A 57,671-nucleotide genomic window follows, 5' to 3' on the forward strand; every position below is an offset into this window, starting at 1 on the left:
AGATGCCTCCGGTGACGTGGAAGCAGGCGGCCAATCAGTTTGCCATTCTGTTCGGCGAACGCTTCACCAACGCATTGCACTAGAATTTTTTAACCGACCTTCACACACAGAATTTCTGACACTACCGTTGAGCTTTATTTTTAACGCCGCGATTATCGGTTTGTCGATCAATATCGCTGCGGGTTTGATCGGGAACTGAAGCGTCAACTCATTAGCTGATGCTATTTTTTGCTGCACAGTGCCAACGGCACAATCAGCTTTCTATGTACTTGTAGGTCAAACCATCGTGTTCGCCCTGACCTCATCGCAATATATGCGCCACGTTTTTCCATGCAGGCGACATTGTCTTGGTCAGAGGCATGTAGGTCATCTTCTAAGCTCATTACCAAGTTGTTGGAAACGGTGGTCGCCACCAGGTTATATATCATTTCCTTCAAACGATATTTCCCCTCTCATAAACATGGGAGGAATTGTCAATTTTTGAAACACATGTCAATTAACCTGCCGTTAGGAGTGATAATGCTCGCGAGCAACATTAACGGGTGCAGTAGTTATATGCTGTACAGGGAAGCTAACTAATAACAAAAGGGCGACGCCATTTTTTGCACGAGAAAATGGTTGTGCTATTCGATGACAAAGAAAATTAAACGCGCTGGAAAGCGCAATGCGGTCGTGCTGTTGTCCTGCATGCTCGCCACTAGCGGGTGTGCAATAGATCCGAAGACAGGGCAGGCATCTTTCAAAGAAACGTTCGCGAGTGAAGATCCGTGTTCCAACAACAGTCGCAATATCGGTCTGGTTGCGGGAACCGTTTTAGGTGCGGTATTAGGACATCAGTTAAAAAATAAAGGCGGGGCACTTGCAGGTGCTGGTGTTGGCGCTTTAGTCGGCGGGCTGGTTGGCCACGATATGGATAGAAAGAAATGTGAGTTGTCGAAACTCGCTAAGAAGTACGCACTTGATATGACCTTTGTGGAGGTCAAGGCTGGCAACGTCAATCCCGAGGCAACCGAAGCAAAGTCCGATACGGTAGGGCTTTCAGTATCCATTCGGGATCAAGATAGTAATGGTCACTTTCAGGTTGGTTCTGACAGCCTGAGTCCAAATGCGCAGAAGTATTTTACGGAAATCGCTAATGAATACTCTTATCCGCAACAGTTGGCGCGACTACCTGCGAATGCCAGCGCCGAATCTCGTCAAGCCGTTGAACTGTTGAAGACAAAGCGATTGCTCATCATTGGTCATACCGATGACACGGGTAATTCGCAATTGAACGCTGATCTCTCCGAGCGCCGCGCTAAGGCGTTGGCTACCGTATTCAAACAAGCTGGCGTTTCACCAGATAATCTTTTCTTCCAAGGGGCGGGTGAAACACTTCCTGTTGCTGACAATCGTAGTAGCGAAGGACGTGCGAAGAATCGTCGGGTTGAAATAGTGGATTTGACCGACGACACGGTATTCCGTCAGTATCTGGCAACGCGCAGTGCGCGCACTGATTTTTATAGGGTTGAGGTGGCGCGCCCGGCGCAAGCGGAAAAATCAGTCAGCGTCGTTGATCGTCAGGACGTCAAGAAAGACCAGCGCCTTCTTGTAGCGAAAAAAATGCCGCCCAAAATTCCAGTAGCACCTGTGCCGCAGGTGAGTACTTCAACGCCCGCGACACAAGCTCAGTTCGATTTTAATGGCAAGTCCAGCAGTGAGAAAATTGCTGCACTCGATATCGGTCCGCTTGCATCACCCTCATCCTTCAATATCTTGCCTTTGGCGCAAGCAAACGATACACCTCTGGCCCGTAGCTGCGAATACGATAAGCCTCGTATCGCCAATGGTGTGAAATCGTTTAGAGACAGTAAGGAAATAGCTACTGGCGATTACATGCCCGGCTTGTATGGCACATCGTGGACGGATAATGTGAACGGCCATTTGGTGGCTCTAACACGTGTCGCCGTGTTACGCGATGGCGGGGCGCCAGCAGGAAAGCCACAACTTCTCGTCTATAAGAATTACACGCCTGGCAGCAAGGCAAGGCCGGACTATAGCGTTACCCCTGAGGTGAATACCTATAAAGGCCAAAAGGCCTTGCTATATCGAGTATTCGTTGGTGGGCCTATCAATTGTCTTGACATCGTCATTCCAAATTCAGATCCGAACGCGAGTAAGGAATCCTGGCTTTACTACGATTCTGATGGCAAACCGCTGAGAGCCAACTTCAATCCAAAAAAATTAAAATCGTAAGGAACTACAACATGTTTGACGCATTCAACCAACACATGGACGTGGTGGCAACAGTCATTTCACTAGCCATACTTGTCGCACTTTATTTTGCATTGAAACCACGGGTTGATTTTTGGTGGTTGAATTTTTGGTATGCGCTTCCATTCGTTGGCAAGAGCATCCGTTTGTCCAAGGATTCGACACGCAACGCCAAGAATAAAGAATGGACCAATGCGGAACGTACGCTGTGCGAAGATTACAAGCAACATATCCATTTCATTACCGAGCCGGAACTCAATAACCGGCTGGACTATCTTGCTAAGGCAAATGATCTGGGACGCACGCCGACTCCCGTCTGGCTCTTGGCAGTGCTGTCGTTGTTGGTGATAGCCGAAGGCCTGGGTTTCTCTTATCTGCTGGGTAGCTGGATGGCGATGGAGGGAAGTGAAGATACGCGTACCCTGCTGATGGTCGCAATCGTTCTGGTCTTATGTGTCATTCTGATATTTGTCACGCATAGTGCAGGACATCAGCTGTATCGTACGAATCTGATTCGTGCGAGCGAGAAAGAGTGGCGTGATGCCGGTCAGCCAGGACCACTTAGAAGCCAGACCATGATGCTCAAGGATGATCAAAAGATGGACAGTGATCAACCCGAGTACACGCAATTGGTTAACCGGGTAGGGACTTCGGGCAGTTACTTTATGGTTATTGTTGCGATTGCTATTATTGTAGTTATCGCTGTCACTTCAACCTGGATGCGGGTTAAGCATCTGGAGAATGAGCAAACGCAGGAGACCATGCAAAGTGGTGCCACAGCAGCCTCGGGGAATCCATTTGCCAGCGGCCTGGCCTTGCCGAAGGAAGTGACTGAGCCACAGAATGAAGCAGATCAGAAAGGCATTGCCGATAGAAACGATGCGAAGGCAACCGAAGGTATGGCTGCTTTCATTATGTTGGGCTTCATCTTTGTGGTTACGCAGGTGGTCGGTATTGCAGCCGGCTTTAAATGGGGTTTCGCTGGCAAGGAAAGCAAAGCGGCATATGCGAGTACGCGCGGCTTTTCTACCTATGAGGATTATCAGGCGCAATACGCACCAGTAATCCAGGTTGCACAATCCAAATTGCAGACCTTGCAACAACAACTTGCTCGACAAGGTGGCAATCAAAGTCTCAATTTACGTAAGTCATTTGATGATTATCTAAGCGAGAGCAGAGGCTTTGTGATGGGTGCAGGTAGTGCGGCTGCCGCTCCGACCCAAGCGACATCACCTGTTGAACCAAGTGTCACGGTCGATCAGGCATTGGTCCGCTTTGAACAACTCAAGTCTGATCAGGCTGCGGCCAAGGCGTATATCTCCGGTTTGCCGTTGGCAGTCAGGGAGCCCTTAATTGTCGCGATTAAAGAGAAGAAGGCCAGAGAGGCAGAAGAGCAGGCTCAGCGTGAGCGTGCTCGTAATGAGGATGAACTGAATGAATTGTTCTAAGCCTGCTGCAGTGAGAACCCTAATTGCGCTCTTAGCTATGAGTCTGCTTGCTGCCCAAGCGTTGGCAGCAGCGCCTCTGAACCAGATTCCAAGCTGCTATGCAGCTAATAAACTGGATATCCCTCAGCCACCGCAAGTGCGTGAGGTCTTTATCCTGCTGGATCAAACGGTTGTTCTGGATAACGCCTTGAAGCAGTCACTGGCGACTTCCGTTCATTCCTTGATGACGCCTGGTACGACCTTTACTGTTTTACGCTTTTCTGCTTTTTCGCAGGGCCATTATCTGGACGTAGTGTCGACCGGAGCGCTTGAACAAAGTGTGCCTGAAAAATTGCGCAGTTCAATTGGCGTGAAACTGCTCAAGAACTTTGATGCATGCATGAAAGGCCAGCTCGATTATGGAATCAAGTTGGCTATGACTTCAGTGGGGGACACTATTGCGCAAAGCACGACGGAGCTTGCCAAATCCGATTTATTCTCCAGCCTGTCGGAAACATCGAGGATAGTCAAAGCATCTGCAGCACCGCGTCGGATTGTCCTTCTGGTTTCGGATATGCTTGAAAACTCGTCAGTTTCGAGCTTTTATGCGAAAAACCGGATACGTCAAATTCAACCAGATGTTGAAATGCAATTGGTTCGGAAAGAAAAACTACTGGGTGATTTTGGTGGCGCATCCATTTTTGTTATGGGCGCCGGCGTCATTCCGGAAGTAGCGGTCAAGGTAGGTGGGAAAGAGCAAATGCAGTATCGTGACCCCAAGACTCTTGGCGCATTGAAGCAATTCTGGTCAAACTATTTTTCGCAATCTAATGGAAAACTGGAAGAGTTTGGTATGCCGGCTTTAATCATGCCGGTCAGATAATTGGAAGATATCTAACAGTGCAGCCATCGTCGGCTTACCGACTAATAGGAGAGTAAGTCTGGTCGGTGCTTGATGGTGGCAAGTTGCTGACTATTTCTTTTGTCGACGCTGTGCCAGATGCAGAGTCAGCTTGCCCATGTGCTTGTAGAGCTTGCCATAACGTTTGTCCCAGCCGTTGACCGCGCGATACTGTTTGACGACGGTAGCGATGTCACCACGCGCTATAGGACCTGTCAGCGCCTGTTCCGGTCCTATCTGCAAGACGTTCTCGCTCGTTTCCCGTACCAGTGAGGCCATCATTTTTAACGCTACGTCTTGCGGTATGCCCGCCTGTGCGTAGGTCTGTACGGCAGTATCCAGCAGCGTGACGAGGTAGTTGGAGGCGAAGACCGCGCCTGCGTGATACAGCACTTTGCTTTCTCGCTGGATAGGAACCGTTTGCGCGCCTATGGCTGCAAATATTGGGGCGAGTACATCAACTGCTGCCTGATCGCCTTCCATGCCGCAGTAGGTGCCTGCAAAGTCTGCCGCTACCTTCTCCGGTACTGCAAAGCTGCGTATCGGATGAATACTGCCAACTGCTGCGTCGCGTGCACTGGCGCTGGCCAGTATGCTGGAGGAGAGTGCGCCGCTGCAGTGGAAGACTATGCTGCTTACTGATAAGTGCCCGCTGCTAGCCAATGCGTCGCAGCAAGCGGCAATTTGGTCATCGGGTGCTGCTATGAGGTAGATGTCGGCCGCTTGCAGGTCGGCGTAGCTGCTTGCCACGCGACCGGCACCGGCAAAAGCGGCGGCGCGTGCGCCGCTTGCTGTCGAGGTGTTGAGGATGTCCAGTAGCTGGACAGTCTGATGCTGCACCCACAAGCGCGCCAGCGTCTGGCCGACTTTGCCGCAACCGATGATGGAGAGTGTTTGCGGTTTGCTCATGGGTTGATACCTAGCTGTTGATCTGTTCCAGCGCTTCCTGCTGTTCCAGCCATTCCGCTTCCAGTTGTGTCACTTCCTTGGTGTAGAAGGTCTGGTCTGCCAGCAGTTGCTTCAGTTCTTTTTTGTTTGCAGCATCGTAGATGAGCGGATCGGCCAGTTTTTCATCCACGCTGGCTTTTTGCGCATTGCGTTTGGCAATTTGCTCTTCCAGCTTTTTGATTTTCTGTTCTATCGGCTTTCTGCGGGCGGCCAGTTTTTGGCGTTCTTCGGCTTCCAGCTTTTTCTGTTCACGTTTGTCTACTGCGCTGACTGTGGTGGCAGGTGCAACCGGGCTGGCCGATTTTTCCTTGACGGGTGGCAGGTTGGCATTGGCTGCTGCATTTTTTGCATCCAGCTTGGTTTTGAAGAGCCAGTCCTTGTAGTCGTCCAGGTCGCCGTCGAAGGGTTGCAGCTTGCCATCGGCAACGATGATGAATTGATCGGTGGTCGCGCGCAGCAGGTGCCTGTCATGGGAAACGACCACCAGTGTGCCTTCGAACTGCGCCAGCGCCATGGTCAGCGCTTCGCGGGTTTCCAGGTCCAGATGGTTGGTCGGTTCATCGAGCAGCAAGAGGTTAGGGCGTTGCCAGACGATGAGTGCCAGCGCCAGACGGGCTTTTTCGCCGCCGGAGAATGGCGCGATTTTGCTGGTGACCATGTTGCCGTTGAAGTTGAAGCTGCCTAGGAAGTTGCGCAGTTCCTGTTCACGGACTGTCGGTGCGATGTGCATCAGGTGCCACAGCGGCGATTCATCGTGGCGCAGCATTTCTACCTGGTGCTGGGCGAAGTAGCCGATAGCCAGGCCTTTGCCGAATTGCGAGGTGCCGTTCAGTGGTTGCAATTCGCCTGCGATGGTTTTGATCAGTGTGGATTTACCGGCACCGTTGACGCCCAGCAAACCGATACGTTGGCCAATTTGCAGCGAGAAGTTGATGCCGGAGACAATTTTCTTCTCAGTGATCGAGTAGTCTTTTTCATCTTCAATGCGGTAACCGGCATCGACGTCTTCCATCACCAGCATAGGATTGGGCGCATTCGCCGGTTCACGGAATTCAAATGAGAATTCTGCCGCTGCACGCAAGGGCGCGAGCTCTTCCATCTTCGACAAGGCCTTGATACGGCTTTGCGCCTGGCGTGCCTTGCTGGCTTTTGCCTTGAAGCGATTGATGAAGGATTCCAGATGTGCGCGTTGACGTGCCTGCTTTTCTATTGCGCTTTGCGCGAGGATGAGTTGCGCGGCGCGTTGACGCTCGAAATCAGAGTAGTTACCCGAGTAGCGCTTCAGCTTGCGCTCATCAATATGCACGATGACGTTGACGACGCCGTCGAGGAAGTCACGGTCATGGGAGATGACGATCAGGGTGCCAGCGTAGCGCTTGAGCCAGTCTTCCAGCCAGATGATGGCGTCCAGATCCAGATGGTTGGTCGGTTCATCGAGCAGCAAGAGGTCGGACGGGCACATGAGCGCTTGTGCCAGGTTCAGGCGCATACGCCAGCCACCGGAGAAGCTGGCTACCGGTTGATCCATTTGCGCCATGGTAAAGCCCAGGCCGAGCAGTAGTTGCTCGGCACGCGAACGTACGGTGTAAGCATCGGCATCGGCCAGCGCGCTGTATAGCTCGCCTATCAGGGTACCGTTGTCTGCGGTGTCCGGTTCGCTTTCGAGGAAGGCGAGTTCTTCTTCTAGGCGGCGCAGCGTGACGTCGCCGTCGATCGCGTAGTCGATAGCAGAGCGTTCCAGCGGCGGGGTTTCCTGCGCTACGTAGGCGACGCGCCATTTGGCGGGGAAGTCGATGGTGCCGAGGTCGGCGTGCAGTTCACCGCGCAGCATGCCGAACAGGCTGGATTTGCCCGCACCGTTGGCACCGATCAGGCCTATTTTGTCGCCCGGATTGAGCGTGACATCGACGCTATCGAATAGCGGCTTGACGCCGCGCATGAGGGAAACTTGCTGGAGACGAATCATGTAATTTGTAAGCCGCTGGCGCGATGTAGCTACAGCAGCGGCTTTGCTTCTTTAGAGAATGATTAAAATGGCCGGCCTGTCTTCAGTTCACGCATCGTCATGATGCGGACAGGTACGACCTTATTGCAATTGATCTGCCGTGATCAGGAATACCATGTCATCACCGGCGCTGGTAGTGAGCCAGGTCAGGTTCAGTTCCGGGAAGGCCGCTTCCGCGAATTCACGTTCATTACCGATTTCAACCATCAGCAAACCGTTAGGTGTCAGGCGTTGACCGGCACCGGCAACGATTTTACGTACCAGGTCCATGCCATCGGTGCCGCCTGCCAGCGCGATTTGTGGTTCGCGCAGGTATTCCGGTGGCAGCTTGCTCATGGAGCCGGAGTTGACGTACGGCGGGTTGGTGACGATGAGGTCGAATTTGTATTCAGGCACGTTCGCATACAGGTCTGATTCAATCAGGTTGATGCGGTGTTCCAGTTCGTATTCGGCGACATTGCGCTTGGCCACTTCCAGTGCATCGGTAGAGATATCCACGGCATCCACATGTGCATTCGGGAAGGCGTCGGCCAGCATGATGGGCAGGCAGCCGGAACCGGTGCAGAGTTCGAGGATGTTGTTTACTTTGTCCGGGTTGCTGACCCACGGCGAGAATTGCTCAGGGATCAGTTCGGCGATGAAGGAGCGCGGCACGATGACGCGTTCGTCGACATAGAAGCGATAACCACCGAGCCAGCCTTCATTCGTGATGTAGGCAGCAGGTAGGCGTTCATCGGCGCGTTGTTCGATGACGCGCAAGACGGCGTCAACTTCTTCCTGCAGCAGGTGTGCATCGAAGAATGGATCGAGTTTGTCCAGCGGCAGCTTGAGCGTGTGCAGGATCAGGTAAGCGGCTTCATCCAGTGCATTGGTGCTGCCGTGGCCGAAGAATAGTTTCGCGGTATTGAAGCGGGTGACTGCATAGCGCAACAGGTCGCGAATGGTGGTGAGTTCGTTAGGCTTGGTAGGCATGGTTCTGTGCAACTAAGTAAAAGGATGATGCCTGATGCAGGATGACTGCATCAGGAGGGTTTTTATCGATGCTGTGCACTAGCCTCAGAGCAGCAGGTTTTCCATCGTACGGCGATAGATGTTTTTCAGCGGATCGATGAAGCGGACTTCGATGTGTTCATCGATCTTGTGGATGCTGCCATTCGGCGGGCCAAATTCAACGACTTGCGGGCAGATGCGCGCAATGAAGCGACCATCCGAGGTGCCGCCGGTAGTCGACAGCTCTGTCGTGACGCCGGTTTCCGATTTGATCGCATCGCTCATCGCGTCGCTCAGTGCACCTTTAGGCGTGAGGAAGGGATGGCCGCTGATCGACCATTGCAGATCGTATTCGAGACCGTGCTTGTCGAGGATGGCGTGTACGCGTTTTTGCAAACCTTCTACCGTGCTGGCGGTGCAGAAGCGGAAGTTGAAGTCGATGACGACGTTGCCCGGAATGACGTTGGACGCGCCTGCGCCGCCGTGGATGTTCGATACTTGCCACGAGGTCGGCAGATAGTATTCATTGCCGTCATCCCACTTCTCGGCGACCAGTTCTGCCAGTGCAGGTGCACATTGGTGAATAGGGTTGCGTGCCAGTTGCGGATAGGCGATGTGGCCTTGTATGCCTTTGACGGTGAGCTTGCCGGACATGCTGCCGCGGCGACCGTTTTTGATGGTGTCGCCGAGGACGTCGGATGAGGTTGGTTCACCGACTACGCAGTAATCGAGTTGTTCGCCGCGTGCTTTCAGCGCGTCACAGACGATGACGGTGCCGTCGGTCGCAGGGCCTTCTTCATCGCTGGTGATGAGGAAGCCGATAGAGCCTTTGTGGTCAGGATGTGCTTGCACGAATTCTTCTGCTGCCACGACCATCGCTGCGATCGAGGTTTTCATGTCAGCGGCACCGCGGCCGTAGAGTTTGCCGTCGCGTTGCGTAGGGACGAATGGCGGCGATGTCCATTGCTCGAGCGGGCCGGTAGGCACGACGTCGGTATGACCGGCAAATACCAGCAGCGGCTGTGCGGTACCTTTGCGTGCCCATAGGTTGGTCACGCCATCGGATTCTATGGTTTCGCATACGAAGCCCAGCGGCTCCAGCAATTCGATCAGGCGCGATTGGCAGCCTTTGTCTTCCGGTGTGACGGAGGAGAGAGCGATCAGTTCTTCGGTCAGTGCGAGCGTTTTGCTCATAGATTATTTTTGAAAAATTTGTTGATAAAGTTCGTCGGAAAAACCAACGCTGGATTTTTTGTCCTTGACCAGTACCGGGCGCTTGATGATCGATGGCGATTCCAGCATCAGTGCAGTGGCACTGGCGGCATCGGTGATTTCGGCCTTGCGTTCATCCGGCAGCTTGCGCCAGGTTGTGCCTTTGCGATTGACCAGCACATCCCATGGCACGTCGCGCAACCAGGTTTTGATCAGGTCTGCGTTGATGCCATCTTTTTTGAAATCGTGGAAGACGAAATCGGTGCCGTTATTGCTGAGCCAGGTGCGCGCTTTTTTGACGGTGTCGCAGTTAGGTATGCCGTAGAGGGTAATCGTCATGTCTACATCTTCAGGGTAAATTCGGTAAAGCTTGCTTCTTCCTGCTCCGGTGCTTCTTCCTGCACCGGTTGCGCGGAGTTGTTCAGCAGCCAGAACAGATTGCTGGCCGAGTCGGCGTGCGCCAGTGCTTCTTCTTGCGTCACTATGCCATCCTTGATCAATTGCATCAGCGCTTGTTCAAAGGTTTGTGAGCCAGGCGACAAACTCTTTTCTATCGCTTCCTTGATCAGTGCAATTTCACCTTGCTCTATCAGCTCGGCGATGTGGCGTGTGTTCAGCATGACTTCGACTGCAGGACGGCGCTTGCCGTCGATGGCGCTGATCAGGCGTTGCGACACAATCGCACGCAAGGTCGACGATAGATCGGCGAGCAGGGATTGCCGGTTTTCTATCGGGTAAAAATTGATGATACGGGTCAGCGCCTGGTAGCTATTGTTCGCATGCAGGGTTGCGACGACCAGGTGGCCGGACTGCGCATAAGCGAGTGCTGCCGACATGGTTTCCTTGTCGCGGATCTCACCGATTAGGATGCAATCGGGAGCCTGGCGCAGGGCGTTCTTCAAGGCTAGCGGCAAGTCGCTGGCATCGCTGCCTATCTCGCGCTGGTTGACGATGGATTTCTTGTTACGGAACAGGAATTCAATCGGGTCTTCCAGCGTCAGGATATGACCGGTAGCGATGGTGTTGCGATGATCGAGCATGGCGGCGATCGTGGTCGATTTGCCGGAGCCGGTCGAACCGACTACCAGCAGCAAACCACGTTTCTCCATGATCATATCGGCCAGGATGGGTGGCAGTGCCAGGCTGTTCAGCGCCGGGATTTCGCCCGGTACATAGCGCAGCACGGCTGAAATACTGCCGCGCTGGCGGAACGCTGATAAGCGGAAGCTGCCGACACCCGTCACCGGTATGCCGATATTGAGTTCGTTTTCACGATCCAGTTCTTCCAGCTTGGCTGGCGGGACAACTTCGGCCAGCAAGGTCATGACGGCATTCTGGTCCAGCTTCTGCTGGTTGATGGGTACCAGATTGCCATTGATCTTGATATGGATAGGCGAGTTGACTGCAATAAACAGGTCAGATGCTGCTTTTTCCTTCATCAGAAGGAATAATCTATCCATAGCCATAGCTGTCCCGGTTCAGAAAAGTGTAAACGCGTGTTGCAGTGATACCGACTTACTTAATCACGCAGCAATTCGTTGATCGCTGTTTTCGAACGTGTTTGTGCATCGACGCGTTTGACGATGACTGCGCAGTACAGGCTGTACTTGCCATCAGCGGATGGCAGGTTGCCGGACACAACGACGGAACCGGCTGGGATACGGCCGTAGGTCACTTCGCCGGTTGCGCGGTCATAGATCTTGGTCGATTGGCCGATGTAGACACCCATCGAGATAACCGAGTTTTCTTCGACGATAACGCCTTCAACGATTTCCGAACGTGCACCGATGAAGCAGTTGTCTTCGATGATGGTCGGGTTCGCTTGCATAGGTTCCAGTACGCCACCGATGCCGACGCCGCCGGACAAGTGCACGTTTTTACCGATTTGTGCGCAGGAGCCGACGGTAGCCCATGCATCAACCATGGTGCCTTCATCGACGTAAGCGCCGATGTTGACGAAGGAAGGCATCATGACTACGTTTTTACCGATGAAGCTGCCGTGACGTGCGACTGCTGGAGGAACCACGCGGAAGCCGCCTTTAGCGAAGTCAGCTGCGGTGTAGTTCGCGAATTTGGTTGGTACTTTGTCGTAGAACTGCATGTGGTCGCCGGATGGCATGCTGATGTTGTCTTCCAGACGGAAGGACAGCAATACCGCTTTCTTGACCCATTGATTGACGACCCACGAGCCGCTGTCTTTTTGCGCTACGCGCAGGGTGCCTTCGTTCAGTTGGGCGATGACTTGCGCGACTGCGTTACGTACGTCTGCAGGTGCATTTTTCGGGGAGAAATCCGCACGGTTTTCCCAGGCTTGGTCGATGATCTGTTCGAGTTGTTGAGTCATTTGATGGTCTTGTCAGTTGATAGAAATGATTACTAGGAAAAATTACGCGGCAGTACTGGCCAATTTCTTGGCGAATTCGACTATGCGTTGCGCGGCTTCGAGGCATTCGTCCACTTCGGCGACCAGCGCCATGCGGACCCGGTTCTGCCCCGGATTGATGCCATGTGCTTCGCGACCCAGATAGCTGCCCGGCAATACCGTGACATTATATTCGGCATAGAGGCGCTTCGCGAATTCAACATCGCTGATGTTGACGAGTTTGTCGACCTTGGCCCACAGGTAGAAACCGGCGTCCGGCAGCGAGACATCCATGACTTCCTGCAGCAAAGGTGTGACCTGATTGAATTTCTTGACGTATTTCTCGCGGTTTTCGATGACGTGTTGCTCGTCGTTCCAGGCGGCAATCGACGCACTTTGTACGGACGGGCTCATCGCGCTGCCGTGATAGGTGCGGTACAGCAGGAAGCTCTTGATGATTTCTGCATCGCCAGCGACGAAGCCGGAGCGCATGCCTGGCACATTCGAGCGTTTCGACAGGCTGGAGAAGCCGATCAGGCGCGGATAGCCGGTACGGCCCAGTTTGTGCGCTGCTTCCAGGCCGCCGAGTGGCGCTTCCGCCTTGAAATAGATTTCCGAATAGCATTCATCGGCCGCGATGACAAAGCCATAGCGATCCGACAAAGCGAACAGTTCAGCCCAGTCTTCCAGAGTCAGCACCGCACCAGCCGGATTGCCTGGCGAGCAGATGTAGACCAGTTGCACGCGCGCCCAGACGTCCGCCGGGATGCTGGCAAAGTCAGGCGCAAAGTTGCGTGCCGGGTCGCAATTGACGAAGTAGGGCTCGGCACCGGCCAGGTAGGCAGCGCCTTCATAAATCTGGTACAGCGGGTTAGGGCAGACCACCAGAGCCTGTTTGCTTGGATCGATCACGGTCTGCGCCAATGCGAACAAGGCTTCACGCGAGCCATTGACCGGCAGCACCTGTGTAGCGGGATTGAGCTTCGGCAGGTTGTAGCGACGCTCCAGCCAGCCCGCGATCGTGGCGCGTAGCGCATCGGTGCCAGCAGTGGTCGGATAGACAGCGAGGCCGTCGAGGTTGTCCGCCAGTGCTTTTTGTATAAAAGCCGGGGTCGGGTGCTTGGGTTCACCGATGCCGAGGCTGATCGGACGATAAGCAGCGTTCGGCGTGACGCTCGCAAACAGTTGCTTCAGTTTTTCAAAAGGATAGGGTTGGAGCTGTTTAAGAAGTGGATTCACGGCTGAGGGCAGAAATGTGAGTGTGATGTTCGTAGTCGCTGTTTGCAGCGCCGCTTTGCATGAGCGGCAACTGCAGGCTTTATTTACACGAGGTTCAAAGTGGCAACATTATACCGCCCATGAGGGCAGAACCGCTGCCTGCGTAAAGTCTGGCTGTAAATGATTGGAATCGTTGTTCCAAATGCTATGATTAGCCCCTTTTACGGCCTCATTTGCCGCATCCGCCATGCTGGTCGGATGCTTGATAAATATTTAATTTGCGCTGCATATTCTAGGAACGGTTGATAACGTGCGTCTAACTTCCATTAAATTATCGGGATTCAAGTCTTTTGTTGATCCGACGAATTTTCAGGTGCCGGGTCAATTGGTCGGTGTCGTCGGCCCGAATGGCTGCGGCAAGTCCAATATCATCGATGCTGTGCGCTGGGTTTTGGGTGAATCCAAGGCTTCCGAGCTGCGCGGCGAGTCGATGCAGGACGTTATTTTTAACGGTACGACCAACCGCAAACCGGCTGGTCGCTCTTCGGTCGAACTGGTATTCGATAACGGCGACGGCAAGGCTGCCGGGCAGTGGAGCCAGTATGCGGAGATCGCGGTCAAGCGTACGCTGACACGTGACGGTACCTCGACCTACTACATCAACAATCAGGCAGTACGCCGCCGCGACATCCAGGACATCTTCCTCGGTACCGGTCTGGGCCCACGCGCTTACGCGATCATCGGGCAGGGTATGATTTCGCGCATCATTGAAGCGCGTCCGGAAGAGCTGCGTATCTTCCTGGAAGAAGCTGCTGGCGTATCGAAGTACAAGGAACGCCGTCGCGAAACCGAGAACCGTCTGCAGGACACGCGTGAAAATCTGTTGCGCGTCGAGGATATCCTGCGCGAGCTCAATACCAATCTGGAAAAGCTGCAAGGCCAGGCTGCCGTCGCGCAAAAATTCCACGAGCTGCAAGCCGACCAGGACGAGAAGCAAAAACTGCTGTGGCTGCTGCGTAAAAACGAAGCGAAGAATGAGCAGGAAAAATTCTTCCGCGATATCGAAAAAGCGCAGACTGATCTGGAAGAACAAACCGCCAAGCTGCGCCACGTCGAAACCGAACTCGAGCATATGCGCCAGGCGCATTACTCGGCCGGTGATCGCATGCATCAGGCGCAAGGCCATCTGTATCAGACCAACTCTGAAATCGGTAGTCTGGAAGCGCAGATCAAGTTCGTTATCGAATCGCGTACCCGCCTGCAATCGCAACTGAATTCGCTGACCGCACAGCGCGACCAATGGCAACGCCAGGGCACGCAATTCCAGGATGACCTGGTGGAAGCCGAGATGCATCTGGAAGAGCAGGCGATGCGCGTCGAGCAGGCGCAGGAAACCGCGCAACGTGAAAACGATCGCTTGCCAGCGCTGGAGCAGGCATGGCGCGAAGCGCAACTGAAAACGACAGAGTCGCGCGGCAAGATCATGCAGGCGCAACAGCAGATCGAACTGGAATCAGCACATCAACGCAATGCGTCGAATATTTTGTCCGGCCTGTCAGTGCGTCGCGAACGTCTGCAACAGGAAAAGCAGGGCTTGAACCTGCCTGACACTACGCATCTGGCTAACCTGAAGATGCAGCTGGAAGAGAAGCAGGCGACGCTGGAAGAAGCGACCGAGCAACTCGAAGTCGCGCAAGAGCAATTGCCCAAGCTGGAAGAAGAACGCCGTGCTGCGCAGGAACAGGTCAATACCGAGACTGCAAATAATGCGCAACTGGAAGCACGCCTGGCTGCCCTCAAGCAGTTGCAGGAAAACGTGCAGACCCAGGGCAAAGTACAGCCGTGGTTGCAAAAACATGAGTTGGGCGAGTTGCCGCGCCTGTGGCAAAAACTGCAGATAGACCAGGGCTGGGAAACCGCACTGGAATCCGTCTTGCGTGAGCGTACCTCGGCACTCGAAATGTCGAACCTGGATTGGGCCAAAGCCTTCTTCAGCGATGCGCCACCAGCCAAGCTGGCTTTGTTCACACCGAATGCAACTGCATCGGAAGCGGTGGAAACACCGGCTGGCCTGAAACCTTTCCTGAACCTGCTGCAACTGAACGATCCTGGCCTGCGCGCCTTGATGCAGGACTGGTTGCATAACGTGTATATCGCCGATGACACGGCTGCTGCTTTCGTAGATCGCAACAAGCTGCCGGTCGGTGCTTATTTCGTCACACGCCAGGGCCATGTCATCAGCAAAACCAGTGTGCGCTTCTATGCTTCGGATTCGGAGCAGGACGGCATGCTGGCGCGCCAGCAGGAAATCGAAAACATCACCAAGCAATTACGTGCGCAGCACATGCTGGCCGATGAAGCGAAGTCGCGTTCGATCCGCTCCGAATCAGCAGTGACGCAAGCGACACAACGCCTGCAGGAAATTCGTCAGCGCGTGAATACGCTGACGCAATCAGTGCATGGCTTGCAAATCGATGTGATGAAGCTGTCCGAAGTGCAGGAGCGCTTCAACCAGCGCAGCACGCAGATTGCGACCGATCTGGAAGAGATCGCGATGCAGGAAGCCGAGCAGCAACAAGTCAAGGCAGAATCAGAAGCGAAGTTCGAGCAACTGGATGCCGAGCTGGGCGAGCTGCAAGAAACACACGAAGAAGGCCAGACCGATTACCTCAGCAAAGAGCAGCAACTCAACGATGCGCGTCAGCGTGCGCGCGATCTGGAACGTGCTGCGCAGGAAACCGCGTTTGCCGAAAAATCACAGCGCAACAAGATCGAAGAATTGAAACGCAGCATTGCGACCGCACTGGAACAAGCGGCGCAACTGTTTGCGAATATGCAGCAGGGCAGCCTGGAGCTGGAAAGCCTGGATGATCAGGCGGCACAAGCTGGTTTGCAAACCTTGCTGGATACCCGTAGCGAACAGGAACGTGCGCTGGCGGATGCACGCCATGAACTGGATCAGTTGACGCAGCAATTGCGCGGCCATGACGAAGCGCGCATGCAGGCGGAACGCAGCCTGCAACCGCAGCGTGATCGCATCACCGAGTTGCAGCTGAAAGAACAGGCCGCACGCCTGAATCAGGAACAGTACGCGCAACAACTGCTGGAAGCCGAGGCAGATGAAGCAGCACTGGCAGAGAAGCTGAACAGCGATATGCGTCCATCCTATCTGCAGGGCGAAGTAACGCGCCTGACGAATGCGATTGCCGCTTTGGGTGCCGTCAACCTGGCAGCGCTGGACGAATTGGCGACTGCATCGGAGCGCAAAAACTTCCTCGATGCACAAAATGCCGATTTGACCGAAGCCATCACCACGCTGGAAGATGCGATCGCCAAGATCGACAAGGAAACGCGCGAATTGCTGCAAGACACTTTCGACAAGGTCAATCATCACTTCGGCGAATTGTTCCCTATCCTGTTCGGCGGTGGCCAGGCCAAGCTGACCATGACTGGCGACGAGATCCTCGATTCCGGCGTGCAGGTGATGGCGCAGCCGCCAGGCAAAAAGAATGCAACCATTCACTTGCTGTCCGGTGGTGAAAAAGCACTGACCGCGACGGCGCTGGTGTTCTCGATGTTCCAGCTGAATCCGGCGCCGTTCTGTCTGCTGGATGAGGTTGACGCACCGCTTGATGATGCCAATACCGAACGTTTCTGCAATATGGTGAAACGCATGTCAGCGCATACCCAGTTCCTGTTCATTTCGCATAACAAGATTGCGATGGAAATGGCGCAGCAGCTGATCGGTGTGACCATGCAGGAGCAGGGTGTGTCACGTATTGTGGCGGTGGATATGGAATCGGCCGCCGATTTTGCGTCGGAAGCGCAGCTGGCCTGAGTGTAGTCCGCTGCCAGCGTATTAGTTTTATGCAGTGGTGAGAAAGCGGAACGATTCGACGACTGAATAGTCGGTGATATGGATGCTTTCCCGCATGTTTTTCAGAGGGCAACCTGGCTTGACAAGCCAGATTGCTAAAATTAACCTGAGTTCTGAGAGTCGCAAGTACATCAATGACGCTGGTCGCCGCCATGTAACTTTATCGGCAGGCGCGCGTTGTGGATGTATAGATTGACGACCATCCAACCTTTGGATTTTTATGACCCTATCTGCTTTCCCTCGATTTGCTCGCGGCGCGCATAGCGTGCTGCAGAACAGATTTTCCCTGCAATCCACAGTCACGGCAGGTGCAGCATGAATGATCTCCAGACCAGTTTGTTTGTCATCGGTGGCGTGATTGTTGTCGGTGTCATTTCCTACAATAAGTGGCAGGAACACAAAGCCAAGAAAAGCGTGGAGCGCGCTTTCTCTTCATCGCACGACGATGTGCTGATGGCACCGGAAGGACGTGAGGCGCCGGAAGAGCGCCTGGAGCCGACCATAGACGGCGAACGTCACGAACCTACCTTCTCGGAAAATCCATACGACGACGTCGCACCGGTGCAGCAGGATGCAGCAGCACCGCATGCCGAAGCAGAGATGGATGCGCCGGTTGATTTCGTGCAGCCGGTCGAAGAAAAAGAATTGCCTGTCGATTACCTGATCGATTGCACCATCCCGCTAGCTTTGACGACGCAATTGCGCGGCGAAAAAATCCTGGCCGCCTTGCAGTCGCTGCGTCATGTCGGCAGCAAGCCTGTGCATTTCGCTGGTCAGCATATCGATGGTGGCTGGGAAGCGATTACACATGGCGGTATCTATAAATCGCTGATGGCTGGTGTGCAGCTGGCGAATCGCAGCAATGCTTTGAACGAACTCGAGTATTCCGAATTCGTCATGCGCCTGCGCCAGATCGCTGATGACTTCGATGCGGATCCGGATGTGCCGGATATGGCCGAAGTAATGGTGACCGCACGTTCGCTGCATCACTTCGTGACTGAATACGATGCCAAGCTGAGCGTGAATGTACATACCAACGGTGCGCCATGGTCGGTGACGACCTTGCTAGCGGCACTGGAGCGCCAGGGCTTCGACGTGCGTCCGGAAGGCCGTCTGGTGATGCCGGATGGCGATGGTGGCGTGTTGTTCTCGCTGTCTACTAATGTGACGCTGGCGGAAGAAACCACCAGCCGCCTGACCTTGTTGCTGGATGTGCCGGTGGTATCGCCGGAACGCGATGGTTTCGGCGCGATGACAGCATGTGCCCGTTCACTGGCAGCGCGTCTGGACGGCACGGTAGTCGATGACAGCGGCCAGCCCTTGTCCGATGCGTCGCTGAATGAAATTTCAGGTCAGATCGAAGCGTTCTATGCCGACATGGAAGCGGCAGACATTCCTGCAGGTTCCACCAGGGCTTTACGCTTATTCAATTAAATTATGCAGCCGGATTTGTTTTCTACGGCATCGCAAACAGATGCAAACGCGACGCCGGAGGAACCGGATGCCGGCAATCCACCGGCACGCGCAGCATGGTTACGCGATGAACTGAATCGCCACAATTACGCTTATCACGTCCTCGATAATCCTTCCATTCCTGACGCGGAATACGACAAGCTGTTCCGCGAACTGCAGGCGCTGGAAGCCGCCCATCCCGAGGTGCTGGTAGTCGACTCACCGACACAAAGGGTGGGGGCGCTGGCTTTGTCCGCTTTCCCGCAGGTGACGCATTCGGTACCCATGCTGTCGCTCGGCAATGGCTTTGAAGATGAAGACATCGTTGCCTTTGATCGTCGCGTTTGCGAAGGTCTGAATGCCACTGAAGTTGAATATGCGACCGAACTGAAGTTCGATGGCCTGGCGATCAACCTGCGCTACGAAGATGGCGTGCTGGTTGAGGCGGCCACGCGCGGTGATGGCGCGACCGGTGAAAACGTCACAACCAATATCCGCACCGTGCGTGCGATACCACTGCGCCTGCATACCAAGACGCCACCCAAGGTGCTGGATGTGCGTGGCGAAGTAATGATGTACAAGGCCGACCTGGCCAAGCTGAATGCACGCCAGCGCGATGCCGGAGCGAAGGAGTTCGCCAATCCGCGTAACGCGGCGGCAGGCAGCTTGCGTCAGCTGGATTCGCGTATCACCGCGCAGCGTACTTTGCGTTTCTTCGCCTATGGCATCGGGCTGCTGGAGGGTGCAGAGATGCCGGTTTCGCACTCCGCTTTGCTCGACTGGTATGCCGAACTGGGTTTGCCGGTTTGTGCCGAGCGTGCAGTGGTAAAAGGCGCGGCTGGTTTGCTCGAATTCTACAAAGCGGTAGGGCAGAAGCGTCCGGGTTTGCCGTATGAAATCGATGGTGTCGTCTACAAGGTCAATCGCGTCGAGCAGCAGCAACAGCTGGGTTTTGTCTCGCGTGCCCCGCGCTATGCGATTGCCCATAAATTCCCGGCGGAAGAAGCGCTGACGACCGTACAGGGCATAGAGGTGCAGGTCGGACGTACTGGTGCGATCACACCGGTAGCGCGCCTGGCACCGGTGCTGGTGGGCGGCGTGACCGTCACGAATGCGACCCTGCATAACGAAGATGAAGTGCGGCGCAAGGATATCCAGATCGGCGATACCGTGATCGTACGGCGTGCCGGTGATGTGATTCCTGAGGTAGTGGCCTATGTGCCAGAGAAGCGTCCGGCCGATGCGCAGCCTTTTGTGATGCCGACTGTTTGCCCGGTCTGTAATTCTCCTATCGTGAAGCTGGAAGATGAAGCGATCGCACGCTGCTCCGGTGGCTGGGTGAAATGTGCAGCGCAACGCAAGGGTGGCTTGCTGCATTTTGTTTCCCGGCGTGCGATGGATGTCGAAGGCCTAGGTGATCAACTGGTCGAGCAATTGGTCGACAAGCACATCATTACCACCGCAGCGGATCTGTACAAGCTGGGTTTCCGTGCGCTGGCCGAGCTGGATCGCATGGCGGACAAGTCGGCGCAGAACGTATTGGCCGCGCTGGAGAAATCCAAATCAACGACGCTGGCACGCTTTATTTACGCGCTCGGCATACGTCATGTCGGTGAAGCGACGGCGAAGGAACTGGCGCGCCATTTCGGCAATCTGGAAGCCTTGTTGCAGGCATCCGAAGAGCAGTTGCTGGAAGTGGCAGACATCGGTCCGGTGGTGGCGCAGTCTATCCGCAGCTTCCTCAGCGATCCGCTGAATATGGAATTGATTGAACAATTGCAAGCCGCAGGTGTCAGATGGCCCGAACATGTGGTGGAGAACAAGCCCAAGCCTTTCGCTGGCAAGACCTTCGTTCTGACCGGAACCCTGCCGACGCTGAGTCGTGACCAGGCCGCTGAAAAGATAGAGGCGGCGGGTGGCAAGGTTGCCGGTTCCGTCTCCAAGAAAACCAGCTACGTGGTAGCGGGTGCCGAAGCTGGCAGCAAGCTGGCCAAGGCAGAGGAGTTAGGCATCGCCATACTTGATGAATCTGCATTGCTGCAATTATTGGAATCTCATGAGCAAAATTAGAAAAGCCGTCTTCCCCGTCGCAGGCCTCGGCAGCCGTTTTCTGCCAGCCACCAAAGCACAGCCCAAGGAAATGCTGCCTGTCGTCGACAAGCCTTTGATCCAGTATGCGGTGGAAGAGGCAGTCGCGGCCGGGATTACCGATATGGTCTTTATTACCGGTCGCAATAAGCGCGCGATCGAAGATCATTTCGATACGGCTTATGAACTGGAATCCGAACTGGAAGCGGCCAACAAGAATGCCTTGCTGGAATTGGTGCGCAACGTTATTCCGAAGAGTATCAATTGCATCTATATCCGTCAGTCGGCGCCGCTGGGTCTCGGCCACGCCGTCCTGTGCGCACGTCCAGTGATCGGTAACGATCCGTTCGCCGTCTTGCTGGCGGATGACTTCATGGATACCGCCGACGGTGTGAAACCGGTGCTGGCGCAGATGACCGACGTGTTCCAGCGCGAAGGGCATAGCGTGTTGGCAGTGCAAGACGTACCGCGCGCCGATACGAAGCAGTACGGGATCGTCAGCGCGACCGCGTATCAGCCACAGCTGGAGCTGGTGAATGCGATCGTGGAAAAGCCGCAGCCTGATGTCGCACCATCGACGCTGGCCGTGGTCGGTCGTTATGTACTGAGTAACAAGATTTTTGATTATCTGGAAACGCTCGGCAAAGGTGCAGGCGGTGAAATACAATTAACCGACGGCATCGCTGCCTTGATGCAGGCCGAGAAGGTGCTGGCGTATCGCTACGATGGCCAGCGCTATGATTGCGGTTCCAAGCTGGGTTACCTGAAGGCGATGGTGGCGATGGGGCTCAAGCATCCTGAAACCGGTGCAGGTTTTACCGATTATCTGAAGACATTGAAATGACCGTCAGAGAAATTTTAAAGATGGGTGATCCACGCTTGTTGCGCGTGGCAGAGCCGGTCAAGGAATTCGGCACGCCGGAACTCGAGGCGCTGATTGCCGATATGTTTGACACCATGCATGCGGCGAATGGCGCGGGTCTGGCTGCGCCGCAGATAGGCGTTAACCTGCGTCTGGTGATTTACGGTTTCAAGCAAAACACACGCTATCCGGATGCGCCACCAGTACCGGAAACCGTGCTGATCAATCCCAAGCTGCGACCGCTGTCGGCCGAGATGGTGGATGGCTGGGAAGGTTGTTTGTCGGTGCCGGGTTTGCGCGGCGTGGTGCCACGTTTCAGTGCCTTGCACTATGAAGGTTTCGACCAGTACGGCAATGTGATCAGCCGTGATGCGGATGGTTTCCATGCGCGTGTTGTGCAGCATGAGTGCGATCATCTGGATGGCATCCTGTATCCGATGCGGATTACCGATTTATCGCAATTCGGCTATGTCGATATCCTGTTCCCGGACCTGGATCCGAACGACGATGATTGACGATAGCAGACAGATGTAAAAAAGGGCGACTTGAGGTCGCCCTTTTTGTTTGGAATTTAAAACTTGTGTCGTATGCCGACGTTGAACAGATTGTCGTTTTTACCGGCCGCGGTGACGCGATAAGCGGCATTGTCATCGTTGCTCAGGCGTGCCCAGCTGGTGTACAGATTGGTGCGTGTTGACAGATTGTGTGTGTAGCCGAGCGCGATCTGGTTTGCATTGGCGTTGCTGATGGCTTTGTCACTCTTGTGCATATAGGACGCCATGATGGTGTCGGCAGCAGTCAGGTTGACCTTGAGACCGATCAGGGAGTCACGTGTATCCAGCGTGCCGAAGCCTTTGTTGACGGCGTAGGCGATGAAGGGTTGCAGTAAGCCGAAGTTGTAGTTACCACCGATCAGCGTGGTCTTTGTACTGTCGGTCGCGGTTGCGTTGTTGGTGTTCTGATAGGTCAGCACGGCAGCGATAGGGCCGGATGCGTAACCTATGGCGCCAGCCACGGTGCGACCAGAGCTGGTGCTGCCAGCGACTTCACCGAAGCTGTACGCGGCCTGGCCGTTGATACCGTTCTGCGCGGCAAAGCTGTAGTTGACGGTATTGTCTATGCGGCTGCCGCCATAGTTGAAGATGCGTACCGAATCGCCTGCAAGGGTATCGGCAAATGGATCGAAGACGGAGGAGTTGGTGAAGACCATGGTCTGGACGCGGCCCAGTTTTACTTCACCGAAACCACCAGACAGACTGACATAGGATTGCCGGTTGAAAAAACGGGTGGCATCACTTTGCGAGCCATTGTCTGCGTTGAAGCCGGCTTCCAGCACAAAGTTTGCCTTTAATCCGTTACCGAGATCTTCAGTGCCTTTGAAACCGATGCGACTGACACTTTGGTTGCCGCTGTCTATGCCGACTACACGACCACTGCCAGCGTTTTCTATCTTCAGGCCCAGATCGACCACACCGTACATGGTGACGCTGCTCTGCGCGTAGCTTGCTCCTGCTACCGACGCCAACATTGAAAATGCAAATAGAGTTTTTTCATTTACCCACTCCCTTTTGTTTTCAGTTGAAACAACGATCTGATGGCAGCGTGCTGCCAGCTTGGGTTGCGTTACTAAACTTAGGTCGGTATTAAAGGTAAATCAACAGCATTTTCCCGCGTTGGAGTGTCGCTTCTGGCACATGGTTACGCTAGGGTGTGCAGAATGTGAGCAGCAACGGAATGGCTTGATATTGAACCAATATCGATGAAAGAGGGAGATTTATTTGCGAAGTTAACCGTGGTCAACAAATTGTGTTGCGCTTTTGGCGACACTTGCTTGCGCGCAGGAATGAGCGATGGGATGTGCTGAGGGGAGAGGGTGGCAAGCCACCCTTTAGATCGGGTTTAGAACTGTTCGTCTTCGCGCAGGTAGCGCCATTGGCCTACCGGCAAATCACCGAGTTTGACATTGCCTATGCGTACCCGTTTCAGGCCGATTACTTTCAGGCCGACCATGTCGCACATGCGGCGGATCTGGCGTTTCTTGCCCTCGCGCAGGATGAAGCTGAGCTGGTCTTCGTTTTGCCATTTGACCTTGGCTGGCAGCAGTTTTTTGCCGTCCAGCGTCAAGCCGTGATTCAGGCGTTTCAAATCCGCTTCCGGCAGTTTTCCTGGCTTGGTGTATTGCACACGCACCAGGTATTCCTTCTCTACCGATGTATCTTCACCGATCAGGTGTTTGGCGATGCGGCCATCTTGCGTCAGCACCAGCAAGCCTACCGAGTCGATATCGAGACGGCCTGCAGGGACCAGGCTGCGCAGTTGGGTAGGGTGGAATTGGGTAGGGGCTTTGTCTTCGCTCCAGCGGGTGCTGGCATTGACCAGTGCGACCGCCGGTTTGTAGCCATCCTCGGCCTGGCCGCTGACGTAGCCGACCGGCTTGTTGATGAGTACGGTGACGCGTTTGGATTGTTCTGCTGCGGCTTGTCGTTCGACGGTGACACGTTGTGTCGGCAGCACCTTGCTGCCCAGTTCTGAAACGACTTTGCCATCGACCCGTACCCAGCCGCGCGCTATCCATTCGTCAGCTTCGCGTCGCGAGCAAAGTCCCAGCTCGGACATACGTTTGGAAAGGCGGAGTGGTTCATTCATGATGGTGCAATTCTATAAATCTGAAATTGAAAAATGCTGTCCTGCGGAGTGTAACGGTCAGACGCGCAAGGCATCCAGTAAATCTGTTTCCAGTTGAATCTGGCTGCGCGGATTATCCAGTACCTGGCCATCGACCAGGAATACGTCTTCGACCCGCTCGCCCAGCGTCATGACTTTGGCAGTGTGCAGGTTGACCTTGTATTTCGCCAGGATGTTTGCAACCGAATATAACAGGCCATTCCTGTCATTGGCGGATATCGTCAGCAGGTAGTAACGACCGCGCTCATCCGGGCGCAGGTCGACCGTAGGTGTGGCCGGGAAGTTGCGGCACAGGCGCGAGAGACGGCCTTTGCATGGCGAAGGCAAGTCCAGTTGCGCGCTGAGTACTTCGGTCAGCTCGTGTTCGATCAGGCTGATCAGGTCGCGATAGTTGTCGGCGAAGGCAGGCTCGGTCACCAGGAAGGTATCCAGGCCATAACCATGTTTGGTGGTGTGGATCTTTGCATCCAGGATGCTGAAGTTTTTGCGATCGAAGTAGCTGCAGATGCGGGCAAACAGATCAGGCTGGTCCTTGACGTAGACCGTGACTTGCAAGCCTTCCCCTATAGGTGCGAGGCGACATTTGACGACTGGTGTCGGGCTGTCGATTTTGTCGTACAGGGTGCGGGTTTGCCATGCGATATCGGCCGCATCGTGACGCAGGAAGTAGACGACGTCGAGTTGCTTCCATAAGGCTTCATGTGCATGCGCAGACAAGCCGTACAGGCGCAGGGATTTGAGTGCTTCTTCCTGCCGGTTCTTGAGCTCGCGATCGGCTGACGGTGCTTCGCCACCCAGTGCACGCAAGGTCATGTTGTACAAGTCTTCCAGCAGCTTGCCTTTCCATGCATTCCATACCTTGGGGCTGGTGCCGCGGATGTCGGCGACGGTCAGCAAGTAGAGGGCAGTGAGGTGACGTTCATCACCGACCAGTTTCGCAAAGTTGCTGATGACTTCCGGATCGGACAAGTCCTGCTTTTGCGCGATCTGCGACATCATCAAATGGTTTTCAACCAGGAACACTACCAGCTCGGTTTCTTCGTCGGTCAGGCCATGATCGACGCAGAAGATGCGCGCATCTTCCTTGCCCAGTTCCGAGTGATCACCACCACGTCCTTTGGCGATGTCGTGGAAGAGGGCGGCGATGTAGAGTAACCACGGTTGGCTGAAGTTGGCCGCGAGCTGGCTGCAGAATGGATATTCGTGTGCGTGTTCGCTCAGCATGAAGCGGCGCACATTGCGCACGACCATCATGATGTGCTGATCGACGGTGTAGACGTGGAATAAGTCGTGCTGCATCTGGCCGACGATCTTGCGGAAGTTCGGTAGGTAGCGACCCAGGACACTGGTCTGGTTCATGCGACGCAAGGCATGCGTGATGCCCTGCGGTGCCTGCAGGATTTTCATGAACAGTGCACGGTTGACTGGATCGCGACGGAATTGATTGTCTATCTTGAAGCGCGCATTCCAGAGCGAGCGGAAGGTGCGTGCTGTCATGCCTTTCAGTTCCGGATGCAGCGACAACAACAGGAAGACTTCCAGCATGGTCGAGGGCTTGGCTTCGAAGGTGTCGTCATTAGCGATATCGATGAAGCCGTTGACTTCGTTGAAGTCTTCATTGATCGCGACCGGCGAAGTCATTTGCGGGAATAACTGTGCTTCGATATTTTGCAGCAGGATCGCATTCAGTTGCGTGACGGCCTTGGCTGCAAGGTAGTAACGCTGCATCAGGTATTCGCTGGCGCGGCGTGTTTCAGTGGTTTTGAAGCCTATCGATTCGGCGATCGCAGTCTGGATGTCGAAGACGAGGCGATCTTCATGGCGATTCGCAATGATGTGCAGGCGTATGCGCACATCTTTGAGCGAACGTTCTTTTTGCGTCAGCTGGCGTGCTTCGGTTGGCGTGATCAAACCTTGTACTGCCAGCTCGCGCCAGGAATTGCCCAGTCCGGCTGCTTTCGAGACCCACAGGATGACTTGCAGGTCGCGCAAACCGCCCGGGCTTTCCTTGAGGTTGGGTTCGAGGCTGTATGGCGTGTCTTCGTACTTGGCGTGGCGCTGGCGCAGCTCCAGGGTTTTGGCCTGGAAGAAGGCTTGTGGATCCATCGCCGCGTTACAGCGGACTTTGAGCAGTTGGAATTGGGTGGCGTTGCCGATCACCAGGCGTGCTTCCAGCAAGCTGGTTTGTACTGTGATGTCAGCTTCGGCTTCGTTCAGGCATTCATCGATGGTGCGTATGCTGTGGCCGATTTCGAGGCCGATATCCCAGAACAGCTGCACCAGCTCTTCCAGTTTGGCTTGCAGTGCTGCGTTCGGTGCTTCCTGCAGCAGGATCAGGACGTCAACATCGGAGTGCGGGAACAGCTCACCGCGGCCATAACCACCGACCGCAACCAGGGCTGCGCTATCCGGCAGTTCGAACGCGGTCCATGCCTTGCTGAGTGCTGCGTCGACATTAATCCTGAGCTGCGTCAGCAGGTGCTCCGCCTTGCCATCCTGCAAAAAACGATCAATGACGATTTGTCGTTCGGCTTTGAGTTCTTCTTTTAAAGCAATGGCAAGTGAGGGCATGGAGCTGGGCTGTGATTTCAGGCGTTGACGACTTGTTGGGTAGCGGCAGGCGGCACGATGAATTCTGGTGGTGCCGGGGTGCCAGCCGATTGTGTCAGGATTTCGTAGCCGGTTTCAGTGACGAGCACGGTATGTTCCCATTGCGCCGACAGGCTGCGATCCTTGGTTTTGATGGTCCAGCCATCACCCATTTCGCGGATTTCACGACGACCTGCATTGATCATAGGCTCAACCGTGAAGATCATGCCTGCTTCGAGTTTTTCCAGTGTGCCGGGACGACCGTAGTGCAGTACTTGCGGCTCTTCGTGGAAGACCTTGCCAATACCGTGGCCGCAGAATTCGCGTACCACGCTGTAACCGGCTTTTTCCGCGTGCTGCTGGATGACATAACCGATGTCGCCCAAATGTGCGCCCGGTTTGATTTTGGAGATGCCCAGCCACATGCATTCATAGGTGATCTGGGTCAGGCGGCGTGCCAGGATGGACGGCTCGCCGATAAAGAACATGCGGCTGGTGTCGCCGTGGTAGCCGTCCTTGATGACGGTAATGTCCAGATTGACAACATCGCCGTTTTTCAGCACTTTGTCGCCCGGGATGCCGTGACAGATGACGTCATTGACCGAGGTGCAGATTGCTTTCGGGTAAGGGGTATAGCCTGGCGGGCAGTAATTCAGCGGCGCCGGGATGGTGCCTTGCACGTTCACCATGTATTCGTGGCACAGCCGATCCAGCTCGCCGGTGGTGACGCCGGGTTTGACGAAAGGTGTAATGTAATCAAGGACTTCGGATGCGAGTCGGCCTGCGATGCGCATGCCCTGAATGTCTTCTGCGGTTTTAATTGAAATATTGCCCATGGGAAGCCGGAAATTGCTGGAATGACAGCATGAAAAAATTGTTCGATGAGGAATTATAGACGAGCGGGCATTTATTCGCCGGGCAATGTGGCGGGACACTTGAAACGGGCAGGGGTTATAGGGTAGAATCTTGGGCTTGCTTGAATTAACTTTTGTTTAATTAAGTCAGGCAAGACTTTATGTAAATCGCGAACTCGTTCGAAAAGGGTGCTGCGGTCAGGCTGAGAACAGCCAAATGACCACGGTGACTGAGCGGGTTCCAGACCTTAACCCTGGAGATATTTATGTCCGTAACAATGCGCGAAATGCTGGAAGCTGGCGTCCACTTTGGTCACCAAACACGCTTCTGGAACCCAAAGATGGCTCCTTTCATTTTCGGCCATCGCAACCGTATTCACATCGTTAACCTCGAAAAAACGATGGGCATGTACCAAGAGGCGATGAAGTACATCCGCCAATTGTCGTCCAATCGTGGCACCGTCCTGTTCGTAGGTACCAAACGTCAAGCACGTGAAACCATCGCAGCTGAAGCGCAACGCGCTGGCATGCCTTACGTTGATCAACGCTGGTTGGGCGGCATGCTGACCAACTTCAAAACGATCAAAACATCGATCAAGCGTTTGAAAGAAATGGAAGCAGCAATCGAAGACGGTTCCGTGCAAAAACTCAGCAAAAAAGAAGCGCTGATGTTTGAACGTGAAAAAATCAAGCTGGAAAAATCCATTGGCGGTATCAAGGATATGGGCGGCATTCCTGACGCAATTTTCGTGGTTGACGTTGGTTACCACAAAGGTGCGATCACTGAAGCAGCGAAACTGGGCATCCCAGTTATCGGTGTAGTCGATACCAACCACTCGCCAGAAGGCGTTACCTACGTTATCCCAGGTAACGATGACTCCTCCAAAGCGATCATGTTGTACGCTCGTGGCGTTGCAGACGCAATCCTCGAAGGCCGCGCAAACGCGACCAACGATCTGGTTGAGTCGATCAAAGGCGGCGACGACTTCGTTGAGGTTAGCGAGCAGGCTTAAACCCTGCCTCTGATGGTTTGAGCGTCAGAATAAAAGGGGCAACAGTGGTTCGCCCCTTTTTTTCGAGCGCATTTTGAACGTAATAAGATAGTAGACGTCTGAACTGGCGTCCGATTGTTAGGAGATTGTAATGGCCGTTATTACTGCAGCGATGGTTGGTGAACTGCGTGCGCTCACGGATGCGCCGATGATGGAATGTAAAAAAGCATTGACGGAAGCTGATGGCGATCCAGTCAAAGCAGAAGAGATCCTGCGCGTTAAACTGGGCAGCAAAGCTTCGAAAGCAGCTACCCGCGTAACCGCTGAAGGCGTAGTTGCAGCATATGTATCCGGTAATGTTGGCGCGTTGATCGAAGTCAACTGCGAAACCGACTTTGTTACCAAGAATGATGACTTCCTCGGTTTTGCCAATACCCTGGTTAAACTGGTTGCGGACAAAAATCCTGCTGACGTTGCTGCTTTGTCGGCACTGCCACTGGATGACAAAACCGTTGAAGAAACCCGTGCTGCCTTGATCGGCCGTATCGGTGAAAACATGTCTATCCGTCGTTTCGTTCGTTTCGAAACCACCGGCAAACTGGCTTCCTACCTGCACGGTACCCGTATTGGCGTGATGGTCGATTTCGAAGGTGCTGACGACCAAGTTGGTAAAGACGTTGCTATGCACATCGCTGCGATGAAACCAGTTGCCTTGTCGTCGGACAATGTTCCAGCTGACCTGATCGCTAAAGAGCGTTCGGTTGCAGAATTGAAAGCAGTTGAGTCGAACAAGCCAGCAGACATCATCGCCAAGATGATTGAAGGCTCGGTACAGAAGTACCTGAAAGAAGTTTCCCTGTTGAACCAATCGTTTGTTAAGAACGATAAACAAACAGTGGAACAAATGCTGAAAGAAACCAAATCGACAGTTAAATCGTTCACGATGTTTGTGGTCGGTGAAGGCATCGAGAAGAAACAGGATGACTTTGCTGCAGAAGTGGCAGCACAAGTAGCCGCAGCAAAACAGGCGTAAGCGAAAAAAATCGGGCCGGAAGGCCCGTTTTTTTAGCTTCATCAAGTATCCTTTGATGAGCTGACAGATTAAGATTTCATACGCCAGCTTTTATCGAACTGGCTATGAAGTCTGAAAATCAGGTAAGAACTGTATCCCAGTAAAAACCGGACATAAAAACAAGGAATCCAGCCCATGACAACCCCAGCTTATAAACGCGTTCTTCTCAAACTTTCGGGTGAGGCGTTAATGGGAGACGATCCGTACGGTATCAACCGTGCCACTATCGAGCGTATGGTGGCGGATGTGTCAGAAGTAGCAAAACTGGGTGTGGAACTGGCTATCGTTATCGGTGGCGGCAATATTTTCCGTGGTGTGGCACCAGGCGCGCAAGGGATGGATCGCGCGACGGCTGACTACATGGGTATGCTGGCTACTGTTATGAATTCGCTGGCGCTGGCCGATGCGATGCGTCAGGTCGGTATTACCGCCCGCGTCATGTCGGCGATTGCGATTGAGCAGGTTGTTGAGCCGTATGTGCGTCCTAAGGCATTGCAGTATCTGGAAGAGGGCAAGATCGTGATCTTCGCCGCCGGTACCGGCAATCCGTTTTTCACCACCGACACTGCAGCAGCCTTACGCGGTTCGGAAATCGGTGCAGAAATCGTGCTGAAGGCGACCAAGGTAGATGGCGTGTATAGCGCCGATCCAAACAAAGACCCGGACGCAACCCGCTACGCGACAATCTCGTTCGACGAAGCAATCTCCAAACACCTGCAAGTGATGGATGCGACCGCATTCGCACTCTGCCGTGACCAAAAACTGCCGATCAAGGTATTCTCTATCGTTAAGCCGGGCGCGCTGAAAAGCGTGGTCATGGGCGAAGACGAAGGCACCCTGGTCCACGTATAAGATTTAAATCCCGCTGAAATTCTATTCAGGTTTAACTCGTTGTAAAAGAGGAGAACAGTAATGACTGTTGCAGATGCAAAGAAGACAGCCGATCAAAAGATGCAGAAGTCGATAGAGACTCTGAAGGCTGATCTGGCAAAAGTACGTACCGGCCGTGCACACACCGGCATACTCGACCACGTGATGGTTGAGTACTACGGCAACCCGACTCATCTGAGCCAGGTCGCTAACGTGACCCTGATCGATGCACGTACCATCGGCGTCCAGCCGTTTGAAAAGAAAATGGTTGCTGTCGTTGAGAAAGCAATTCGCGAAGCTGATCTCGGCCTGAATCCTGCAACCCAGGGCGAGCTGATCCGCGTACCGACTCCGCCGCTGACCGAAGAACGCCGCAAGGAAATGGTTAAGCTGGTCAAGAGCGAAGCAGAAGACGCGAAAATTGCCGTGCGCAATATCCGTCGTGACGCCAACGAATCGCTGAAAAAACTGGTCAAGGAAAAAGCTTGCTCGGAAGACGAAGAGCGTCGTGCGCAGGACGAAATCCAGAAGCTGACCGATAAATTCGTGCTCGAAATCGACAAACTCGTCGTAGAAAAAGAAAAAGAAGTGTTGACGGTTTGAGTCTGCACTCAATTCCCTCATCCCGCTTTTCGCTGCCGGTCGCTCAACTATGACGTCGCCTAGCTCAACCCAGGTTGTACCGGAGGTCTCGCTGGTGCCGCGTCATATTGCCATCATCATGGATGGCAATGGACGTTGGGCTACCAAGCGTTTCATGCCGCGCGTGGCTGGCCATGTCAAAGGTGTGGAAGCGGTGCGCGGCGTCGTCGAAGCATGCGCCCGGCAAGGCGTCGAATACGTGACCTTTTTTGCCTTCAGTTCGGAAAACTGGCGGCGCCCGGAAGATGAAGTGTCGCTGCTGATGCGTCTGTTTGTGACTGCACTGGAACGCGAAGTATCGAAGATGCATGCCAATGGCATACGCCTGAAGATAGTTGGCGACCTGAGTCGTTTCGACGACAAGCTGCAGAAGATGATTTCTGCTGCCGAACGCAAGACAGCCGGTAATACCCGCCTGACCGTCACCATCTGCGCCAACTACGGCGGCCGCTGGGACATCATGCAGGCGGTGAATCAAATGCTGGCGGCCAATCCGGGTAGCAGTGATTTCACTGAAGAACAGCTGGCACCGTATCTGTCGCTGGCCTATGCGCCCGAGCCTGACCTCTTTATCCGCACCGGCGGGGAAGAGCGCATTTCCAATTTCCTGTTGTGGCAACTGGCTTATACCGAGCTGTATTTCACCGATACTTATTGGCCGGATTTTGACGCGGCCGCATTGGAGTTGGCTATCGCTTCCTATCAGCAACGTGAACGACGTTTCGGTCGTACCAGCGCACAATTGGCCGAGCAATCGCCGGTGGCCAAATGCTAAAAACGCGCATCATCACTGCAGTGGTATTGCTGGCAGTGCTGCTGTTGGTGATTTATTCCGGTTCCTTTGTTGCCTTTGCTGCGCTGACGGTCGCGTTCTTCGCGGCGGCTGCATGGGAGTGTTTACGCCTGTTCGGCAATAAAGGCCCGCAGGTCGGTGCCGCACTTTGGACTGCCGCATTTGCATGGCTGATCTATAGCGGCAGCTTCAAGCAAAGCGTGTTTCTGGCAGCGATGTGCGTCGCGATCTGGGCCTTGCGCCTGACACCGTCGCTGGCGCTGGGCTTGCCTGCGATGAACAGTTTCGGCAATCGCTTGCTCACCGGTATTTATGGCATCGCCATCCTTGGCGCTTTCATTGCCTTGCTGGTTCTCTACAATCATTCCGCGCTGTATATGTTCTCGGTCATGGCTATCGTCTGGATCGCGGATATCGGCGCCTATTTCAGCGGCAAGGCTTTCGGTAAGCGCAAGCTGGCGCCTTCTATCTCACCAGGCAAATCCTGGGAAGGTGCGATTGGCGGCGGCATTTTGGTCTTGCTGGCAGCATGCGCCAGTACGCTAACGCCCGCATTGAACGATACCTTTGCCGTGCGCTTGTATCAGACCTGGGGCTGGGCGGGTTTTCTCGCGGTATTGATCCTGATGGTAGCGGCCAGCATCGTGGGTGACTTGTTTGAGTCACAACTCAAGCGCCGCGCCGCCATGAAAGACAGCAGCAATCTGTTGCCTGGCCACGGCGGGGTGCTGGACCGGATCGATGCCTTGATCCCGACCCTGCCGCTGGCAGCACTAATCACTTATTGGATGTAAGGCAGAAATGCAGCAAATCACGATTCTGGGTTCGACCGGTTCTATCGGTGTTTCCACCCTGGATGTTATTGCGCGTCATCCTGAGCGCTATTCGGTTTATGCATTGACTGCGCAAAGCAAGGTTGAAGAGCTGGCGCAGCAATGTGCGCGCTTCAAGCCGCAAGTCGCGGTCGTGGGTACGGCCGAGGCAGCGAAAAAATTACAGGGTTTGCTGGACGCGCAGGGCTTGCATACGCAAGTCGCTTATGGCGAAGCCGCCTTGTGCGATGTGGCCAGCGCGCCTGAGTGCGATAGCGTGATGGCGGCCATCGTCGGTGGTGCTGGCCTGGCACCGACCCTGGCAGCAGCCCGTGCTGGCAAGCGTGTGCTGCTGGCGAATAAGGAAGCACTGGTGATGTCCGGTCCGTTGTTGATGGAAGCGGTCGCTGCCAGTGGTTCTATCCTGATGCCCATCGATAGCGAACACAACGCCATTTTTCAATGCATGCCGGCATCCTGCCAGCGTACGCCGCTCGAACATGGCGTGGCCAAGATCATGTTGACCGCTTCCGGCGGCCCGTTCCTGAAGCGTGACGTGAATACGCTGGATCAGGTGAGCTGGCAGGAAGCCGTGGCGCATCCGAAGTGGGTGATGGGGCGCAAGATTTCGGTCGATTCCGCCACCATGATGAACAAGGGGCTGGAAGTTATCGAGGCACACTGGTTATTCGATGTGCCTGCCGACAAGATAGAGGTTGTGATTCACCCGCAAAGCGTGGTTCATTCGATGGTGTCCTACGTCGATGGCTCGGTGCTGGCGCAGCTCGGCAATCCGGATATGCGTACCCCGATCGCGCATGCGTTGGCTTATCCGGAACGCATCAGTTCCGGCGTGCCGCCGGTGGATTTGATACAAATTGCGCAACTTAGCTTTGAACGGCCGGATTACTTAAGATTTCCATGCCTGAAACTGGCGTATGATGCCTTGCAGGCGGGCGGTTCTGCCCCCGCGATTATGAATGCCGCCAATGAAGTCGCCGTACAGGCATTTCTCGACAGTCGTATCGGTTTCCGTGTGATAGACCAGTTGATTTCACGTGTAATGGATGCGATGCCATCGGTGGCACTTACCGATATCGAATCGGTCTTTGCGCAAGATCGTTGCGCCCGTGAATTAGCGAACTCATTTATACCGTCATGATGCTGCTGCAAACCATACTCGCATTTGCCGTCGTACTCGGCGTACTGGTGATCGTGCATGAGCTCGGTCATTACCTGGTTGCGCGTTGGTGTGGCGTCAAGGTACTGCGTTTCTCGGTGGGTATGGGCAAGGTGGTTTACTCGCGCCGCTTTGGCGCTGACCAGACCGAGTGGGCGGTTTCCATCCTGCCGCTGGGTGGTTACGTCAAGATGCTGGATGCGCGGGATGAAGATCTGGACGATATCTCGCCAGAGGATATGAAGCGCGAATTCACCCGCCAGTCGGTATGGCGCCGGATCGCGATAGTAGCGGCTGGCCCGATCGCCAATTTCCTGCTGGCTATTGCCGTGTTTGCCGGCTTGTATAGCTATGGCATTCCTGAACCTGCACCCAAGCTGCGCGCACCAGCCGAGAAATCGGTGGCGTATCAGGCTGGTTTGCGCGGTAATGAGCTGGTTACCTCGGTGAATGGCGAGGCAGTACAAATCTGGAACGACTTGCGCTGGCAAATGGTGCAGTCCGTCATCAATAAGCAGCCAGTCCGACTGGAAGTGGAAACCCCGGTAGCCGGATCTCCGGATGCAAAGAACATTCAGACCGTGACGCTGCCGGTCGACAGCATTTCCCCAAATGAACTGGAAGGTGACTTTCTCGGCAAGCTCGGGATAGACCTGGCGCGTCCGCCAGCGATCCTGGGACAGGTCGTGCCTGACGGTCCGGCCATGAAGGCTGGCTTGCAAAAGGGTGACCAGGTGCTGCGTGTGAATGGTGCGCCTGTGGCCGATGGTTTGGCCTTGGTAGAGCTGGTGCGTGCCTCACCGGGGAAAAGTCTTGAACTCGATTTGCTGCGGAATGGCCAGCCTTTGAGCCTACGTGTGGTGCCGGAAGAGGTGAATACAGACGGCCAGGTTTTTGGCCGCATCAAGGTCGAAGTACCGATGGCACCGGACATGGTAGTGGCCCATCATTCGCTGTTTTCAGCCTTGCTGAAGGGCGTACAGAAAACCTGGGATACCAGTGTTTTGACGATCAAAATGGTCGGCAAAATGATCATCGGTGAGGTTTCCTGGAAAAACGTGACCGGACCGATTACGATTGCCGATTATGCAGGGCAGACTGCCCGTATCGGCTGGATCAGTTACCTGAGCTTTATCGCCTTTGTCAGCATCAGTCTGGGCGTGATGAATCTGCTACCTATCCCAGTGTTGGATGGGGGGCTTTTGCTGTATTATGCTGTGGAAGTTTTAACAGGTCGTCCAGTCTCGGAGCGCTTTGGTGCAATCGCCCAGCGTGCAGGTATAGGGATTTTAATGACCTTGATGCTGGTAGCAGTCTTTAATGATATCAATCGCCTGATCTCCTAGGGATGCAAGCCTTTTTCAGACCAAGGTCTGACTAGTACAACCATTTACGATAGCCAATGAAATTATATTCAGAGCTTTACTCCTTGCCGGTATTTCCCCGTCGTCTTATCGCTGTTGCTGCCTTCGCGCTGTGCTCGGGCTATGTGCACGCGGCCGATCCTTTCACTGTTAAAGACATCCGGGTCGAAGGTATTCAACGTACCGAAGCCGGTACCGTGTTCAGCTACCTGCCGGTACGTGTAGGCGAAACATTCACCGATGACAAAGGTGCGGCAGCGATTAAAGCTTTGTATGCAACCGGCTTCTTCAAGGACGTACGGATAGAAGTGGAAGGCGATGTGCTGGTGGTGTTTGTTGAAGAACGTCCGGCGATTGCCAGCGTGGAGTTCACCGGCACCAAGGAATTTGAAAAAGACCAGTTGACCAAAGCGCTGAAAGAAATCGGCGTAGGCGAATCGCGTATTTATGACAAGGCGCTGGTGGATCGTGCTGAACAGGAATTGAAGCGTCAGTACCTGTCGCGCGGCCTGTACGGTGTACAGATCACGACGACCGTAACGCCGCTGGAGCGTAACCGTGTCTCTGTAACCTTTGCAGTGGATGAAGGTGAACCGGCACGTATCAAGAACATTAATATCATCGGCAACAAGGCATTCAGCGAAAAAGAACTGATCAGTTTGCTGGCCTTGCGTACACCCGGCTGGTTTACCTGGTACTCAAAAGCCGATCAATATTCGAAGCAAAAGCTGGCTGGCGATATCGAGACCCTCAAGTCTTACTACCTGAACCGCGGTTACCTCGAGATGCAAATCGAATCGACGCAAGTCTCGATCACACCGGACAAGAAAGATATCTTCATCACCATCAATATCAAGGAAGGTGACAAGTTCAATGTGTCTGACATTAAGCTGGAAGGCGAAATGCTGGGACGTGAAGCTGAGCTGAGTTCGCTGGTGCAATTGAAGAAAGGTGATGTGTTCTCCGGCGAGAAACTGACTGCCAGCACCAAGAACATTTCTGATCGCCTGGGTAACTTCGGCTATGCGTTTGCAAACGTGAACGCGAACCCGCAAGTTGATCGTGAGAAGAAAGAAGTTGCCTTCACTATCATGATTGATCCGGGTAAGCGCGTATACGTACGTAACATCAACATCAGCGGCAATACCAAAACCCGCGATGAAGTTATCCGTCGTGAAATGCGCCAGTTTGAAAATTCCTGGTACGACGCTGAAAAAATTAAATTGTCGCGTGACCGTATCGATCGTCTGGATTACTTCAATGACGTAACGGTCGAAACACCAGACGTGGCAGGCAAGACCGACCAGGTTGATGTCAACATCGGCGTCACCGAGAAGCCTACCGGTAACATTATGCTGGGTGCGGGTTTCTCTAGTGCGGATAAATTGTCGCTGAGTGGTGGTGTGAACCAGGCGAATGCTTTCGGTAGCGGTAATACCGTCGGTGTGAACGTCAACACCAGCCGTCTGAACCGTACCATTGCCTTGTCCAGCACCAATCCGTATTTCACGGATGATGGTATCAGCCGCAGCTACGAGGTTTTCCTGCGTACTACGCGTCCGCCTACCATCAATACTGGTGATTATCGTATTCGTACTACTGGTGCAAACATCAAGTTCGGTGTGCCCTTTACTGAATATGACACTGTATTTTTTGGTGTCGGCGTGGAACGTACTGAGGTACAAACTTATAGCGGTGTGACGAACTATAACGATAGTCCAGAGGTCTATAAGCGGTATGTTGATAGCATCAATAATGTTGCTAATGATGTTAATAATCCAAACAGTGCTTTCTCGCAAGGAGTGCATAACGCTTCTACTACTGGTTTGCCTTTGACTGCGGCATGGCAGCGCGACAATCGGGATAGTGCTTTGGTGCCTACCCGCGGTCGTTATCAACGTGCTAATTTTGAGTTTTCGCCTGCAGGGGATGCAAATTACTATCGTGCAACTTATCAACACCAGTATTTCAAACCATTGTTTACGAATGTAACTTTGGCGCTGAACGGTGAGATTAACTACGGTAAAGGTCTGGGCGGTAAAAACTACCCGATTTTCAAAAACTTCTACGGTGGTGGTATTGGTTCGGTGCGTGGCTATGAAAGTTCGTCGCTGGGACCTAAGGCAGGTAACGGCGATCCGTTGGGTGGCTCGTCTCGTATTATCATGAATGCGGAATTGCAATTGCCATTCCCGGGTTCAGGTATAGATCGCAGCTTGCGCTGGTTTACCTTCTTTGATGCGGGTAACGTTTATGCTGATGGATTTGGCGGTGGTGGCTTGAAAACTTCGGCGGGCGTGGGTCTGAGCTGGGTTTCGCCTATCGGTCCGCTCAAATTGAGCTTCGGTAAGGCCTTGAATGCGACTACTTCCGGCACGGCTCAGGAAAAAGATCGCACGCAAGCCTTCCAGTTCCAGCTGGGTACAGGTTTCTGATCGCTTGAGGCATAATAGGCGGTCGATATTAAATTTGAAACACGGAGAATTATGTTGAAGTCCTTCATTAAATCGTCAGTAGTCTCCAAAGGCGTGGCAGTTCTTGCCGCTGGATTGTGTTTTGTTTCCGTAGCGCAAGCGCAGGAAACTCGCATCGGTTTCATCAGCACCGAGCGTGTATTCCGCGAAGCGGCGCCTTACAAGGCGGCACAAGTCAAACTGGAACAAGAGTTCGCCAAGCGCCAGAAAGAATTGCAAGACATGGCAAATCGCCTGAAGAACCTGGCCGACAAGTTCGACAAGGATGCACCGGTATTGTCGGATTCGGAACGTGCGAAGCGTCAACGCGAATTGGCAGATCTGGATAAAGAGTTCCAGCGTAACCAACGTGAGTTCAAGGAAGACTTGAACCAGCGTCGTAACGAGGAAACTGCCAGCGCGATCGAACGTACCAATAAAGTGATCAAGCAAATCGCTGAAGCAGAAAAATACGATATCGTGTTGCAGGAAGCGGCTTATGTCAGTCCGCGTATCGACATCACCGATAAAGTAATCAAAGCGCTGGGCAAATAAAATAAAAAGGCAACGATGAGCACTCGGCTGGGAGATTTAGTCGAACGCTTGGGGGGCCGGTTGATAGGCGATGCGGACATACAGGTTGTCGGCATCGCACCGTTAAACGATGCTGACGCATCGCACATCACGTTTCTTTCCAATCCCAAGTTCAGAGGGCAGGCCGCGCAAACGCACGCGGCCGCTTTAATTTTGTCTGCTGCAGACGATGAGATCGTGGCGGCTGACTATAAGGGCGCGCGTATCGTCACGGCGAATCCTTACGCCTACTTTGCACGGGCGGCGCAGTATTTCGCCAGTTTGCACGCGCATGTCGCGCCCGTCGGCATACATCCGAGTGCTGCGGTCGATCCGACTGCGCAAATCGCAGCCAGTGCGTCCATTGGCCCCTTTGTCACGGTAGAGGCGGGCGGGGTGATCGAAGAAGGCTGCGTGGTCGATGCAGGCTGTTTTATCGGTCGTGACGCCCACCTCGGTGCCAACACCCATTTCTATCCGCGTGTCAGCTTCCTGGCTGGTTGCCGGATAGGGGCGCGCGGCGTTATCCATTCCGGCGCGGTGATAGGCGCAGATGGCTTCGGTTTTGCCAATGAGGGCGGGATCTATATCAAGATTCCGCAGACCGGCGCCGTCAGGATAGGCGACGATGTGGAAATCGGCGCCAATACCTCGATAGACCGCGGCGCGCTGGCAGATACCGTGATTGAAGATGGCGTCAAACTTGATAACCAGATCCAGATCGGTCATAACTGTCATATCGGCGCGCATACGGCGATGGCTGGCTGTGTTGGCGTAGCTGGCAGTGCCATCATCGGGAAATACTGTACTTTCGGTGGAGCGGCGATGGTGCTGGGGCATTTGACCATCGCTGATCGTGTGCATATCTCGTCCGGTAGTATGGTGTCGCGTTCTATCCATGAACCAGGGCAATACACGGGTTTTTATCCATTGGCGAAGAATGCCGACTGGGAAAAATCTGCGGTCATCGTGCGCAATTTGGCGACGATGCGTGAGAAAATCCGCGAATTAGAAAAAACTATTAAATCGCTAGGCGACAAATCAGAATGAATACCACAGTAAACAAAACACTCGACATCAATCAGATCAAGCAATACCTGCCGCATCGCTATCCTTTGCTGCTGGTTGATCGCGTGTTGAACTGGGAGTCGGGCAAGTCGATTACCGCGATTAAGAACGTTACCGTCAATGAAGAATTCTTCAACGGTCACTTCCCGCACAAACCAGTCATGCCAGGCGTGCTGATGATAGAAGCGCTGGCACAAACTGCCGCCTTGCTGTCCTTCCTGACCATGGGCCAAAAACCAGATGACAATAGCGTGGTCTATTTCATCGGTATCGACGGTGCACGCTTCAAGCGTCCGGTGGAGCCAGGCGACCAGTTGAAAATGGAAGTTGAAATCCTGCGCAATGCGCGCGGTATCTGGAAATACAAAGCGACCGGCTCGGTCGACGGTCAGCTGGCGCTGGAAGCAGAACTGATGTGCACCATGCGCACGATTAACGATGCGAGCCCGGCTGCGGGGCAGTAATGTCATTGATCCATCCAACCGCGATTGTTGATCCCAAGGCTCAACTCGACGCTACCGTCGAGGTCGGTGCCTACACCGTCATTGGTCCGGACGTCGTCATCGGCGCGGGTAGCAAGATTGGTCCGCATGTGGTGATCGAAGGGCATACCACTATCGGTGCCGATAATAAGATTTTCCAGTTTGCCTCCATCGGTGCCGCACCGCAGGACAAGAAGTACGCGGGTGAACCGACATTGCTGACCATCGGTGATCGCAATACCATCCGTGAATTTGTCACCATCAATCTGGGCACTACGCAGGACGTCGGCATTACCCGCCTGGGTAGTGATAACTGGATCATGGCGTATGTGCACATCGCGCATGACTGCCAGCTCGGTGACAACATCATTCTGGCCAACAATGCGACCCTGGCCGGTCATGTCCACCTGGAAGACTGGGTATTCCTCGGCGGCTTCACGTCGGTACATCAATTCTGCCGCATAGGCGCACACGCGATGACGGCGTTTACGGCTGCCGTCAGCCAGGATGTGCCGCCATTTGTCACTGCGGCTGGCAATCGCGCGGTACCGGCGGGTATCAATAGCGAAGGCCTGAAGCGTCGCGGTTTCAGCAGTGAGCAAATCATGGCCATCAAACGCGGCTATAAAACGATCTACCGCTCCGGCTTGCCGTTGGACGAGGCCAAACAAGCCTTGCAGGCAGAAGAAACCAAATCGCCGGACGCAGCACCGTATCTGCGCCAGTTACGCGAATTCATAGAAGCATCCCCTCGTGGCATCATCCGTTAACAGCACTGGAAGCATCGCCGGCAGCACGGCCATCGCCATGGTCGCCGGTGAAACCTCCGGTGATTTGTTGGCAGGTCGTTTGTTATCCGGTTTGCGTCCGCACATGCCGGACGCGTATATGCACGGCATTGGCGGTCCGCACATGGCACAGCATGGCTTTGTCAGTGACTTCCCGATGGAGAAGCTGTCGGTGCGTGGCTTGTTCGAAGTCCTCGCGCACTACCGTGAAATCAAGGGCATACAAGTCGCCTTGCGTGACCAGTTGCTGGCAGAAAAACCAGCGGTATTCATAGGCGTGGATGCGCCTGACTTCAACCTCGGCCTGGAAGCACAACTCAAGAGTGCCGGTATTCCAACCATGCATTTCATCGGCCCGTCGATCTGGGCCTGGCGCGGTGGCCGCATCAAGAAAATCGCACGCGCAGCTTCGCATATGCTGGTGATCTTCCCGTTCGAGGAAGAGATCTATCGCAAGGCGGGCATACCCGCGACTTACGTCGGCCATCCGCTGGCACAAGTGATCCCGATGGAACCGGATCAGGCTGGTGCGCGCACTATGCTGGACTTGCCGGCTACAGCGCCGGTGGTGGCTATCTTGCCGGGTAGCCGCATGTCCGAGTTGAAATACAACGCGGTGGCTTTTGTCGCGGCGGCAAAGATACTGCTGCAACGCGATCCAAACCTGCGCATCATCGCGCCGATGGCAGGAGCGGCGCAGCGCCGCTATTTTGAAGAATTGATCGCACAAGCCGGTTTGCAAGACGTACCTGTGCAGATACTGGATGGACAATCGCATCGCGCACTGGCTGCGGCTGATGCGGTATTGGTTGCTTCTGGCACCGCCTCGCTCGAAGTCGCGCTGTTCAAGCGGCCTATGGTGATCGCATACAAGATGATGAGTGCGTCATGGCACATCTTGCGTCATATGGCTTACCAGCCGTGGATCGGTTTGCCTAACATCCTGGCGCGGGAATTCCTGGTGCCGGAGTTGTTGCAGGATGCAGCGACGCCGCAAGCACTGGCGGATGCACTATGGCCGCAATTGCAGGACAGCGCCTTGCGTGAACGCCTGCAGCGTCGCTTTACCGAAATGCACCATAGCCTGTTGCGCGACACGGCGGGAGAGAGCGCACGTGCGGTCATCGAATTGATAGAGCAATCACGCAGCGGCGGTCGCGTTTAAAGTTAACGCAAACCTGCGCAGTACAAGAAAGCATCTCCGTGAAAAAAGAAGATCCCAACCTCTCATTGTTCAGCTTCATGGACGAGGACATCATTTGCGGTGTAGATGAAGCCGGACGTGGCCCGCTGGCCGGGCCGGTGTTTGCTGCTGCGGTTATCCTCGATCCGCAGCGACCAATAGACGGTTTGCGCGATTCCAAAAAACTGAGCGAAGCAAAGCGCGATGCACTGGCACTCGATATCAAGCAATACGCAATGTCCTGGTCGATCGCGCAGTGCTCGGAAGAAGAAATCGATAGCCTGAATATCCTGCAGGCAACCATGCTGGCCATGCGTCGTGCGATCGAAGGTTTGCACGTCCTGCCGACGCTGGCACTGATAGATGGCAATCGTTGTCCGGTGACTTCGGTGCGTTCAGAAGCCATCATCAAGGGTGACGATAAAGTGGCGGCAATTTCCGCTGCTTCCATCCTCGCCAAGACCGCGCGTGATCACGCGCTGGGTGTCTTGCATATCCAGTATCCACATTACGCGTTTGATCAGCACAAAGGTTATCCGACCGCCTTGCATCTGGAGCGCTTGCGCGAACATGGCGTATCGCCGGTGCATCGCAAGTCCTACGCCCCGGTACGCGCCTTGCTCGGCGACGCAGCGAACAAACGCTGAGGTACATGTACGATGACGATGAAAACCATATCCTCACGCGACAATCCGCTCTACAAAGAATTAAAGCATCTGGCTGGTAGTTCGCAGGCGCGGCGCAAGGCAGGCCGTACCTTGCTGGACGGCGTGCATCTGTGTGTGGCGTATCTGGAGAAGATGGGCTTGCCACCTCTGTGCATAGTCGGTGAAACGGCTTTGTTGAATGAAGAAGTGAGTGCGATCATTCAACAATGTAGCGATAGCCATACGCAGTGCATCGTCTTGCCGGATGCCTTGTTCCATGCCCTGAGCCAGGTTGAGCATGGCGTCGATATCCTGTTTGTGATCGATACGCCAGAGATACAGCAACCGTCGCGCCTGACGCAATCGGCCGTGCTGCTCGACCGGGTACAAGACCCGGGCAACTTCGGCTCTATCGTGCGTAGTGCAGCGGCAGCCGGTATCAAGCAGGTCTACTGCAGCGCTGGAACCACTTTTGCGTGGTCACCGAAAGTATTGCGCGCGGGTATGGGCGCACATTTTTTGCTGGAGATATTCGAAGGTGTTGATCTGTCTGATCTGCTCGGGCGTGCCGACATCCCGGTGATCGCGACCAGTTCGCACGCTGACAAGCAACTCTATGAAGTGGATTTGCGTCAGCCTGTAGCATGGCTGTTCGGGCATGAAGGGCAGGGCGTGGCTGACGATTTATTGGCTCGCGCCAGCTATCGCGTTTCGATTCCCCATCTGGGCGATATTGAATCCTTGAACGTAGCCGCCAGCTCCGCAGTCTGCTTCTTTGAACAGGTACGGCAGCAAACCTCGGCCAAGTAATTTCTTCAGTCGGGCCGCTGGTCCGATTTGATTTCCTGCAAAATCGTCGCCGCGATCTCTTCGATTGATTTGGTGGTCGACGACATCCAGCGTATCCCTTCGCGGCGCATCATCCGTTCCGCCTCATTAATCTCGTAACGGCAGTTTTGTAAGGCGGCATATTTGCTGCCGGGTAAGCGTTCGTTACGAATTTCCGCAAGCCGGTCTGCTGCAATCGATAGGCCAAAAATCTTGTGCTTGTATTCCTGCAATCCGCTCGGTAATTTGCCGCGTTCGAAATCGTCGGGTATCAAAGGATAGTTAGCTGCCTTGATGCCGTACTGCATCGCCAGGAACAGGCTGGTAGGTGTTTTTCCGGAGCGTGAGACGCCGACCAGGATGACATCGGCAGCAGATAAATTCTTGTGCGATTGGCCGTCATCATGCGCCAGCGAAAAGTTAATTGCCTCGATCCGGTTCTTGTATTCCTCTGAGTCCGTGCTGGTATGACTGCGGCCTATCGTGTGCGTCGATTTGACGCCCAGCTCCTGTTCCAGCGGCTCCACAAAAGTTTGAATTAAATCCATGTGCATCCCCTGGGATTGGCGCACAATGCTGGATAAATCGGATTTCACCAATGTGGAGAAAATGATAGGGCGCTGCCCGTCGGCAGCGAAAGTCTCGTTAATTTTCCGCAATGCATCATAAGCCTTGTCCGTCGTATCGATGAACGGTAAACGGACTTGTTTGAAGCGCATTTCAAACTGGGTTAACACCGAATGACCGAATGTTTCCGCTGTGATGCCCGTACCATCGGAGACAAAGAACACGGTGCGTGTGCTAGCCGGACTACGGTCTACAGGTTGGCTCATGGGTTGGTGTAAGGATGCTGTAAGTTAAAAAAATGCTGCGCTGCAGTGCGAACTCGTAAGACTTTGGGTAAAATGTCGGCCAATTGCTCGAACATGTTACGGCCTTACTCGAAGAATAACAAAAACTGTTGCCTATCTGTCGCCTCATAAGGGCGTGCACGAAGATTTCTTTCATCAAAGCAGAGGTTGTTATGTCGATTGCATTACAAACGGGGAGCAAGTATGACCCGGCAGTAGAGGGAAACTACGTCGTTTCTTTCGACCGTCTACGGATGTCCGATGTGGACTCGGTTGGCGGTAAAAACTCGTCCCTGGGCGAGATGATCAGCCAACTCGCAGAAGCTGGTGTCAGGGTGCCGGGTGGCTTTGCCACTACAGCACAGGCGTTCAGGGATTTCCTGGCGTACAGCGAAAACGGTGGGCTGAGTCTGGCACAACGTATCGCACAGCGTCTGGAAGGTCTGAATATTGACGATGTACGTGCGCTGGCGCAAGCCGGTACCGAGATTCGTCAGTGGATAGTGGAAACACCATTCCAGCCGCAATTGCTGCAAGACATCAAGCAGTACTATCAAGACCTGGCCGCAGATTCCTCCAAGGAAATGTCGTTTGCCGTGCGTTCTTCTGCGACAGCAGAGGATTTGCCGGATGCGTCGTTTGCCGGTCAGCAAGAAACCTTCCTCAATGTGGTCGGCATCGACAATGTGCTTGAAGCAATCAAGCATGTCTTCGCTTCGCTCTACAACGACCGTGCAATTTCCTATCGTGTACACAAAGGCTTTACCCATGCTGAAGTTGCATTGTCGGCAGGCGTACAGCGTATGGTGCGCTCCGATAAGGGCGCGGCCGGTGTGATGTTCACGCTGGATACCGAATCGGGTTTCCAGGACGTGGTCTTCATCACTTCCAGCTATGGTCTCGGTGAGACCGTGGTGCAGGGCGCAGTGAACCCGGATGAATTCTATGTGCACAAGCCTATGCTGGAACTCGGCAAACTGCCTATCATCCGTCGCAACATCGGCTCCAAGCTGATCAAGATGGAATTCACCGAAGAAGCCAAGGCTGGTCGTTCGGTGCGTACTGTCGATGTGCCTATCGGCATGCGCAATCGTTACTCGCTAACCGACGAAGAAATCGTTGAGCTGGCGAAGTATGCAGTCATCATCGAGAAGCACTATGGCCGTCCGATGGATATCGAGTGGGGCAAAGACGGTCTGGACGGCAAGCTGTACATCCTGCAAGCACGTCCGGAAACTGTGAAGTCGCAACAAAAAACTACCGACGTCCAGCAACGTTTCAAACTCAAAGGCAGCGGCTCGGTATTGACCGTAGGTCGTGCCATCGGCCAGAAAATCGGTGCCGGTCCGGTCCGTGTGATTCTCGATCCGGCCGATATGGAACGTGTACAGCCAGGCGATGTGCTGGTAGCCGACATGACAGACCCGAACTGGGAACCAGTCATGAAGCGCGCTTCCGCTATCGTCACCAACCGTGGTGGTCGCACCTGTCACGCGGCGATTATCGCGCGTGAACTGGGTGTGCCTGCGGTGGTCGGTTGCGGCGATGCGACCGAGTTGCTGACTGACGGTACGCTGGTCACCGTATCCTGTGCAGAAGGTGATGAAGGTAAAGTCTACGACGGCTTGCTGGAAACTGAAGTCACTGAATTCGCACGCGGCGATTTGCCTGAGCTGCCATTGAAGATCACTCTCAATGTCGGTAATCCGCAACTCGCATTCGACTTCCAAAGCATTCCGAATGCTGGTGTCGGCCTGGCGCGTCTGGAATTCATCATCAACAACAATATCGGTGTTCATCCAAAAGCAATTCTGGAATACCCGCATATCGACGCTGATCTGAAAACCGCAGTGGAATCGGTCGCGCGTGGTCACGCTTCGCCGAAAGCGTTTTACATCGACAAGCTGGCAGAAGGTATCGCCACTATCGGTGCAGCGTTCTGGCCTAAACCAGTGATCGTGCGTTTGTCCGACTTCAAATCGAATGAGTACAAAAAGCTGATCGGCGGTTCCCGTTACGAGCCGGATGAAGAAAATCCTATGCTGGGTTTCCGTGGTGTTGCACGTTACCTGGCACCAGATTTTGCTGAATCCTTCGAAATGGAATGCAAGGCGATGAAGCGCGTGCGTGACGAGATGGGTTTGACCAACGTCGAAATCATGGTGCCATTCGTACGTACGCTGGGTCAGGCCGACAAAGTCATCAAGCTGCTGGAAAAGAATGGTCTGAAACGTGGTGAAAACGGTTTGCGCATCGTCATGATGTGCGAAGTGCCGTCGAACGCGATCCTGGCTGAAGAGTTCCTCAACTACTTCGATGGCTTCTCTATCGGTTCCAACGATTTGACCCAACTCACATTGGGTCTGGATCGTGATTCCGGTATGGAAATCCTGGCAGCTGATTTCGATGAACGTGATCCTTCGGTACTGGCGATGTTCTCGCGTGCGATTGCTGCATGTCGCAAGCAGGGCAAGTACGTTGGTATCTGCGGTCAGGGTCCATCGGATCATCCGGACTTTGCCGAATGGCTGATGAAGGAAGGCATTACCTCCTTGTCGCTGAATCCTGATTCGGTGATCGAGACATGGCAAAGCCTGGCCAAACGCGTTTAATGTTTTAAGGTAGTAAGGCAGTCGGGTGTGTGAATTTATGTTGCTACACGGATTTTTAGTCTAGACTGTGTGCACCCGACTGTTGATAAGTCTTATCGTGGTTTCTTAACCCTCGTCGCCCAACGGTCCACGAGGGTTTTTGCTTTTTTGGGAGAAAAACACATGACGGACTGGATGATTTGGTTTGCCGTGGCCTGTGTACTGGTCGTACTGGAAATGGCAACCGGCACCTTCTATCTGTTGATGATAGCCATAGGAACTGCCGCAGGTGGTCTGGCGGCGCTGGGCGGCATGGGTGTGCCGGAACAATGCCTGATTGCAGCAGCCGTTGCCGCGCTCGCTACCTTTGCCTTGCGTCGTAGTAAATTCGGTCGTCCTGATCATACTGATGCCGCGAGTGATCCGAATGTAAATCTCGATATAGGACAGGCGCTGGAAGTCGCAGAGTGGCAACAAATCAATGCCAACTCTTACACCGCACGCGTCATGTATCGCGGCGCTTTGTGGGATGTGGCGCTGGCAGAAGGCGAGTCGCCGCTGCCGGGAAAATTCATCATACGAGAAGTACAGGGTAGCCGTTTAATCGTCCGTAACAGTGACGCCACCGCTCACGCACAATAAAGGGAATAACACTATGTTTGATACTACTAGCGTCACTATCTTCCTGCTGATAGTCGCCATTGTCTTTGTCATCAAGACCATCAATGTGGTGCCGCAGCAGCATGCATGGGTAGTGGAGCGTCTGGGTAAATACCATGCGACCTTGGGCCCGGGCCTGAAGATCGTGCTGCCTTTCATCGACCGCATCGCATACAAGCACTCGCTGAAGGAAATTCCACTTGATGTACCTATGCAAGTCTGTATCACCAAAGACAATACGCAGCTGGAAGTAGATGGCATCCTGTACTTCCAGGTGACAGATCCCATGCGCGCTTCCTACGGTTCGTCGAATTACATCTCCGCGATTTCGCAGTTGGCACAAACGACACTGCGCTCCGTCATCGGTCGCATGGAACTGGACAAGACCTTTGAAGAACGTGACCTGATCAACCATGCGGTGGTCGGCGCGGTGGATGAGTCCGCCTCTAACTGGGGTGTCAAAGTCCTGCGCTACGAGATCAAGGATTTGACACCGCCCAAGGAAATCCTGCATGCGATGCAATCGCAAATTACCGCTGAACGTGAAAAGCGTGCGCTGATTGCTGCATCCGAAGGCCGCAAGCAAGAGCAGATCAATATCGCGACCGGTGAACGTGAAGCATCGATTGCGCGTTCAGAAGGTGAGAAGCAGGCAGCGATCAACCGTGCGCAGGGTGAGGCGTCGGCTATCCTGTCCATTGCTGAAGCGACGGCAGAAGCGATCCGCAAGACAGCTTCGGCTATCCGCGAGCCAGGTGGTGCGGATGCGGTGAACCTGAAAGTGGCAGAACAGTATGTCGAAGCCTTCGGCAAACTGGCGAAGACCAATAACTCGATTATCATCCCGGCCAATCTGGGCGATATGAGCGGTTTGATCGCGACTGCGATGCAGGTTGTGAAATCGCAGGGCGCGCCAGGCAAGTAATGTTGCGCACCGCATAAACAAAAACGGCGCCTGCGGGCGCCGTTTTTTATCGCCGGTTCTGTTTCATCACGGCCTGGATTTCGCGATTGGTATCGCGCTGCTTTTCCGCATCGCGTTTATCGTGCTGCTTTTTACCCTTGGCGAGGCCGATTTCGCATTTGATGTAGCCGCGCTGGTAGTGCAGGTTGAGCGGCACCAGCGTATAGCCGGAACGTTCTACCTTGGCGCTGAGTTTCTTGATTTCCTCAGACTTCAGCAATAGCTTGCGTGTACGCACCGGATCAGGCGTAATGTGGGTAGAGGCGGTGGCGAGCGGGCTGATATGCGAGCCAAACAGGAAGATTTCATCGTTGCGCACGATGACATAGGCTTCCTTCAGCTGCACCCGTCCGGCGCGTATGGATTTGGCTTCCCAACCTTGCAATACGATGCCGGCCTCGAAGCGCTCCTCGATGAAGTAATCGTGGAATGCTTTTCTGTTGTCAACAATGCTCATGAGTTTCGGCTAGGGGTCGGTTAAAATGGATACTTCGCGATTCTATCAAACGGTTCATATTCGATGGCGGTAGTACATAAATCAGTCTTGTTGGGCTACAGCGCTGAACAAATGTTTGCGCTGGTAGACCGGGTCGAGGATTATCCTCAATTTTTGCCATGGTGTGGCGGGGTCGAGGTCAAGCAGCGGGAAGAAGGCCGGCTGGTGGCCAGCATCATGATCAATTACCACGGCGTCAAGCAGAGCTTCACCACGGAAAACACCAATGTGCGCCCGGTATCCATGACCATGCGCTTGCTGGAAGGGCCATTCAAGCAGTTGCACGGCACCTGGACCTTCAAACCACTGCGGGAAGATGCCTGCAAGATCGACTTCGACCTGCAGTATGAATTCTCGAATCGCCTGATCGAGCAAATCATCGGGCCTGTATTCAATATGATCGCTACCAGCTTTGTCGATTCCTTCAGCAAGAGGGCAGATGCAGTATATGGCTGATCCAGCTTCCATTCACATCCAGATTTGCTACGCGCGGCCAGGCCAGCAGTTCTTGCTGGAGCAGACCGTTCCGGTCGGCACGACCATACAGCAAGCGATCCAGAATAGCGGAATTATTCAGCAAGCGCCGGAAATCGATGTCAGCGTCTGGCGTGTGGGTATCTATGGCAAGCTGAAAACCCTGGACACCGTCCTACGTGAGCATGACCGGGTTGAAATCTACCGGCCGCTCATCGCCGATCCCAAGGATACGCGCCGCAAACGGGCGGATCACAAGGCTGTCAAAAAAACTGCCTGATACCGTTGCCGGTAGCAGGCAGGGATTTTTAGAGCGTTTTCACTGGTTATTTACAGTCGTTAAGTACGCGCCGACTCTCTTTTATTTCCTGTTCGCGCTCTTCGTCGCTCAGGTAAACCCTTTCCCCCGATTGATCCATGCGGCTGACGCGCTGGCCTGATTCCAGTATGCGGTTATAGGCAGTCGCACGTTCGCAATTTTTCTTCTGATCTGCTGCCTGTTTGGTTTTTTGCTCGGTTTCCTTATCTTTCTCGGCCTGGGCTATCCGGCGCTTCTGGAAATCGGCATTCTTGTCAGCCAGCGTAGGAGGGGCCTTTTTTGTCAGATCAGCATCTTTTTCCGCCTCTTCCGTACTTGCTTCCGAGGCAGTACGCAGCGGCGTGCCCGGGGCTTTGAGGATTTTGCTGGTTGGCACGGAGGTTGGTGGCGGGCGGTCCGAATACTGTTTCACGCCTTTGTTATCCAGCCAGATATATTGGGCAAAGGCGGCGCTGGCTCCGAGGGAAAGGATAAGTGCGAGGGTGAGGCGGGCAAAACCGGTTGAACGCATGACAAATCCTTCAGGGAGTGGCGATAATAGAACTCATTTCATCAATATCCGTGAGATGCGTTCTTACCAAAAGCGGTGCTGGCAAGGCGTGCGACGCGTCGCATAGCGGGCTATGCGCAAGGAGCACAACGCGGCCAGCGCCGCTTTTGGTAAGAACCCGGAGGGAACGGGCTATTTGGGCGTATTGCTGCGTTGCGCCGCTTGCCAAGGGACCACCCTTGGCGGCACGACACGCCTTGCACTACCTCCCAAATAGCCGCGTTCGCACTCGCGGATATTGATGAAATGAGTTCTAGTTGTGCGATTTCGCCATGCTTCCAGTCTGCTGTCAATCAATACGGCAATTTGTCGACAAGCTTTTTAGCAAGTGCAAGACGCAGCAAACGGATTTCTGTATAATTCGCTTTTGCGCCACTAGGAAAATGCTATGCGTTTATTACAAAAAGCACTCACATTCGATGACGTGCTGCTGGTCCCGGCTTACTCAGACATCCTCCCAAAAGATACTTCCCTTGTTACGCGCCTGAGCCGTAACATCACCCTGAATATCCCTTTGCTGTCGGCAGCGATGGATACTGTGACCGAAGGTCGCCTTGCGATCGCGATGGCACAGGAAGGTGGTATCGGTATCATCCACAAAAACCTGACCGCCAAAGAACAGGCGCGTGAAGTTGCCAAAGTAAAACGTTTCGAGTCCGGCGTCGTGCGTGATCCGATCACCATCCCGCCAGACACCAAGATCCGTGACGTACTCGCTTTGTCGCAGCAACATGGCATCAGCGGTTTCCCGGTCGTCGAAGGCAAGACCGTGGTCGGTATCATCACCAACCGCGATCTGCGCTTTGAAAACGAACTGGACGCACCTGTCAGCAGCAAAATGACACCGAAGGACAAACTGGTTTACGTGCCGGACGGCGCGGACCTGGTTGAAGCCAAGCGCCTGATGAACAAGCACCGCCTGGAGCGTGTGCTGGTCGTCAACGACGCCTTCGAACTGCGCGGCCTGATCACCGCCAAAGACATCCAGAAAGCAACCGAGCATCCACTGGCATCGAAAGACAGCCAGGGTAAATTGCGCGTCGGCGCAGCAGTTGGCGTCGGTGCCGACAACGATGAACGCGTAGACCTGCTGGTCAAGGCTGGTGTGGACGTGATCGTGGTCGATACCGCGCACGGTCATTCCAAAGGCGTGCTGGATCGCGTGCGCTGGATCAAGGATAACTACAAGGGTGTAGACGTCATCGGCGGCAATATTGCTACCGCAGCGGCTGCACTGGCACTGGTTGAGCATGGCGCGGACGGCGTCAAGGTTGGTATCGGCCCAGGCTCGATCTGCACCACACGTATCGTTGCAGGTGTAGGCGTGCCACAAATCACCGCCATCTCGAATGTTGCTGAAGCGCTCAAAGGCACAGGCGTGCCGTGTATCGCTGACGGCGGCATCCGCTTCTCCGGTGATATTTCCAAGGCACTGGCAGCAGGTGCTTCCAGCGTCATGATGGGCAGCATGTTTGCCGGTACGGATGAAGCACCAGGCGAAGTGATCCTGTTCCAGGGTCGTAGCTACAAAGCTTACCGCGGTATGGGTAGCCTGGGTGCGATGGCCGATGGTTCGGCAGACCGTTACTTCCAGGATCCAGCCAACAACGTGGATAAATTCGTGCCGGAAGGTATCGAAGGTCGCGTTGCCTACAAAGGCAGCATGGTCACCATCTTGTATCAACTGGTGGGCGGTGTACGCTCTTCCATGGGTTACTGTGGTTGCTCGACCATCGACGAATTCCGTGAGCGCGCTGAGTTTGTGGAAATCACCTCGGCCGGTATGCGTGAATCGCATGTCCATGACGTACAGATCACCAAGGAAGCGCCGAACTACCGCGCTGAATAAGGTCGCTGCATGGCACTGTCAGCACAACTTGCCAGCCCTGCATTTGATAGCAGCAGGAGCCGGCAGGAAGATCTTTCCCACGCTGTTGCCCGCATAGAGCGGCTGGGGAAGCATCTGTTTGGTGTCTCGGCCTGTATCGTTTATTTGCATGCGGCTGACGATGATCCCGCTTCGTCTTTCGATACAGCTGCACATGCGTTTTGTGCGCAACAGGATCTGACGGATGATTTGCAGGTAGTCCCGGAAAAGTCATCGCCATTCCAGGCCGCGCTGGGCAAGATAGATAATCTGGACGTACGCTTTTATGCATTGCAGCCTGTGCGTAATCGCGACGGTCAGATCGTCGGCAGGATAGGCCTGATACACGAACGGCCACGCATGTTCACCGAAGGCGACAAGCACTGCCTGCATGATCTGGTCGCCGTGCTGGAACGGGAACTGCATGCACATATGTCGTCCGCATCGCCCGCCGCAAAGTAATCCGTTTGAAAATTAATCGTTCCACCTAGAAGCATTAGCCAACTATCCCATGCATTCGAAAATACTCATCCTCGATTTCGGTTCCCAAGTCACCCAATTGATCGCACGTCGTGTACGCGATTCCGGTGTTTTTTCTGAAGTCTATCCATACGACGTCAGCGATGAGTTCGTGCGCAACTACGGTGCCGCTGGTGTGATCCTGTCAGGTGGTCCGAACTCGGTGATCGAAGGCGACGAATCGCCGCGTGTACCGCAAGCCGTATTTGAACTGGGTGTGCCGGTTCTGGGTATCTGCTACGGCATGCAGGCAATGGCAGAGCAACTGGGCGGCAAGGTAGAAAACGGCAAGGTACGTGAATTCGGTTACGCCGAAGTACGTGCGCATGGCCACACCGCTTTGCTTAAAGACATCAGCGACTTCACCACGGCCGAAGGCCATGGCATGCTGAAAGTCTGGATGAGCCATGGTGACAAGGTCAATGAAATGCCACCTGGCTTCAAGCTGATGGCATCGACACCAAATTGCCCGATCGCCGGTATGGCGGACGAAGCACGTCGCATGTACGCATTCCAGTTCCATCCTGAAGTGACGCATACCGTACAAGGTAAAGCCATCATCGCGCGCTTCGTGCATGAAATTTGCGGCTGTAAATCGGATTGGAACATGCCGGATTACATCGCCGAAGCAGTCGAAAAAATCCGCCAGCAAGTCGGCAGCGACGAAGTCATCCTCGGCTTGTCCGGTGGCGTCGACAGCAGTGTTGCTGCAGCGCTGATCCATCGCGCGATTGGCGACCAGTTGACCTGCGTATTTGTCGATCACGGTTTGCTGCGTCTGGATGAAGGCAAGATGGTAATGGAGATGTTTGCCGAGAATCTCGGTGTCAACGTCATCCACATCGATGCAGTCGATCAGTTCATGGGTCATCTGGCGGGTGTCAGCGATCCGGAAGCCAAGCGCAAAATCATCGGCCGTGAATTCGTCGAAGTATTCCAGGTCGAAGCTGGCAAGCGCAAGAATGCCAAATGGCTGGCACAAGGCACGATCTACCCTGACGTCATCGAAAGTGCAGGCAAGGGTAAGAAGGGTCACACTATCAAGAGCCACCACAACGTAGGCGGCTTGCCGGAAACCCTGAACCTGCAATTGCTGGAACCACTGCGTGAATTGTTCAAGGATGAAGTGCGTCAACTGGGCGTAGCGCTCGGTTTGCCGCATGACATGGTGTACCGCCATCCATTCCCAGGCCCAGGCCTCGGCGTGCGTATCCTCGGTGAAGTGAAAAAGGAATTTGCCGACCTCTTGCGCCGTGCCGATGCCATCTTCATCGAAGAACTGCGCAAGACACCATTCGTCGCCACACCAGGCGCATCGGAAGCAACCGACAACGGTATTCCGCATCGCAACTGGTACGACGCAACCAGCCAGGCCTTTGCCGTCTTCCTGCCAGTCAAATCGGTAGGCGTGATGGGCGATGGTCGTACCTATGAGTACGTGGTGGCTTTGCGCGCAGTACAGACACAAGACTTCATGACCGCACACTGGGCGCATTTGCCGCATGAGCTGCTGGGCAATGTCTCGAACCGCATCATCAATGAAGTACGCGGTATTAATCGCGTGGTCTACGATATCTCGGGTAAACCGCCTGCGACGATTGAGTGGGAATGATCACACGTCTGGCATCAGCAGGCAGCTGATGGCACCAAAACACCCGTAAGCCCGCGTCACTGCGGGCTTTTTTGCTTTTTGGTCTGGCATTGGCTGGCATCTTCAAGCACCGGCAAGTACGCTTTTCTTATGGTACGGCGGATGGTACTATCTCACTCGATACCATGAGAGACGCCCGATACCATGCCATGGTCTTTAGACTTAACATGGTATTGAAAGTTCGTAACGTGTTGATTTTTAAGTAGAAAAGTCGCTTTTTTAATGCTGATTTTGATCATGGTATTTTGAACCTAGATAGGACGAATGCCATGCTCACCGATACCAAGCTTCGCAACATCAAGCCGCAGGACAAGCTCTACAAAGTCAACGACCGCGACGGCCTCTATGTGGCCGTCACACCGGCCGGAGCGATCTCGTTCCGCTACAACTACTCGATCAACGGCAGGCAGGAAACCATCACCTTCGGTCGCTACGGCAGCGGAGGCATCACCTTGTCGGAAGCCCGCGAGCAGCTGGGTGAAGCCAAGAAGATGATTGCGGCAGGCAAGTCACCGGCCAAGGAGAAGGCGCGAGACAAAGCCCGCGTAAAAGATGCCGAGACATTCGGTGCATGGGCCGAAAAGTGGTTACGCGGCTACCAAATGGCCGACTCGACCAGAGATATGCGACGTGCAATCTATGAGCGGGAGTTGAAACCGAAATTCGGCAACCAGAAGCTGGTAGAAATCACCCATGAGGACTTGCGGACGCTGACCGATACCATTGTTGAGCGCGGCGCGCCAGCTACGGCGGTGCATGTGCGCGAAGTAGTCATGCAGGTTTTTCGATGGGCAATCGAGCGTGGCCAGAAGGTGGAAAATCCGGCGGATATGGTCAGGCCAACCACCATTGCCAAGTTTGAGCCCCGTGATCGTGCGTTGACGCATGACGAGATCGGGCTGATGTACCAGTACATGGAGCGCATCGGCACGACACCCTCGATTCGGGCTGCGGCCAAGTTGCTACTGCTGACAATGGTTCGCAAGAGTGAACTGACGAACGCTACATGGAGCGAAGTCAATTTCAGCGAGGCCCTTTGGACGGTTCCCAAGGAGCGGATGAAGCGGCGCAACCCCCATCACGTCTACCTATCTCGGCAGGCTCTGGATATTTTCATCGCACTGAAGACGTTTGCCGGTGGGTCTGAGTACGTGCTGCCATCAAGATATGACTCGGACTTACCAATGAGCAGTGCCACGCTCAACCAGGTGCTGACGCTGACTTACAGGTTGGCACAGAAGGAAGGCAAGACGCTGGCGAAGTTCGGGCCGCATGATCTACGGCGAACTGCAAGCACGTTGCTACATGAAGCTGGATACAACACTGACTGGATTGAAAAGTGCCTTGCCCACGAGCAGAAGGGTGTAAGGGCGGTGTACAACAAGGCCGAATATCGGGAGCAACGCACGGCCATGTTGCAAGATTGGGCAGACATGATTGATGAATGGACGGTTAAGCGGCTGCGACCGAATGATTGACGCCAGGACGGCTGGCCTGGTTGCCAGACGACCTTCGCGCCTCAATCCATTCTTCAACCTCCGCAAGGTCCCAAGCTACGTTACGGCTGGTTAGTGCGATACGGCGTGGGAACTCCCCTCGCTGTTCCATGTTGAAAATCGTACGCTCGGCCAGTGGAATCATGGCAAGCAACTTTTTGCGGTTGATGAGGGTCTTGTTTTTCACAGGCATGCTCCGAGTGAAGAAGCATGAATCACCATCAAATCGGCTTGCGGTGCCTCTGTTGAAACCTTTTTTATACGCATTTCAATGCATCCTTTACGGTTGAATACTGACCGCAATGGTGCTTGGATACGTTGATTTTAATTACGCAAAAAGTTATTAATGTGTTGTCGGCGTCTGAGTTGCCGGTGATGACCGCCATGACGACTCAACTAACGGCGAGCATTTTCTTGGGTGTCTGTAGAAAAGCAGAGCGTGTACACGCATTAGTTGCAGTCACGTCGATGCACAAAGCCGATGCGACCAGGTTCCTCACAACTTGTCTAGCGTCGGCTGCGGCATCAAACCATGCCGCTTTATCGCAATGGATACGGCTTGTCTTTCCAAGCCAAGTTGACGTGCTATCTCGGCCTGATTGGTGATGCCTTGGGCCAGCATATTCGCAATCAGGCTTTTTGTGTCCTTCATTGCATGCAGTAGGCGGTAGGCCTCTTTTCTTACGTAGGTATGAGCCTCAATGTCCCAGAGTGGCAGCTTGTTCGCTTGCTTACTCCAAATCATGGACATCAATTCTGCATACTCGTTAGTCAGTCGGCGGTCACGCTGGTAGGTACGCTGGGCACTGGTGCTACGTCTCGGGTTGTGGTGTTCGCAATAAAGTTTGCTCGGCTTCGCTGATCCCTCTTTTTGATTGGGTAAAAGCGCTGCGCCGAGCATGTCACCACGCTTGCTCCATGCCGCTATCTGTGTAGCACGCTCCACTTGGTCGCGGAAAGCAGTCACAGAAAAGTCACCCCGCATCTCTCGAACGTTGCAGTAGGTCATCACCATGCGGAGCGCTTCCTGCACGCTTGGAAGTGTGTACTCGGCACTGTCCCATCGCGGCAGCACTCCGCCTGGAAGCAGTTTTTCGTAACGCTCGATCAAGTCGTCAGCTTTGCGCTGCGCATCTTTACGCATGGCATCAGTTAGCGGCACCTCTTTGGCGCTATCTCTGGTTGTTCGTTTAAAGACTTTCCTTGCCTCTAATGCGCAGACGTACTCAGTGTTGCGCCAGCAAAGTTCGCAGAAGCACCACTTGTAGGCGTCTTGGAGTTTGGTGCGGATCTTCTCCGAAGTCGTATCGCATTCCGCCACCAAGACACCCAACAACGGGTTCATGCGGCGTGTTCGTTTAACTGTCTTCATCATGACAACAGTTTAATAACTTTTTGGCGCTTGTCAAGAAGCATATCAAAGCACCATTGCGGTCAGTATTCAACCGTAAAGGACGCATAGAAATGCATATCGAAGAAGCGCTAACAAAGCAGTACGGGCCATTGATGAGCATTGCTCAGCTGGCAGCTTGCCTTGACCGTTCGGCAGAAGGATTGCGCATTAGCCTGCGCACAGAGTCGGAATGGTCCAAGTCAATCAATGCGACCAAATTGAAACTTGGCCGACGTGTCTATTTTCGGACAGCTGAAATTGCCCTCGTTCTGAGCGGCAAGTAAAGCGGCCGGCATGACGTCTTCACTGCTTGCTCAACATCCCGCGTTGGTTGCGCGGATGGCAGAGGCGCAGGCCCGCACTGCAGCGC

At 54.2% G+C, this 57,671-nt stretch carries 52 protein-coding genes and 1 pseudogene (1 of these 53 running past the window's edge); 36 read left to right on the forward strand and 17 right to left on the reverse strand.

Annotated elements, in window-relative coordinates; translation table 11 throughout:
* The 4 genes and pseudogenes from IXC47_RS19425 to IXC47_RS17165 form a co-directional block, all read left to right on the forward strand.
* Positions 1–199 (forward strand): annotated as a pseudogene (locus IXC47_RS19425) (hypothetical protein); the annotation flags it as partial.
* Between the two features lie 431 nt (positions 200–630).
* Positions 631–2,235 (forward strand): OmpA family protein, encoded by a 1,605-nt coding sequence (locus IXC47_RS17155; protein WP_195876455.1) that lies wholly within the window; start codon positions 631–633, stop codon positions 2,233–2,235.
* 11 nt (positions 2,236–2,246) lie between these two features.
* Positions 2,247–3,701 (forward strand): hypothetical protein, encoded by a 1,455-nt coding sequence (locus IXC47_RS17160; protein ID WP_195876456.1) that lies wholly within the window; start codon positions 2,247–2,249, stop codon positions 3,699–3,701.
* Positions 3,688–4,563: a hypothetical protein gene (locus IXC47_RS17165; protein ID WP_195876457.1), complete on the forward strand. Its 876-nt coding sequence runs from the start codon at positions 3,688–3,690 to the stop codon at positions 4,561–4,563. Before IXC47_RS17160 ends, IXC47_RS17165 begins: the two co-directional genes overlap by 14 nt.
* A gap of 90 nt (positions 4,564–4,653) precedes the next feature.
* On the opposite strand, the gene IXC47_RS17170 is transcribed toward IXC47_RS17165, so the two are convergent.
* The 8 genes from IXC47_RS17170 to dapC form a co-directional block, all read right to left on the reverse strand.
* Complete coding sequence (locus IXC47_RS17170; protein WP_195876458.1) at positions 4,654–5,490, reverse strand: Rossmann-like and DUF2520 domain-containing protein; 837 nt, start codon at positions 5,488–5,490, stop codon at positions 4,654–4,656.
* Positions 5,491–5,500: 10 nt separating this feature from the next.
* On the reverse strand, positions 5,501–7,468 hold the full coding sequence (locus tag IXC47_RS17175; protein ID WP_195876519.1) for an ATP-binding cassette domain-containing protein: 1,968 nt from the start codon (positions 7,466–7,468) through the stop codon (positions 5,501–5,503).
* A 147-nt stretch (positions 7,469–7,615) separates the two neighbouring features.
* Positions 7,616–8,506 carry a 50S ribosomal protein L3 N(5)-glutamine methyltransferase gene (gene prmB, locus IXC47_RS17180; RefSeq protein WP_195876459.1) on the reverse strand — a complete coding sequence of 297 codons (891 nt, stop codon included), beginning with the start codon at positions 8,504–8,506 and terminating at the stop codon, positions 7,616–7,618.
* Between the two features lie 84 nt (positions 8,507–8,590).
* Positions 8,591–9,718, reverse strand: a complete 1,128-nt coding sequence (gene dapE / locus IXC47_RS17185) for a succinyl-diaminopimelate desuccinylase (protein ID WP_195876460.1) — start codon at positions 9,716–9,718, stop codon at positions 8,591–8,593.
* A 3-nt stretch (positions 9,719–9,721) separates the two neighbouring features.
* A complete protein-coding gene (locus IXC47_RS17190; RefSeq protein ID WP_195876461.1) occupies positions 9,722–10,075 on the reverse strand; it encodes an ArsC family reductase in 354 nt (117 codons plus the stop codon).
* Between the two features lie 2 nt (positions 10,076–10,077).
* Positions 10,078–11,202 (reverse strand): PilT/PilU family type 4a pilus ATPase, encoded by a 1,125-nt coding sequence (locus tag IXC47_RS17195; RefSeq protein ID WP_195876462.1) that lies wholly within the window; start codon positions 11,200–11,202, stop codon positions 10,078–10,080.
* Positions 11,203–11,255: 53 nt separating this feature from the next.
* Positions 11,256–12,080, reverse strand: a complete 825-nt coding sequence (gene dapD / locus IXC47_RS17200) for a 2,3,4,5-tetrahydropyridine-2,6-dicarboxylate N-succinyltransferase (RefSeq protein WP_195876463.1) — start codon at positions 12,078–12,080, stop codon at positions 11,256–11,258.
* 42 nt (positions 12,081–12,122) lie between these two features.
* Positions 12,123–13,337, reverse strand: coding sequence for a succinyldiaminopimelate transaminase (gene dapC / locus IXC47_RS17205; RefSeq protein ID WP_195876464.1), 1,215 nt, complete (start codon positions 13,335–13,337; stop codon positions 12,123–12,125).
* A gap of 289 nt (positions 13,338–13,626) precedes the next feature.
* Between dapC and smc the strand changes: the two genes are divergently transcribed.
* From smc to def, 5 genes are all read left to right on the forward strand, one after another.
* Entirely contained in the window at positions 13,627–17,154 is a 3,528-nt protein-coding gene (smc, locus tag IXC47_RS17210; RefSeq protein ID WP_195876465.1) for a chromosome segregation protein SMC, read from the forward strand.
* A gap of 354 nt (positions 17,155–17,508) precedes the next feature.
* On the forward strand, positions 17,509–18,627 hold the full coding sequence (locus IXC47_RS17215; RefSeq protein WP_195876466.1) for a cell division protein ZipA C-terminal FtsZ-binding domain-containing protein: 1,119 nt from the start codon (positions 17,509–17,511) through the stop codon (positions 18,625–18,627).
* Positions 18,628–18,630: 3 nt separating this feature from the next.
* Positions 18,631–20,715: an NAD-dependent DNA ligase LigA gene (gene ligA, locus IXC47_RS17220; RefSeq protein ID WP_195876467.1), complete on the forward strand. Its 2,085-nt coding sequence runs from the start codon at positions 18,631–18,633 to the stop codon at positions 20,713–20,715.
* Positions 20,702–21,577 carry a UTP--glucose-1-phosphate uridylyltransferase GalU gene (gene galU, locus IXC47_RS17225; protein WP_195876468.1) on the forward strand — a complete coding sequence of 292 codons (876 nt, stop codon included), beginning with the start codon at positions 20,702–20,704 and terminating at the stop codon, positions 21,575–21,577. Before ligA ends, galU begins: the two co-directional genes overlap by 14 nt.
* Positions 21,574–22,110, forward strand: coding sequence for a peptide deformylase (def, locus tag IXC47_RS17230; protein ID WP_195876469.1), 537 nt, complete (start codon positions 21,574–21,576; stop codon positions 22,108–22,110). The genes galU and def overlap by 4 nt, the downstream gene beginning before the upstream one ends.
* A gap of 56 nt (positions 22,111–22,166) precedes the next feature.
* Here def and IXC47_RS17235 read toward each other — a convergent pair whose 3' ends face one another.
* The 4 genes from IXC47_RS17235 to map form a co-directional block, all read right to left on the reverse strand.
* A complete protein-coding gene (locus IXC47_RS17235) occupies positions 22,167–23,123 on the reverse strand; it encodes a porin (protein ID WP_195876470.1) in 957 nt (318 codons plus the stop codon).
* A 371-nt stretch (positions 23,124–23,494) separates the two neighbouring features.
* Positions 23,495–24,241, reverse strand: a complete 747-nt coding sequence (locus IXC47_RS17240; protein ID WP_195876471.1) for a pseudouridine synthase — start codon at positions 24,239–24,241, stop codon at positions 23,495–23,497.
* Positions 24,242–24,298: 57 nt separating this feature from the next.
* Positions 24,299–26,851, reverse strand: a complete 2,553-nt coding sequence (locus IXC47_RS17245; protein WP_195876472.1) for a [protein-PII] uridylyltransferase — start codon at positions 26,849–26,851, stop codon at positions 24,299–24,301.
* Positions 26,852–26,868: 17 nt separating this feature from the next.
* On the reverse strand, positions 26,869–27,705 hold the full coding sequence (gene map / locus IXC47_RS17250; RefSeq protein ID WP_195876473.1) for a type I methionyl aminopeptidase: 837 nt from the start codon (positions 27,703–27,705) through the stop codon (positions 26,869–26,871).
* A gap of 284 nt (positions 27,706–27,989) precedes the next feature.
* Here map and rpsB point away from each other — a divergent pair, with 284 nt between their 5' ends.
* From rpsB to IXC47_RS17330, 16 genes are all read left to right on the forward strand, one after another.
* The gene (gene rpsB / locus IXC47_RS17255) at positions 27,990–28,736 is read left to right on the forward strand and encodes a 30S ribosomal protein S2 (protein ID WP_195876474.1); all 747 of its coding nucleotides are present in this window, start codon (positions 27,990–27,992) and stop codon (positions 28,734–28,736) included.
* A gap of 130 nt (positions 28,737–28,866) precedes the next feature.
* Positions 28,867–29,748 (forward strand): translation elongation factor Ts, encoded by an 882-nt coding sequence (gene tsf / locus IXC47_RS17260; protein WP_195876475.1) that lies wholly within the window; start codon positions 28,867–28,869, stop codon positions 29,746–29,748.
* 174 nt (positions 29,749–29,922) lie between these two features.
* Positions 29,923–30,639, forward strand: coding sequence for a UMP kinase (gene pyrH / locus IXC47_RS17265; protein WP_124573906.1), 717 nt, complete (start codon positions 29,923–29,925; stop codon positions 30,637–30,639).
* 60 nt (positions 30,640–30,699) lie between these two features.
* Positions 30,700–31,260, forward strand: a complete 561-nt coding sequence (gene frr, locus IXC47_RS17270; protein WP_195876476.1) for a ribosome recycling factor — start codon at positions 30,700–30,702, stop codon at positions 31,258–31,260.
* 49 nt (positions 31,261–31,309) lie between these two features.
* A complete protein-coding gene (gene uppS, locus IXC47_RS17275; RefSeq protein ID WP_195876477.1) occupies positions 31,310–32,074 on the forward strand; it encodes a polyprenyl diphosphate synthase in 765 nt (254 codons plus the stop codon).
* A complete protein-coding gene (locus IXC47_RS17280) occupies positions 32,068–32,886 on the forward strand; it encodes a phosphatidate cytidylyltransferase (protein ID WP_195876478.1) in 819 nt (272 codons plus the stop codon). Before uppS ends, IXC47_RS17280 begins: the two co-directional genes overlap by 7 nt.
* 7 nt (positions 32,887–32,893) lie before the next feature.
* Entirely contained in the window at positions 32,894–34,066 is a 1,173-nt protein-coding gene (gene ispC, locus IXC47_RS17285) for a 1-deoxy-D-xylulose-5-phosphate reductoisomerase (RefSeq protein WP_195876479.1), read from the forward strand.
* Positions 34,063–35,430 carry an RIP metalloprotease RseP gene (gene rseP, locus IXC47_RS17290; RefSeq protein WP_195876480.1) on the forward strand — a complete coding sequence of 456 codons (1,368 nt, stop codon included), beginning with the start codon at positions 34,063–34,065 and terminating at the stop codon, positions 35,428–35,430. The genes ispC and rseP overlap by 4 nt, the downstream gene beginning before the upstream one ends.
* A 56-nt stretch (positions 35,431–35,486) precedes the next feature.
* Entirely contained in the window at positions 35,487–37,883 is a 2,397-nt protein-coding gene (bamA, locus tag IXC47_RS17295) for an outer membrane protein assembly factor BamA (protein ID WP_195876481.1), read from the forward strand.
* 51 nt (positions 37,884–37,934) lie between these two features.
* Positions 37,935–38,456 carry an OmpH family outer membrane protein gene (locus tag IXC47_RS17300; protein WP_195876482.1) on the forward strand — a complete coding sequence of 174 codons (522 nt, stop codon included), beginning with the start codon at positions 37,935–37,937 and terminating at the stop codon, positions 38,454–38,456.
* Between the two features lie 15 nt (positions 38,457–38,471).
* Positions 38,472–39,524 carry a UDP-3-O-(3-hydroxymyristoyl)glucosamine N-acyltransferase gene (gene lpxD, locus IXC47_RS17305; protein WP_195876483.1) on the forward strand — a complete coding sequence of 351 codons (1,053 nt, stop codon included), beginning with the start codon at positions 38,472–38,474 and terminating at the stop codon, positions 39,522–39,524.
* Positions 39,521–40,006 (forward strand): 3-hydroxyacyl-ACP dehydratase FabZ, encoded by a 486-nt coding sequence (fabZ, locus tag IXC47_RS17310; protein ID WP_195876484.1) that lies wholly within the window; start codon positions 39,521–39,523, stop codon positions 40,004–40,006. Before lpxD ends, fabZ begins: the two co-directional genes overlap by 4 nt.
* A complete protein-coding gene (gene lpxA, locus IXC47_RS17315) occupies positions 40,006–40,794 on the forward strand; it encodes an acyl-ACP--UDP-N-acetylglucosamine O-acyltransferase (RefSeq protein ID WP_195876485.1) in 789 nt (262 codons plus the stop codon). The genes fabZ and lpxA overlap by 1 nt, the downstream gene beginning before the upstream one ends.
* Positions 40,778–41,977: a lipid-A-disaccharide synthase gene (lpxB, locus tag IXC47_RS17320; protein WP_326838423.1), complete on the forward strand. Its 1,200-nt coding sequence runs from the start codon at positions 40,778–40,780 to the stop codon at positions 41,975–41,977. The genes lpxA and lpxB overlap by 17 nt, the downstream gene beginning before the upstream one ends.
* A gap of 77 nt (positions 41,978–42,054) precedes the next feature.
* Complete coding sequence (gene rnhB / locus IXC47_RS17325) at positions 42,055–42,642, forward strand: ribonuclease HII (RefSeq protein ID WP_195876521.1); 588 nt, start codon at positions 42,055–42,057, stop codon at positions 42,640–42,642.
* An 18-nt stretch (positions 42,643–42,660) separates the two neighbouring features.
* Positions 42,661–43,452: a TrmH family RNA methyltransferase gene (locus tag IXC47_RS17330; RefSeq protein WP_195876486.1), complete on the forward strand. Its 792-nt coding sequence runs from the start codon at positions 42,661–42,663 to the stop codon at positions 43,450–43,452.
* A gap of 5 nt (positions 43,453–43,457) precedes the next feature.
* Here the strand turns inward: IXC47_RS17330 and ppsR are convergent, their stop codons facing one another.
* On the reverse strand, positions 43,458–44,303 hold the full coding sequence (gene ppsR, locus IXC47_RS17335) for a posphoenolpyruvate synthetase regulatory kinase/phosphorylase PpsR (protein WP_195876487.1): 846 nt from the start codon (positions 44,301–44,303) through the stop codon (positions 43,458–43,460).
* 272 nt (positions 44,304–44,575) lie between these two features.
* Here ppsR and ppsA point away from each other — a divergent pair, with 272 nt between their 5' ends.
* The 3 genes from ppsA to IXC47_RS17350 all read left to right on the forward strand — a co-directional run bounded on the left by ppsA (position 44,576) and on the right by IXC47_RS17350 (position 48,497).
* The gene (gene ppsA / locus IXC47_RS17340) at positions 44,576–46,933 is read left to right on the forward strand and encodes a phosphoenolpyruvate synthase (RefSeq protein ID WP_230089633.1); all 2,358 of its coding nucleotides are present in this window, start codon (positions 44,576–44,578) and stop codon (positions 46,931–46,933) included.
* 162 nt (positions 46,934–47,095) lie between these two features.
* Positions 47,096–47,554 (forward strand): NfeD family protein, encoded by a 459-nt coding sequence (locus IXC47_RS17345; RefSeq protein WP_195876489.1) that lies wholly within the window; start codon positions 47,096–47,098, stop codon positions 47,552–47,554.
* Positions 47,555–47,567: 13 nt separating this feature from the next.
* A complete protein-coding gene (locus tag IXC47_RS17350) occupies positions 47,568–48,497 on the forward strand; it encodes an SPFH domain-containing protein (RefSeq protein ID WP_195876490.1) in 930 nt (309 codons plus the stop codon).
* A 46-nt stretch (positions 48,498–48,543) separates the two neighbouring features.
* Here IXC47_RS17350 and smpB read toward each other — a convergent pair whose 3' ends face one another.
* Complete coding sequence (gene smpB, locus IXC47_RS17355) at positions 48,544–48,993, reverse strand: SsrA-binding protein SmpB (protein WP_195876491.1); 450 nt, start codon at positions 48,991–48,993, stop codon at positions 48,544–48,546.
* Positions 48,994–49,056: 63 nt separating this feature from the next.
* Here smpB and IXC47_RS17360 point away from each other — a divergent pair, with 63 nt between their 5' ends.
* Both IXC47_RS17360 and IXC47_RS17365 read left to right on the forward strand, forming a co-directional pair.
* A complete protein-coding gene (locus IXC47_RS17360; RefSeq protein WP_124573922.1) occupies positions 49,057–49,488 on the forward strand; it encodes a type II toxin-antitoxin system RatA family toxin in 432 nt (143 codons plus the stop codon).
* Complete coding sequence (locus IXC47_RS17365) at positions 49,481–49,786, forward strand: RnfH family protein (protein WP_195876492.1); 306 nt, start codon at positions 49,481–49,483, stop codon at positions 49,784–49,786. Before IXC47_RS17360 ends, IXC47_RS17365 begins: the two co-directional genes overlap by 8 nt.
* 46 nt (positions 49,787–49,832) lie before the next feature.
* Here the strand turns inward: IXC47_RS17365 and IXC47_RS17370 are convergent, their stop codons facing one another.
* Positions 49,833–50,336 (reverse strand): DUF4124 domain-containing protein, encoded by a 504-nt coding sequence (locus IXC47_RS17370; RefSeq protein WP_195876493.1) that lies wholly within the window; start codon positions 50,334–50,336, stop codon positions 49,833–49,835.
* Between the two features lie 427 nt (positions 50,337–50,763).
* Between IXC47_RS17370 and guaB the strand changes: the two genes are divergently transcribed.
* From guaB to IXC47_RS17390, 4 genes are all read left to right on the forward strand, one after another.
* Positions 50,764–52,224, forward strand: coding sequence for an IMP dehydrogenase (guaB, locus tag IXC47_RS17375; protein ID WP_175625725.1), 1,461 nt, complete (start codon positions 50,764–50,766; stop codon positions 52,222–52,224).
* A gap of 9 nt (positions 52,225–52,233) precedes the next feature.
* Positions 52,234–52,704 (forward strand): GAF domain-containing protein, encoded by a 471-nt coding sequence (locus tag IXC47_RS17380; protein ID WP_230089628.1) that lies wholly within the window; start codon positions 52,234–52,236, stop codon positions 52,702–52,704.
* A gap of 49 nt (positions 52,705–52,753) precedes the next feature.
* Positions 52,754–54,373 (forward strand): glutamine-hydrolyzing GMP synthase, encoded by a 1,620-nt coding sequence (guaA, locus tag IXC47_RS17385; protein ID WP_195876494.1) that lies wholly within the window; start codon positions 52,754–52,756, stop codon positions 54,371–54,373.
* Positions 54,374–54,681: 308 nt separating this feature from the next.
* Positions 54,682–55,890, forward strand: coding sequence for a tyrosine-type recombinase/integrase (locus IXC47_RS17390; RefSeq protein ID WP_195876495.1), 1,209 nt, complete (start codon positions 54,682–54,684; stop codon positions 55,888–55,890).
* On the opposite strand, the gene IXC47_RS17395 is transcribed toward IXC47_RS17390, so the two are convergent.
* Both IXC47_RS17395 and IXC47_RS17400 read right to left on the reverse strand, forming a co-directional pair.
* A complete protein-coding gene (locus IXC47_RS17395; RefSeq protein ID WP_326838424.1) occupies positions 55,865–56,095 on the reverse strand; it encodes a helix-turn-helix transcriptional regulator in 231 nt (76 codons plus the stop codon). The genes IXC47_RS17390 and IXC47_RS17395 overlap by 26 nt on opposite strands.
* Before the next feature lie 309 nt (positions 56,096–56,404).
* Positions 56,405–57,283 carry a hypothetical protein gene (locus tag IXC47_RS17400; RefSeq protein WP_195876497.1) on the reverse strand — a complete coding sequence of 293 codons (879 nt, stop codon included), beginning with the start codon at positions 57,281–57,283 and terminating at the stop codon, positions 56,405–56,407.
* An 89-nt stretch (positions 57,284–57,372) separates the two neighbouring features.
* Here IXC47_RS17400 and IXC47_RS17405 point away from each other — a divergent pair, with 89 nt between their 5' ends.
* Positions 57,373–57,585: a DNA-binding protein gene (locus IXC47_RS17405; RefSeq protein ID WP_195876498.1), complete on the forward strand. Its 213-nt coding sequence runs from the start codon at positions 57,373–57,375 to the stop codon at positions 57,583–57,585.
* Between the two features lie 10 nt (positions 57,586–57,595).
* A protein-coding gene (gene trfA / locus IXC47_RS17410; protein WP_230089629.1) for a plasmid replication initiator TrfA crosses the window boundary here: on the forward strand, positions 57,596–57,671 show its 5' end (the start). It continues 812 nt past the right edge of the window; only the first 76 of its 888 coding nucleotides appear in the window; it begins with the start codon at positions 57,596–57,598; the stop codon falls past the right edge of the window.

Source organism: Herminiimonas contaminans (assembly GCF_015645465.1).
Taxonomy (GTDB): Bacteria; Pseudomonadota; Gammaproteobacteria; order Burkholderiales; family Burkholderiaceae_D; genus Oxalicibacterium; species Oxalicibacterium contaminans.

What these genes read in the sequence shown, in the direction of transcription:
- fabZ (WP_195876484.1), top strand. Translation starts at nt 39,521, where the DNA reads ATGAATACCACAGTAAACAAAACACTCGACATCAATCAGATCAAGCAA.
- IXC47_RS17365 (WP_195876492.1), top strand. Translation starts at nt 49,481, where the DNA reads ATGGCTGATCCAGCTTCCATTCACATCCAGATTTGCTACGCGCGGCCA.
- ligA (WP_195876467.1), top strand. Translation starts at nt 18,631, where the DNA reads ATGCAGCCGGATTTGTTTTCTACGGCATCGCAAACAGATGCAAACGCG.
- IXC47_RS17240 (WP_195876471.1), bottom strand. Translation starts at nt 24,241, where the DNA reads ATGAATGAACCACTCCGCCTTTCCAAACGTATGTCCGAGCTGGGACTT.
- smpB (WP_195876491.1), bottom strand. Translation starts at nt 48,993, where the DNA reads ATGAGCATTGTTGACAACAGAAAAGCATTCCACGATTACTTCATCGAG.
- ppsA (WP_230089633.1), top strand. Translation starts at nt 44,576, where the DNA reads ATGTCCGATGTGGACTCGGTTGGCGGTAAAAACTCGTCCCTGGGCGAG.
- IXC47_RS17370 (WP_195876493.1), bottom strand. Translation starts at nt 50,336, where the DNA reads ATGCGTTCAACCGGTTTTGCCCGCCTCACCCTCGCACTTATCCTTTCC.
- IXC47_RS17330 (WP_195876486.1), top strand. Translation starts at nt 42,661, where the DNA reads ATGAAAACCATATCCTCACGCGACAATCCGCTCTACAAAGAATTAAAG.
- lpxA (WP_195876485.1), top strand. Translation starts at nt 40,006, where the DNA reads ATGTCATTGATCCATCCAACCGCGATTGTTGATCCCAAGGCTCAACTC.
- lpxD (WP_195876483.1), top strand. Translation starts at nt 38,472, where the DNA reads ATGAGCACTCGGCTGGGAGATTTAGTCGAACGCTTGGGGGGCCGGTTG.
- IXC47_RS17155 (WP_195876455.1), top strand. Translation starts at nt 631, where the DNA reads ATGACAAAGAAAATTAAACGCGCTGGAAAGCGCAATGCGGTCGTGCTG.
- IXC47_RS17170 (WP_195876458.1), bottom strand. Translation starts at nt 5,490, where the DNA reads ATGAGCAAACCGCAAACACTCTCCATCATCGGTTGCGGCAAAGTCGGC.
- IXC47_RS17245 (WP_195876472.1), bottom strand. Translation starts at nt 26,851, where the DNA reads ATGCCCTCACTTGCCATTGCTTTAAAAGAAGAACTCAAAGCCGAACGA.
- IXC47_RS17215 (WP_195876466.1), top strand. Translation starts at nt 17,509, where the DNA reads ATGAATGATCTCCAGACCAGTTTGTTTGTCATCGGTGGCGTGATTGTT.
- dapE (WP_195876460.1), bottom strand. Translation starts at nt 9,718, where the DNA reads ATGAGCAAAACGCTCGCACTGACCGAAGAACTGATCGCTCTCTCCTCC.
- IXC47_RS17235 (WP_195876470.1), bottom strand. Translation starts at nt 23,123, where the DNA reads ATGTTGGCGTCGGTAGCAGGAGCAAGCTACGCGCAGAGCAGCGTCACC.
- IXC47_RS17195 (WP_195876462.1), bottom strand. Translation starts at nt 11,202, where the DNA reads ATGGCTATGGATAGATTATTCCTTCTGATGAAGGAAAAAGCAGCATCT.
- dapD (WP_195876463.1), bottom strand. Translation starts at nt 12,080, where the DNA reads ATGACTCAACAACTCGAACAGATCATCGACCAAGCCTGGGAAAACCGT.
- map (WP_195876473.1), bottom strand. Translation starts at nt 27,705, where the DNA reads ATGGGCAATATTTCAATTAAAACCGCAGAAGACATTCAGGGCATGCGC.
- galU (WP_195876468.1), top strand. Translation starts at nt 20,702, where the DNA reads ATGAGCAAAATTAGAAAAGCCGTCTTCCCCGTCGCAGGCCTCGGCAGC.
- ppsR (WP_195876487.1), bottom strand. Translation starts at nt 44,303, where the DNA reads ATGAGCCAACCTGTAGACCGTAGTCCGGCTAGCACACGCACCGTGTTC.
- rseP (WP_195876480.1), top strand. Translation starts at nt 34,063, where the DNA reads ATGATGCTGCTGCAAACCATACTCGCATTTGCCGTCGTACTCGGCGTA.
- IXC47_RS17400 (WP_195876497.1), bottom strand. Translation starts at nt 57,283, where the DNA reads ATGATGAAGACAGTTAAACGAACACGCCGCATGAACCCGTTGTTGGGT.
- IXC47_RS17380 (WP_230089628.1), top strand. Translation starts at nt 52,234, where the DNA reads ATGGCACTGTCAGCACAACTTGCCAGCCCTGCATTTGATAGCAGCAGG.
- IXC47_RS17165 (WP_195876457.1), top strand. Translation starts at nt 3,688, where the DNA reads ATGAATTGTTCTAAGCCTGCTGCAGTGAGAACCCTAATTGCGCTCTTA.
- frr (WP_195876476.1), top strand. Translation starts at nt 30,700, where the DNA reads ATGACTGTTGCAGATGCAAAGAAGACAGCCGATCAAAAGATGCAGAAG.
- IXC47_RS17280 (WP_195876478.1), top strand. Translation starts at nt 32,068, where the DNA reads ATGCTAAAAACGCGCATCATCACTGCAGTGGTATTGCTGGCAGTGCTG.
- bamA (WP_195876481.1), top strand. Translation starts at nt 35,487, where the DNA reads ATGAAATTATATTCAGAGCTTTACTCCTTGCCGGTATTTCCCCGTCGT.
- IXC47_RS17175 (WP_195876519.1), bottom strand. Translation starts at nt 7,468, where the DNA reads ATGCGCGGCGTCAAGCCGCTATTCGATAGCGTCGATGTCACGCTCAAT.
- IXC47_RS17160 (WP_195876456.1), top strand. Translation starts at nt 2,247, where the DNA reads ATGTTTGACGCATTCAACCAACACATGGACGTGGTGGCAACAGTCATT.
- tsf (WP_195876475.1), top strand. Translation starts at nt 28,867, where the DNA reads ATGGCCGTTATTACTGCAGCGATGGTTGGTGAACTGCGTGCGCTCACG.
- IXC47_RS17300 (WP_195876482.1), top strand. Translation starts at nt 37,935, where the DNA reads ATGTTGAAGTCCTTCATTAAATCGTCAGTAGTCTCCAAAGGCGTGGCA.
- rpsB (WP_195876474.1), top strand. Translation starts at nt 27,990, where the DNA reads ATGTCCGTAACAATGCGCGAAATGCTGGAAGCTGGCGTCCACTTTGGT.
- prmB (WP_195876459.1), bottom strand. Translation starts at nt 8,506, where the DNA reads ATGCCTACCAAGCCTAACGAACTCACCACCATTCGCGACCTGTTGCGC.
- IXC47_RS17390 (WP_195876495.1), top strand. Translation starts at nt 54,682, where the DNA reads ATGCTCACCGATACCAAGCTTCGCAACATCAAGCCGCAGGACAAGCTC.
- IXC47_RS17190 (WP_195876461.1), bottom strand. Translation starts at nt 10,075, where the DNA reads ATGACGATTACCCTCTACGGCATACCTAACTGCGACACCGTCAAAAAA.
- rnhB (WP_195876521.1), top strand. Translation starts at nt 42,055, where the DNA reads ATGGACGAGGACATCATTTGCGGTGTAGATGAAGCCGGACGTGGCCCG.
- ispC (WP_195876479.1), top strand. Translation starts at nt 32,894, where the DNA reads ATGCAGCAAATCACGATTCTGGGTTCGACCGGTTCTATCGGTGTTTCC.
- pyrH (WP_124573906.1), top strand. Translation starts at nt 29,923, where the DNA reads ATGACAACCCCAGCTTATAAACGCGTTCTTCTCAAACTTTCGGGTGAG.
- IXC47_RS17350 (WP_195876490.1), top strand. Translation starts at nt 47,568, where the DNA reads ATGTTTGATACTACTAGCGTCACTATCTTCCTGCTGATAGTCGCCATT.
- guaB (WP_175625725.1), top strand. Translation starts at nt 50,764, where the DNA reads ATGCGTTTATTACAAAAAGCACTCACATTCGATGACGTGCTGCTGGTC.
- guaA (WP_195876494.1), top strand. Translation starts at nt 52,754, where the DNA reads ATGCATTCGAAAATACTCATCCTCGATTTCGGTTCCCAAGTCACCCAA.
- uppS (WP_195876477.1), top strand. Translation starts at nt 31,310, where the DNA reads ATGACGTCGCCTAGCTCAACCCAGGTTGTACCGGAGGTCTCGCTGGTG.
- IXC47_RS17360 (WP_124573922.1), top strand. Translation starts at nt 49,057, where the DNA reads ATGGCGGTAGTACATAAATCAGTCTTGTTGGGCTACAGCGCTGAACAA.
- IXC47_RS17405 (WP_195876498.1), top strand. Translation starts at nt 57,373, where the DNA reads ATGCATATCGAAGAAGCGCTAACAAAGCAGTACGGGCCATTGATGAGC.
- def (WP_195876469.1), top strand. Translation starts at nt 21,574, where the DNA reads ATGACCGTCAGAGAAATTTTAAAGATGGGTGATCCACGCTTGTTGCGC.
- IXC47_RS17345 (WP_195876489.1), top strand. Translation starts at nt 47,096, where the DNA reads ATGACGGACTGGATGATTTGGTTTGCCGTGGCCTGTGTACTGGTCGTA.